This window comes from Amycolatopsis sp. NPDC114478, assembly GCF_055633805.1.
The window spans coordinates 48,700-104,977 of the sequence record NZ_JBVKDO010000019.1 but is presented as its reverse complement, the minus strand read 5'-3'; the positions used below and the strand labels follow the sequence as shown (position 1 = coordinate 104,977).

Below are 56,278 nucleotides of genomic sequence, written 5' to 3'. Positions count from 1 at the left end.
CCCCGAGACGAGCTCGAGCGGCGCCGACGAGCTGGCCCTGCACCGGTCGCACGAGAAGCTCGCGTGGTCGGCGTACTGCACGCTGCCCGGCCGGTGGCGGACGGTGCTCTGGCGGACCGAGGCCGAGGGCGACACGCCGACCGAGGTGGCGCCGCTGCTGGGCCTGTCGCCGAACAGCGTGTCGGCGCTGGCGATGCGGGCGCGTGAGGGGCTGCGGCAGGCGTACCTGCAGGTCCAGGTGCCCGACGCGGAGAAGCCGGTCTGCCGCGAGCCGCGCCGCCGGATGGGTGCGTGGGTGCGGGGCGCGCTGTCCCCGCGCCGGGCGAGCGTGGTCGCGGACCACATCGCGGGCTGCGGCGCGTGCCGGTCGGTGGCGCGCGGCCTGGACGAGGCGAACCGCGAGCTGCCGGGCTCGGCGGCCCGCCTCACCGGCTGACCATCCGGGCCGGGGGTTGCGCGAAGGTTGCCCCGACCCCGCTCCCCCGGGTTACCGTGAAGCCCGGCCCAGGAGGTGGCGGTGGACGACGAAGTCTGCGCGGTCCGGCCCGGCACCGACGTCGCCGGGCACGCCCGGCTGCTCGCCGGCATCCACGACGCCGTCCTCGCCGGGCGCGCGCCGGCGAAAGCGCCGCGCCGGCTCGTCGAACGGTCCTGGCGCCGCGTCGCCGCACAGGGCGTCGACCCCGACCGGCCGCCCGCCCCCGATCCCGTCGGGGCCGCCGAGGTCGAACGGCGGCGGACGGTCTGCCGGCTGAACGAGGTCCTGCCCGAGCTGCGCGGCGCGCTGACGTCGGTCGCCGAAGACGCGCACCACCTCATGGTCGTCACCGACGCCGACGGTGTCGTCCTCTGGCGCGAAGGGGCCCGGCGAGTGCGCCACCGCGCCGACTCGCTCGGCTTCACCGAGGGCGCCACCTGGTCGGAACCCGCGATCGGCAGCAACGCGATCGGCACCGCGCTGGCCGAAGCCGCGCCGGTGCAGATGTTCGCCGCCGAGCACTTCGTCCGCTCGCACCACACCTGGACCTGCACCGCCTCCCCCGTGCACGACCCGCGCACCGGCGACCTGCTCGGGATCGTCGACGTCAGCGGCCCGGCCGAGACCGTGCACCCGATGACCGTCGCCCTGGTCGGGACGTCGGTGCGGCTCGCCGAGGCCATCCTCCACCAGCGCCACGAAGCCCGCCTCGAAGCATTGCGCCGGCTGTCGGGCCACCTGCTGAGCACGACCGGGCTCGTCGTCGACGACCACGGCTGGGTGGCCGCGCAGCACGGCGTCCACGGGATCGACCGCGTCGCCGCGCCCCGCCCCGGCGTCCCGGTCGCGGTCCGCGGCATCGGCGCGTGCGAGCCCGAACCGGTGCCCGGGGGCTGGCTCCTGCGGCCGAGCCGGCGCGAAACCCTCAGGCTCACCCTCGAACTCGACCCACCGCGCGCGATCGTCGAAGGCTCGGCGAGGTGGACACACCCGCTCGGCAAGCGGCAGGCCGACCTGCTGCGGCTGATCGCGACCGCGGGCCCGGCCGGCGTGTCGGCGGCCCAGCTGTCGGAGACGCTCTACGGCGACCGGACGCACCTGGTGACCGTGCGCGCGGAGCTGTCCCGGCTGCGCAAGCTGATCGGCGGCCTCCTGCTCGGCCGCCCGTACCGGTTCGCGCCGGGCGTCGAAGTCCTGCTGATGCAACCCTAGGGCAACCCTTACGCGCACCCCGCCCGCCGGGGTTTGCTGCGCTGAACGCGCCGCCGACGATGACGGTGCCCGAGACGGGGAGGTCCGCTCATGACCCAGACCCTCGAACCGGCCGCGGCCCTCGATGCCCGGCAGCGCGTCGACGGCTGGCTCGCCGACTTCGAGGCCGCGCTCGCGGCCCGGGACGCCGACCGGGCAGCCGCCCTCTTCGCCACGACGTCGTTCTGGCGCGACCTGATCGCCTTCACCTGGAACCTCAAGACGGTCGAAAACCGCGACGGCGTCAAGGATCTCCTGCTGGCCACCATGGACAGCACCGACGCGACCGGCTTCCACACCACCGAGGAGCCGACCGAGGCCGGCGGGATCGTCGATGCCTGGATCGGGTTCGAAACGGCCGTCGGCCGCGCCCGCGGCCACCTGCGGCTCAACGACGAAGGCGCGTTCACCTTCCTCACGACGTTGTACGAGCTGAAGGGCCACGAAGAGCCGCTCGGCACCGCCCGGCCGAAGGGCGCGGAGCACGGCATCAACCGCGAGCGCGTCACCTGGGCCGAGGCGCGGCAGGCGGAAGCGGAAGAGCTGGGCACGACCCGCCAGCCGTACGTCGTCGTCATCGGCGGCGGGCAGGGCGGGATCGCGCTGGGTGCGCGGCTGCGCCAGCTGGGCGTGCCGCACGTGGTCGTCGACCGGTACGCGCGGCCGGGCGACCAGTGGCGCGGCCGGTACAAGTCGCTGTGCCTGCACGACCCGGTCTGGTACGACCACCTGCCCTACCTGGACTTCCCGCGCACCTGGCCGGTGTTCGCGCCGAAGGACAAGATCGCCGACTGGCTCGAGATGTACACGAAGGTCATGGAGGTCAACTACTGGTCGTCGACGACCTGCAAGAGCGCCTCCTACGACGAAGAGGCGAAGGAGTGGACCGTCGTCCTCGACCACGACGGCGACGAGGTCGTGCTGCGGCCGAAACAGCTGGTGCTGGCGACCGGAATGTCGGGCAAGCCGAACGTCCCGGTGCTGCCGGGCCAGGACCGGTTCCGCGGCGAGCAGCACCACAGCTCGCAGCACCCCGGCCCGGACGCCTACCGCGGCAAGAAGGCCGTGATCATCGGGTCGAACAACTCGGCGTTCGACATCTGCGGCGCGCTGTGGGAGGCCGGTGCCGACGTCACGATGGTCCAGCGCAGCTCCACGCACATCGTGAAGTCGGACTCGCTGATGGACCTCGGCCTCGGGGACCTCTACTCGGAGCGCGCGCTGGCCGCCGGGATGACGACGCAAAAGGCGGACCTGACGTTCGCCTCGCTCCCGTACCGGATCATGCACACGTTCCAGCAGCCGGTGTACGCGGCGATCAAGGAGCGCGACCAGGAGTTCTACGACCGCCTCGAAGCGGCGGGCTTCCGGCACGACTGGGGTGACGACGACTCCGGCCTGTTCATGAAGTACCTGCGCCGCGGCTCGGGCTACTACATCGACGTCGGCGCGGCGGACCTGGTGGCCAACGGCGACGTCAAGCTCGCGCACGGCCAGGTCGCCGAGCTGACCGAGACGTCCGTGAAGCTCGACGACGGCACCGAGCTGGAGGCCGACCTGGTCGTCTACGCGACCGGCTACGGGTCGATGAACGGCTGGGCGGCGGACCTGATCAGCCAGGAGGTCGCGGACAAGGTCGGCAAGGTGTGGGGTCTCGGCTCGGACACGACCAAGGACCCCGGTCCCTGGGAAGGCGAGCAGCGGAACATGTGGAAGCCCACGCAGCAGGAGGGGCTGTGGTTCCACGGCGGGAACCTGCACCAGTCGCGCCACTACTCGCTCTACCTGGCCCTGCAGCTCAAGGCCCGCGCCGAGGGCATCCCGACGCCGGTCTACGGGCTGCAGGAGGTGCACCACCTGGCCTAGCCCGGGCGCGCGCGCACGGGATCGCCGAAGAGGAGGGCGGTCCCGTGGGCGCGCTTGAAGTACAGGTGGGCGTCGTGCTCCCAGGTGATCGCGATGCCGCCGTGCAGCTGGATCATCTCGGCCGCCGCGTGGGAAAACGCCTCGCCGCACACGACTTTCGCCGTCGCGACGGCTTCCGGGTCACCGTCCACAATGGCCGTGTACAGGGCGGACCGGGCCGCTTCGACGTGGACGTGCACGTCGGCCATCCGGTGCTTCAGCGCCTGGAACGAGCCGATCGGACGGCCGAACTGCCGGCGTTGCTTCGTGTATTCGACCGTCAGCTCAAGCGCTCGGGCCGCCGCGCCGACCTGCTCGGCGGCCACCGCGGTCACCGCCGTGTCGAGCAGCTTCCCGAGCTGCTGGTCGAACCCCTCGGTGTCGAGGCGCCGGGCCGGCGTCGACGCGAAGTCCACCACGGCGAGCCGCCGGGTCGGGTCGAGCGTGGTGACGCGCTCGCGGCGGACGCCGTCGACGGGCACTTCGAACAGGCCGATGCCGTCCGCGGTGCGGGCCACGGCCAGCAGGACGTCCGCGAGGTCGCCGTTGAGGACGTAGTGCGCGCGGCCGTCGAGTCCGGTGTCCGACGCGGTGAGCGCCGACGACCAGTTCTCGTCGGCCCAGGCCACCGCGGCGAGGGTGGTGCCCGCGGCGATGCCCGGCAGCAGCCGTTCGCAGGCTTCGTCGTTTCCCGTGCGCAGCAACGCATCCCCGCACAGCACCGCGGAGCCGAGCAGCGGGGCGGCGGTCAGCGTCCGGCCGAGTTCCGCCATGACGACGCAGATCTCGGCCAGGCCGGCACCCGCACCGCCGTAGTGCTCGGGGATCGCGAGGGCGGCCACGCCGATGTGTTCACACAGCGTCGACCAGAGTTTGTCGTCGTAGCCGAGCGGGGACTCCATCGCGGCCCGCACCGCCTCGGGGCCCGACCGGCGGGTCAGCAGCGCGCGGACGGCGTCCCGCAGGGCCTGGGCTTCCTCGGTTTCCAGGGGATCGGTCATCGCAGCACCCGCGTCCGGTGGAACGACCCGGTTCCCCAGGCGCCGGCGAGGGCCCGCACCTTCGTCAGCCGCAGGCCGAGGTCGTGTTCGGCGGTGTAGCCGATGGCGCCGTGCACCTGCAGGGCCGTGCGGGCGGCGAGGTGGGCGGCGTCGCCCGCCATGACCTTCGCCGCCGAGACGTCGCGGGCGAACGTGCCGCCGGCGACGGCCGCGCCGTGGAGCAGCGGGCGCGCGAGTTCGAGCCGGGTCGCGACGTCGGCGAGCAGGTGCTTGATCGCCTGGTACTCGCCGATGGCGCGGCCGTACTGGCGGCGCTGTTTCGCGTACTCCACCGACGTGTCCAGAAGCCACTGGCCCGCACCGAGCAGCTGGGCGGACACGGCCAGGACGCCCAGGTCGAACGCGGGTTCGCCGGCGGCCGGTGCGGCCGGGACCCGGAACAGCCGCCGGGCCGGGTCGATCGACCGCACGAGGTCGCTCTCCGGTTCCAGCTCCGCGCCGGTCAGGTCCAGCACGGCTCCAGCGATGTCGGCGTCGAGCGCCAAGGGGACTTCCGGCGGGGCGGCGACGGTGGCCACGAGGTCGCCTTCCGCGAGTGCGGTGAGCCGGTCGCCGGTCAGCAGCGCCGGGGCGACCGCCGCCGACTCGACGAGCGGGCCCGGGACGGCGTGGTAGCCGAGCGCTTCGAAGGCGATCACCAGCTCGACCGGGCCGGCGCCGAGGCCGCCGTCGGCCTCGGGCACGAGCAGCCCGAAGATCCCGACGTCGGCGAGCGCGCGCCAGAGCTTGAGGCCGCGCTCGTGCTCCCCCGCCGCCCAGGCCCGGGCGGCGGCCGCGGTGTCCGCCCCGCCCAGCAGTTCGTGCAGCGTCGCGGCGAACTGCCGGTGCTCCGGCGAGAGCTGGAACCTCATCGGCGGGCCTCCCTCGGCAGCTTCAGCAGCCGTTCGGCGATCGTGTTCCGCTGGATCTGGTCGGTGCCGCCGTAGATCGGCCCGGCGAGGGAGAACAGGTAGCCGTTCACCCACGCCTCGTCGGTCTCCGCGGCCGGGCCGAGCACGTCCAGCGCCGTCTCGTGGAGTTCGACGTCCAAGTGCGACCAGAACAGCTTGTTGACGCTCGACTCCGGGCCCAGTTCGCCACCCTCGGCCAGCCTGCTGACCGTGCCGAACGTGTAGAGCTGATAGGCGCGGGCCCCGATCCAGGCGTCCGCCACCCGGTCCTTTGTGGACTCCTCGGCGCCGTGGGACCGCCAGAGGCCGACCAGGCGATCGGCCGCGGCGAGGAACCGGCCCGGGCTGCGCAGCGACAGGCCACGCTCGTTGTTCGCCGTCGTCATCGCGACCCGCCAGCCCTGGCCGACCTCCCCGATGACGTCCTCGTCCGGCACGAACACGTCGTCGAAGAAGATCTCCGCGAACCCGGGTTCGCCGTCCAGCTGCGGGATCGGCCGGACCGTGACGCCGTCGGCTTTCAGATCGGCCATGAAGTAGGTCAGGCCGTGATGGCGCTGGGCGTCCGGGTCGGTGCGGAACAGGCCGAACGCACGGTCGGCGAAGGTGGCCCGGGAGCTCCAGGTCTTCTGCCCCGACAGCAGCCAGCCGCCGTCGGTGCGCACCGCCGTGCTGCGCAACGCGGCGATGTCGCTGCCCGCCTCGGGCTCCGACCACGCCTGCGCCCACACCTGCTCACCGGTCGCCATCGCGGGCAGGATCCGGTCGCGCTGCTCCTGGGTCCCGTGGGCGAACAGCGTCGGGCCGAGCATGAAGATCCCGTTCTGGCTCACCCGCCCCGGCGCCCCCGCCGCGTAGTACTCCTCCTCGAACAGCAGCCACTGCAGCATCGAGGCGTCCCGGCCGTGGTACTCGCGCGGCCACGACACGACCGACCACCGCGCGTCGGCCAGTTCGGCCTCCCACTCGCGGTGGGCCGCGAAGCCCTCGGCGGTGTCCATCGACGGCAACGTCCGCACGTGCTCGGCGAGCCACGACCGGGCTTCGTCGCGGAAGGCTGCGGAGGCGTCGTCGATGTCGAGGTCCATCACGTCCCCTTGTTCGCGTCACGCATCGACCGCGCCGACTGGCCGCCCAGCGAGTCTTCCGACGTCTCCGCGTTGTGCGCGTGCGCCAGGTGGTGCAGCCCGAACACGGAGTCCATTCCGGACCGCAGACCCATCAGGTCCTCGGCCTGGTTGACGGCTTTCTTCGCCAGTGCCAGCCCGAACTGCGGCATCCCGCTGATCTTTTCGGCCAGTTCGAGGGTGTGCTGTTCCAGCTCGGCGCGCGGCACGATCCGGGTGACCATGCCCCATTCCTTGGCCTGCTGGACGGTGAACCGCTCGCCGGTGAACAGCACTTCCTTGGCCGCGCGGGGGCCGAGCACCCACGGGTGCGCGAAGTACTCGACACCCGGGATCCCCATGCGCACCACGGGATCGGCGAAGAACGCGTCGTCCGCGGCGACGATCAGGTCGCACACCCAGGCCAGCATGAGTCCCCCGGCGATGCACGCCCCTTGGACGCTGGCGATCATCGGCTTCGGGATTTCCCGCCACCGGCGGCACATCCCGAGGTAGACCTCGGATTCGCGGGCGAACCGCTGGTCACAGCCGGCCCGGTCGGTGTGGTCCCACCACAGGACGGCCCGGCGGTCGAACGTCTGGTCCGCGTCCCGGCCCGGGCTGCCGATGTCGTGCCCGGCGGAGAAGTGCTTGCCTTCCCCGGCCAGCACGATCACCTTCACCTCGGGGTCGTTCACGGCCTCGGCGAAGGCGTCGTCGAGCGCGTAGGTCATGGCCGAGTTCTGGGCGTTGCGGTAGTCCGGCCGGTTCATCGTGACCACCGCGACCGGCCCGCGCCGCTCGTAACGGACCACCGGTTCACTCATGCGTTCTCCTCGGTCAGCAGCCGCTTCAGCACCTTGCCGGAAGCGTTGCGGGGCAGCTCGTCCAGGAACGCGACGAACCGCGGGGTCTTGTAGTTGGCGAGCCGCTCGCGGCAGAACGCCAGGACGTCCGGCTCGGTCAGGCCGGTGCCGACGACGAAGGCCTTGCCGACCTCGCCGAGCCGCTCGTCCGGGACGCCGACGACGGCGACGTCCCGGACCCCCGCCAGCTCGGTCAGCGCGTGTTCGACCTCGGCCGGGTAGACGTTGAACCCGCCGCAGATGTACATGTCCTTGAGCCGGCCGGTGAGCGTGAGGTTGCCCTCGGCGTCGAGTTCGCCGACATCGCCCGTGTGCAGCCACCCCTGCTCGTCGACGGCCTTCGCGGTGGCCTCGGGGTCGTCGAGGTAGCCGAGCATCACGTTCGGCCCGCGGACGACGACCTCGCCGGGCGAACCGTGGATCCCGACCTCGAACTCCGCCGTCGCCCGGCCGGAGGTGCGCGCGACCAGCTCGGCGTCGTCGCCCGGGCGGCACATCGTCACCACGACGGCTTCGGTGAGGCCGTACGCGGTCAGGACGATGTCGAAGCCCAGCTCGGCCCGCATGCGCCGGACGAGCGCCTGCGGCACGTCGGCGGCACCGGTCACCGCCAGCCGCAACGACGAGAGGTCGCCGGGCTCGGGTTCGTTGAGGAGCGACTGGAAGATCGTCGGCGCGCCGGGCAGCACCGAGACGCGTTCGCGCTCGATCAGCTCCAGGGCGGCCCGCACGTCGAACACCGCCTGCGGCACGATCGTCGCGCCGGTCAGCAGGCAGACCACGATACCGGCCTTGTAGCCGAAGCTGTGGAAGAACGGGTTGATCACCAGGTACCGGTCGTCGGCGGTGACCCGGCCGCACTCCGCCCAGGCGGCGGCGACGCCGACCACCTGGCGGTGCGCCGACAGCACGCCCTTCGAGTGGCCGGTCGTGCCCGAGGTGAACAGGATGTCGCTGACGTCGTCCGGCTGGACGGCGTCGGCGCGGCTTTCGACCTCGGCGAGCGGAACCCGCTCGGCGAGGTCCAGGAACCCGTCCCAGCCGAGGGTGCCCGGCACCGGCCGGTGCGGCTGCTCCAGGGGCACCCGGACGACCGTGCCGAGGTCCGGCAGGGCGGCGCCGGTCGCCACGATCGCGGCGTGGCGGTCCGCGCCGAGGAAGTCCGCGGCGACGACCAGGGCTTTCGCCCGGCTGCGAACCAGCAGGTCGACGGTCTCGGCCGCGGTGAACCGGGTGTTGACCGGCACCAGGGACGCGCCCGCGTAGAGCGCGCCCAGCGCCGTGAGGACCCAGTGGTGGGTATTGGGGAGGGTGACGGCGACGCGGTCACCGCGCTGGACGCCCCGGGCCACGAAGGCCCGCGCGACCGCTTGAACACGTTCCAGAAGCGCGTCGAAGCCGAGTCGGACATCGCCGTCGACCAGTGCCTCCGCGGCGCCGAACTTCGCGGCGGCATCGCGGACGACGGCCGGGATCGTGGTCTGTCCCACCGCACCCTCCTCTGGACCGACAAACTAGAACGTGTTCTCATTACCCTAGGTGCCGGACCGGCCCGGCAGCAAGGAGGCGTGCGTGGAACCGACGCGATTCCGCCGCGAGGTCGCGGGCTGGCTCGCGGACAACCTGACCGGCGAGTTCGCGCGGCTGCGGGGCCTCGGCGGGCCGGGACGCGAGCACGAGGCGTTCGACCTGCGCCTGGCCTGGGAACGCCACCTCGCCGCCGCGGGCTGGACGTGCGTCGGCTGGCCGGCGGAGTTCGGCGGCCGCGGTCTCTCCCTCGACGACCAAGTGGCGTTCCACGAGGAGTACGCGGCCTCCGGGGCCCCCGCCCGGGTCAACCACATCGGCGAACAGCTGCTCGGCCCGACGCTCATCGCCTTCGGCACGCCGGAGCAGCGACAACGGTTCCTGCCCAAGATCGTCGGCGTCGAAGAACTCTGGTGCCAGGGCTACTCCGAGCCCGGTGCCGGTTCGGACCTGGCCGCCGTCTCGACGTCGGCGGTCCTGCGCGACGGCGAATGGGTCGTCAACGGCCAGAAGATCTGGACGTCCCTCGCACATGTGGCCGACTGGTGCTTCGTCGTGGCCCGCACCGAACCGGGGTCACAACGCCACCACGGGCTGTCGTACCTGCTGGTGCCGCTGCGCCAGGACGGCGTGACCGTGCGGCCGATCCAGCAGCTGACCGGCACGTCGGAGTTCAACGAAGTCTTCTTCGACGACGCCCGCACGCCCGCCGACCGGGTCGTCGGCGAGCCCGGCGAGGGCTGGAAGATCGCCATGGCCACGCTCGGCTTCGAACGCGGGGTTTCCACGCTGGGCCAGCAGATCGGCTTCCGCCGCGAACTCGACGACATCACCGCCGAGGCGAAACGGCTCGGCACCTACGACGACCCGCTGCTGCGCGCCGACCTCACCCGCGCCCGCCTCGGCCTGCGCGTCCTGCGCGCCCACGCCCTGCGGACGCTGGGCCGCCCGGCCGGACCGGAGGTCGCGGTCGGCAAGCTCCTGTGGGCCCAGTGGCACCGCGGGCTCGGCGAACTCGCCATGCGCGCCCGCGGCGCGCGTTCCTTGGTCGCCGAGGGGGCCGAACTGGACGACGCCCAGCGGCTCTACCTGTTCACCCGCGCCGACACCATCTACGGCGGGTCGGACGAAATCGAGCGGAACATCATCGCCGAGCGCGTGCTCGGCCTGCCGAGGGAGGCCCGCCCGTGATCCCGCAGTACCCACCTGGCCACGACCTGTTGTCCGGCAAGGTCGTCGTGGTCACCGCGGCGGCCGGCACCGGCATCGGTTCGGCTGTCGCGCGACGCTGCCTCGAAGAAGGCGCGAGCGTCGTCATCTCCGACTGGCACGAACGGCGGCTGGGCGAGAAGGCCGCCGAACTGGCCGAGCTGGGCAAGGTGCACGCCCTCCGCTGCGACGTCACGAAGGAAGACCAGGTCCAGGCGCTGATCGACGGCGCCGTCGGCCACTTCGGACGCCTGGACGTCATGGTCAACAACGCCGGGCTGGGCGGCACGAAATCGGTCCTGGACATGACCGACGACGAGTGGTCCCGCGTCCTCGACATCACCCTCACCGGCACTTTTCGCTGCACTCGCGCGGCGCTGAAGCAGTTCGTCGCCCAAGGCGGCGGAGGCGCGATCGTCAACAACGCCTCGGTGATCGGCTGGCGCGCCCAGGCCGGTCAGGCCCATTACGCCGCCGCCAAAGCCGGGGTCATGGCGCTGACGCGGTGTTCGGCCCTCGACGCCGCCGAGCACCACGTCCGCGTCAACGCCGTCGCGCCGAGCCTGGCCATGCACCCGTTCCTGGCCAAGGTGACCAGCGACGAACTCCTCGACGACCTCACGAAACGCGAGGCGTTCGGCCGCGCGGCCGAACCGTGGGAGGTCGCCAACGTCATGGTCTTCCTCGCCAGCGACTACGCGAGCTACCTCACCGGCGAAGTCGTCTCCGTCAGCAGCCAGCACCCCTAGGAGCTCCCGTGCCCGAAGCCTTCCTCCTCGACGCCGTCCGCACCCCGGTCGGCCGGCGCGGCGGCGCGCTGTCCGGGTGGCACTCCGCCGACCTCGGCGCACACGTCATCCGGGCGGTCGTCGAACGCGCCGGCGTCGACCCGGACCTCGTCGACGACGTCATCCTCGGCTGCACCGACACCCTCGGCCCGCAGTCGGGCAACATCGCGCGCACGGCGTGGCTTGCGGCCGGCTACCCGGACCACGTGCCCGGCGTGACGGTCGACCGGCAGTGCGGGTCGAGCCAGCAGGCGGTGCACTTCGCCGCGCAGGCCGTCATGTCCGGGACGCAGGATCTGGTGCTGGCGGGCGGGGTGCAGAACATGAGCCGCATCCCGATCAGCGCGGCGATGCTGGCCGGGCGCGAATACGGCTTCGACGACCCGTTCTCCGGCTCGAAGGGCTGGCAGGAGCGCTACGGCAGCGTCGAAGTGTCGCAGTTCCGCAGCGCCGACATGATCGCCGAACACTGGGACATCAGCCGGGAGGCCATGGAGGAGTACGCGTTCCGCAGCCACCAGCGGGCCCTCGCGGCCATCGATTCCGGGCGGTTCGACGCGGAGATCGCGCCGGTCGACGACTTCCGGCACGACGAAGGGCCGCGCCGGGACACCTCGCTGGAGCGGATGCGCGGCTTGAAGCCGTTGAGCGAGGGATCCCGCCTGACGGCGGCGGTGGCCAGTCAGATCTCCGACGGCGCCAGCGCGGCGCTGCTCGCCTCGGCAGCGTTCGTCGAGGAACACGGCCTGACGCCGAGGGCCCGCATCCACCACCTGTCGGTGCGCGCGGCGGACCCGGTGTGGATGCTGACGGGCCCGATCCCGGCGACGTCCCACGCGCTGCGTCGCGCGGGGCTCACCATCGAGGACATCGACCTGTTCGAGGTCAACGAGGCGTTCGCCAGCGTCGTGCTGGCGTGGCTGGACGAAACGGGCGCGGACCCGGCGCGGGTCAACGTCAACGGCGGCGGCATCGCCCTCGGTCACCCGATCGGGGCGACCGGCACGAAGCTCCTCGCGACCCTTCTGCACGAGCTGGAGCGCCGCGAGGGGCGCTACGGCCTGCAGACGATGTGCGAAGGCGGCGGCACCGCCAACGTCACCATCATCGAACGCCTGTCCTGAGCCGTCCGGATGCGGCCACTGGCCGGGGTCGACCGTGTCCCCGAGCGGAGAAGTGGATCTACGGTCGAGCCGAATCCGACGATGCGCGGCGGCACGGGAACGGCGTCCGCCGATCCCGACGACTGCAAGGTCACGCATCCCGAGGCGAGGAGCGCCGCGGCGTCCAAGTGGGCCATCGACTACGACCGCACGGGGCCGTGGGTCCGCGTAGGGAAGACCAGCACGGCGGTCTGCAACGTCTACAAAGGCGACAAGGCCGTGAAGTCGACGGTCGAAGTGCACTGAGCCGTCCCGGTTCGCCCGGCCGGCAGTGCCGGCCGGGCGGACTTCGGGCTCAGCCCAGGGCGCGCAGCTTCGGGAGCACGTCCTCGGAGAACTGGCTCAGGAAGCGCTCCTGGTCGTGGCCCGGGCCGTGGAAGACGAGGTGGTTCAGGCCCGCGTCGAGGTACGGCTTGATCTGCGCCACGGCCTCGTCCGGGTCGGACGCCACGATCCAGCGCTTGGCGACCTGGTCGATCGGCAGCTCGTCGGCCAGCCGTTCCATCTCCTCGGCCGAGGACACGCTGTGCTTCTGCTCCGCCGACAGCGACAGCGGCGCCCAGAACCGGGTGTTCTCCAGGGCCTTCTCGTGGTCGCGGTCGTAGGACAGCTTGATCTCGATCGTCCGGTCGACGTCCTCGAGGGACTTCCCGGCCGCCTCCGCGCCTTCCTTCACCGCGGGCATCAGCTTCTCGGTGTAGAGGTCCATGCCCTTGCCCGAGGTGCAGATGAACCCGTCACCCGCGCGGCCCGCGTACTTGGCCACCACCGGGCCGCCCGCGGCGACGTACACCGGCACCGGCTGCTCCGGCCGGTCGTAGATCTTGGCGTCGACCAGCTGGTAGTAGTCACCCTTGAAGTTCACGTTGTCGCTGGTCCACAGCTCGCGGATCAGCTTGATCGACTCGCGCAGGCGGGCGAAGCGCTCCTTGAACTCCGGCCATTCGCGCCCGGAGACGGCGATCTCGTTCAGCGCCTCACCCGTGCCGACGCCGAGGATCACGCGGCCGTTCGACAGCAGCGACATGGTCGCAAACGCCTGGGCGATCACGGCCGGGTTGTACCGGAACGTCGGGGTCAGCACGCTCGTGCCGATCTGCACCCGCTTCGTGCGCTCGGCGACCGCCGGCATCCACGCCAGCGCCCACGGCGCGTGGCCGCCCTCGTGGCGCCACGGCAGGAAGTGGTCCGACACCCAGACCGAGTCGAGGCCGACCTCTTCGGCACGCACCGCGTACTCGACCAGGTCCCGCGGCCCGAACTGCTCCGCCGACGCCTTGTATCCGACCTTGAGCGCCACGCTGACTCATCCTCCCGTTTGCCGGCCAAGACGGTGGAGTATCTCACCTGCCTCGGCCACTGTGCCCTCGACGATCCCGGCCACCGTGGGCAGGTCGTGGATCATGCCCACCACCTGTCCCGACGCTAGCACTCCCGCGTCCGTCCGGCCCTCGACCAGCCCCGCCCGCAACAGCATCGGGGTGTTGGCCGCCATGACCAGCTGACTCCAGGTCAGATCGTTGCCGTGCTTCATCGCAAGGCCTTCTTTGACCATGGCAACCGGGGACAGTCCGGTGATATTCCGGAACCGGAGAGCGTTGCGCGCGGCCTGCGCCAGGCCGCGGACCCGGCCGGTCCGTTCGAGCTTCTCGACGAGGTCGGTGCGCAGCACGCGGTGCGGCAGGCCGTCGACGCGGCGGGTGACGACCGTCCCGGTGAGCCCCTGCTCGAGGTAGACGCGCTTGACGTCGTCGGGGACCGTGCTCTCCTTGCTGAGCAGGAACCGCGTGCCCATCGCGACGCCCGCCGCGCCGTAGGCCAGCGCGGCGGCCAGGCCGCGGCCGTCGAAGAAGCCGCCGGCGGCGACGACCGGGATGTCGACGGCGTCCAGCACCGACGGCAGCAGCAGCGTGGTCGCCACTCCCCCGGTGTGCCCGCCGCCTTCGCCGCCCTGGACGATGACGGCGTCCGCACCCCAGGCGGCGACCTTCTCGGCGTGCCGCGCGGCGCCGATCGACGGGATCACGACGATCCCGTGGTCCCGCAGCTTCGCGATCATCTCCTTGCGCGGCGCGAGCGCGAACGACGCCACCTTGACGCCTTCGCGGATCAGCAGGTCGACGCGGTCGCCGGCGTCGGCCGCGTCGGCACGCAGGTTGACGCCGAACGGCTTTTCCGTGCGCTTCTTGACTTCGGTGATCGCGGCTTCCAGCTCGGCGAAGGTCATCGTGGCCGAAGCGAGGATGCCGAGCGCGCCCGCCTCGGCGGTCGCCGAGACGAGCCGCGGCCCGGCGACCCAGCCCATCCCGGTCTGCACGACCGGGTGCTCGACGCCGACGAGCTCGGTCAGCGCGGTCTTCACGCCGGGACTTCCTTGTCACGCAAGCTCTTCGGGTCGACGACCTCGCGGATGAGCCGCAGCTCTTCGCCCGTCGGTTCGCGGCTGGTCTCGACGCCGGAGAAGTCGATTTCGAACGTCGTCGCCGCCACGACCTCGTCCCGGGTCACGCCGGGGTGCAGCGACACCGCCCGCATCGCGTGGTCGGCGCCCCCGAAGTCGAACACGCCGAGGTTCGAGACGACCCGGTGGACGTCGTGGTACCTCTGCGCCGACGGCCCGGCTTTGGCCGCGTTGTCGTAGCCGACGCCGGACACGACGTCCACAGTGTCCACGAACACCCGCGAAGAGTGCCGCGGAACCCAGTAGCTGGTGCGGTGGTTGACCGTGTTGCCCGGCGCGCCGCGCACGCCGAGCAGCTGCTTCTTCGGCCGGGCGTGGTCGCCGATGGCGGAGATGTTCTGGTTGCCGTACCGGTCGATCTGGTTGGCGCCCATCACGACGTGCCGGCGGCCGTGCGGGACGATCGTGTCGAGCATCTTGCGGAACGGCTGCCAGCCCTCGACCACGCCGTCGGTCGTCACGAGGTAGGCCTCGCCGTCGGACATCAGCAGGTCCGGTTCGAACGTCAGCCGCGCGAGCTTGGCACCCAGCTGCGGGACCAGACCCATCGGGCTGACCACGATCTCGCCGTCGCCGCGGAACACCTCGGCCATCGCCACGACGACGATCTCGGCCCGGGTCACGCTCATGCCGCCTCCGCCTCGAACTTGTCCACTTCGGACAGGTAGGTGCGCTCGTCGCCGGACAGGAACCGGTCCGCGAACCCCGGCCACGCGTCGAGGTCCTTGGCGCAGGCCGCGTAGTGGCGCTGGAACCGTTCGTCCCGGCCGTAGTCCGGCACCGCCGTGGTGAAGTGCGCGCCGCGCGGCGCTTCGACGACGCCGTCGACCGCGCTTCGGTTGAGCAGCAGCGACTGCACCGGCCCGCCCGCCGTCAGCTCGGTCGTGTCGACGACTTTTTCCACCGACACGAACCGCCGGTCCGCGGCCAGGCAGAAGAGGTCGTCGAAGTACGGGTCCGGGCCGAGGTACTGGGCGTTGCCGCGGGCATCGGCGCGGTTGAGGTGCACGAGCGCGACGTCGAGATGCTGCGCGGGGACCGCGACCAGCTCCTCGCCGTCGGCGTACGGTGAGCGCACGGTCCGCAGGTCGGGGTTGGCGCGCATCACCTCCGAACCGAGGCCGGCGCGCATCGGCAGGAACGGAAGCCGTTGCGCGGCAGCGGAAAGCGCTGCGCCGAACATGCCTTCGTCGTACTCGGTGACGGCGATGGCACCGGTCTCGCGGGCGCGGCCGAACCACGGGTCGAACGGGATCGAATCGAGCGTCACGAACCCGAAGACCACACGCTTGACCTTGCCCGCCGCGCAGAGCAACCCGACGTCGGGGCCGCCGTAGGACACCACGGTCAAATCGCGTACGCGCGTCCGGAGGATCGCGCGGACCAGCGCCATCGGCTTGCGCCGCGATCCCCAGCCGCCGATCCCGATCGTCATGCCGTCCTTCAGCTCGGCCGCCACCTCGTCGGCGGTCGTGCGCTTATCGGCCATTCAAGAACTCCTCGCGGGCTTCGTCGGACGCGCCGAGCAGGTTGAGCTCGAAGGTGAAGCCCTGCTCGAACCGGTAGCTGCGGTGCACCTGCTGGGTGTCGATGCCGTTCAGAGCTTCTTTGGCCGCCCGGATGACCCGCGGGTCCTTCTTCGCGATGTCCCGGGCGACGGCCAGCGCGGCGTCGTCCAGCTCGGCGCGCGGGACGACCCGGTAGACCGAGCCGTGTGCGTGCAGCTCGGCGGCGGTGATGGTGCGGGCGGTGAAGTAGAGGGTGCGCATGAGGTGCTGCGGCACGAGCCGGGCCAGGTGGGTCGCGGCGCCGAGCGCGCCGCGTTCGACCTCGGGGACGCCGAAGGTGGCGTCGTCGGACGCCACGATCACGTCGGCGTTGCCGACCAGGCCGATCCCGCCGCCGAGGCAGAACCCGTGCACCGCGGCGACAACCGGCACCGCGCAGTCGTAGACGGCGCCGAAAGCCGCGTAGCAGCCCCGGTTCGCGCCGACGAGCGCGTCATACCCTTCGCTGCGCTGGATCTCCTTGATGTCGACCCCCGCGTTGAACCCGCGGCCTTCCGCTCGGAGGATCACGACGTGCACGTCGGGGTCGCGGCCCGCCTGCGTGATCGCGTCGGCGAGGTCGAACCAGCCCTGCACGGGCAGCGCGTTCACCGGCGGGAAGTCGACCGTGACGGTCTCGACGTGCGCGTCGCGTTTGGTGAGGATGCCCATCAGCTCGCTCCGTAGACGGGTTCGGGCTCGGGCGCGCGCTCGAGCAGGTCCTTCACCACCGGGCCGAGTTCGGCCGGGTCCCACCGGCCGCCCTTGTCCACGGCCGGGCCGTGCCGCCACGCCTGGGCGACCGACACCTTGCCGCCTTCGACCTCGAAGACCCGTCCGGTGACGTACGCGGACTCCTCGCTGCCGAGCCAGACGACCAGCGGCGAGACGTTCTCCGGCGCCATCGCGTCGAACCCTTCGTCCGGCCGTGCCATCGTCGCGAAGACCGCCTCGGTCATCCGGGTCCGCGCGGCCGGCGCGATCGCGTTCACCGTCACGCCGTAGCGCGCCAGCTCGGCCGCCGCCACGACGGTCAGCCCGGCGATACCCGCCTTCGCCGCCGAGTAGTTGCCCTGGCCGACGCTGCCGAGCAGACCCGCGCCGGAGCTCGTGTTGATCACCCGGGCTTGCGGTGTCCGCCCGGCTTTGGCTTCAGCGCGCCAGTGCTCGGCGGCGTGCCTCAGGGGCGCGAAGTGTCCCTTGAGGTGGACGCGGACGACCGCGTCCCACTCGTCTTCGCCGAGGTTGACCAGCATCCGGTCGCGGACGAACCCGGCGTTGTTGACCAGCACGTCGAGGCGGCCGAAGTGCGTCACGGCGGTGTCGACGAGGGTCTTGGCCCCGGCCCAGTCGGCGACGTCGGAGGTGTGGGCCAGGGCTTTCCCGCCCAGGGCTTCGATCTCGGCGACGACTCCGGCGGTCGCGTCGCCGTCCACGTCGTTCACCACCACCGGCGCGCCTTCGGCGGCGAAGGCGAGGGCGTGCGCCCGTCCGATGCCGCGGCCGGCGCCGGTCACCACGACCACCCGGTCCTGGCACAACCCGCTCACGAATCCTCCCGTTGGTTGACGTCGGCCGCGGCGAGGAACGCCGGGACCTCTCCCCCGCCGTGCACGAGCAAGGTCGCGCCGGAGACGTAGGAAGCCAGGCCGGAGGCCAGGAAAGCGGCGCAGGCGCCCACTTCCGCCGGCTCGGCCAGCCGCCCCAGCGGCACGGTCTTGCCGACCGCTTCGACGGCGGCCTCGCTGCCGTAGTGCAGGTGGGCCTGTTCGGTGCGCACCATGCCGACGTCGAGGGCGTTGACCCGCACCTTCGGCGCCCACTCGACGGCGAGGCTGGCGGTGAGGTTGCCGAGCCCGGCCTTGGCGGCCCCGTAGGCGGCGGTCCCGGGCGACGCGCGCGTGCCGCTGACGCTGGAGATCATCACGATCGAGCCACCGGCGCTCTGCTGTTGCATGACGGCGTTGGCGTGCTGCGAGACCAGGAGCGGGGCCAGCAGGTTGAGCTGGACGACCTTGTCGTGCAGCCGCGGGGAAGCGGTGGCGGCCGGCGCGTAGGGGGCCCCGCCGGCGTTGTTGACGACGACGTCGAGACGGCCGTGGTTCTCGACGATCCCGTCGATGAGCGCCTTGACCTGGGTTTCGTCCCGGACGTCACAGGGGACGAACTCGGCGTCGGTGGCGGCTTCGCGCCGGGCGCAGGTGACCACGTGGGCGCCGTGGGCGAGGAACACGTCGGTGATGCCCCGGCCCACCCCGCGGACGCCGCCGGTCACCAGCACGACGGCGCCGGACAGGCCCAGATCGGTCTTCACTCCCCAAAACTAGAACACGTTCCAACTTTGGGCAAGGTCGGTGGACCCGGCCGGGATCATGGACGCATGGACGAAGGCCGCTCGTCGCCGGGGCATCGACCCCGAAGCCGCGACCGTCACGACGGGCGACGGGCCGGGCCGCGCGGAGCACCCGGCCCCGGCTGGCGACGGCTGCGCTGGGCGGAACCGACCGAGCGCACCGGTCACTCCCGAGGCACAGTTGCCCGGTCACCGGTGCTTCCCGTCGGCCAAGAAGGACGGCAGCTGGCCGCTCGGCAGCATCCCGCCCACCGAGGGCAGCCTCGACCGCGAGACCTGGACGCGGCTGATCCAGTCCTCGCCGAACACAGTCCCGCCGGCCCGGACACGTCCTACAGCCCGGCCTTGTTCGGGTTCCTCGACCTCGAGACCCTCGTGGTGCGCGCCGGCCGTCTCGGCGACGCCAAAGCCCTCTACGACGATCTCGAAGTCGGCTTCAGTCCCTCGAACCTCTGGCCCGTCGACCGCTCGTGGTGCCTGGGCACCGACTACGACCTGTGGGGCACCAAGGTCGCCGGTCCGGCCGCCTTGATCGAGACTCTCCTGAGCGACCCCGAACTCGAAGCCGTGAGACTCGACCCGAACTAGAACGCGTTACGACTCGCGCTTGGCGGCGTCGTACTCCGCGTTGGCCGCCATCACCTCGGGCATCTGCCCCTCGACGTCCTCGATCAGCGCCAGCAGCAGCGCCGCCGTGCGGCGGCCGCGGGGGGTCAGGCTGTACTCCACCTTCGGCGGGATCGTCGGCTGCGCCTCGCGGTGGACGAACCCGTCGCGCTCCAGCGCCTGCAGCGTCTGGGCGAGCATCTTCTCGCTGACCCCGGACACCCGCCGGCGCAGGGCGTTGAACCGGAGCGTGCCGTCGTGGAGGGCGGCCATCGCCAGGATCCCCCACCGGCCGGTGATGTGCTCGAGCGTCGCCCGGGACGTGCACGCCTGCGCGAACACGTCGAACAGCACCTGCCCGTGCTCGTCCAGCCACTCCGGCGCCTCGCTCATGCCGTCCACGGTACCTCGCCCGACCGGGAAACCCAGGTGAGGATGCTCACCAAAAGTTTGCACTTTCGAAAAGTTAGTACACTCTGTCGGTAAGCAATCCAACAGCGAGGAGCAGCAGATGATCGTCGTCACCGGTGCCACCGGCCAGCTCGGCCGCCTGGTCGTGGAAGGCCTGCTGAAGAAGGTCGCACCCGGCGAGGTCGTCGCCGCCGTGCGCGATCCCGCGAAGGCCGCCGAGTTCGCCGCGCGCGGCGTGCAGGTGCGGCGGGCCGACTACGACGACCCGGCGAGCCTCGTCGCGGCCTTCGCCGGGGCGGACAAGGTGCTGCTCATTTCGAGCAGCACGCCCGGGCAGCGGCTGGCCCAGCACGAAGCCGTCGTCGCGGCCGCGCGCGAGGCCGGGGTCGGTCACCTCGCCTACACGAGCGTCCTGGCCGCCGACACGACGAAGCTGTTCGTCGCGCCGGACCACAAGGCCACCGAGGAGGCCATCCGCGCGTCGGGCCTGCCGTTCACCTTCCTGCGCAACGGCTGGTACACCGAGAACTACGCGCAGACGATCGCCCAGGCGCTCGCCGTCGGGTCCTTCGTGGGCAGCGCCGGCGAGGGCAAGCTGGGCGGCGTCCCGCGGATCGACTTCGCGGAGGCGGCCGTCGAGGTCCTGACCGGCGAAGGCCACGAGGGCAAGGTGTACGAGCTGGCCGGCGACGAGCCGTGGAGCTACGCCGACCTCGCCGCCGCCGTGACGGCCGCGGCGGGCAAGCCGGTCACCTACCAGGACCTGCCCGGCGAGCAGTACCGGAAGGTGCTCGTCGGCGCCGGGCTGCCCGAGCCGGTCGCGGCCATGCTGGCCGACGCCGACCGCGGCATCGCCGAGGGCGAACTGGCGTCGGACTCCGGCGACCTGCGCCGCCTGATCGGCCGGCCGACGACGCCGCTCGCGGAGGCCGTCACCGCCCTGGTCAAGGGCTGAGGTCCGGCCCCGGGGACCGGAGAGCCGAGGCGCGCAAGGCCGCCTGCATCGCGAACCGGGCCCCGGGGTCCTCCAGGCGCTCGCCGAACGCCTCCCGCAGCTGGCGCACGCGGTACCGGACCGTTTGCGGGTGGACCGACAGGTTCACCGCGATCTTCTCCGAGTTCCCGCCGTTTTCCAGCCACGACAGCAAAGTCTCGCTCAGCCGGCGGCGCGTGCGGTCCGGGAACCGGGCCAGCGGGGCCAGTTCCCGGCGGGCCACCTGGTCCGCCAGGGCCGGGTCGCTGAGCAGCCACAGCTCCGTCAGGTGCTTCGCGCACCACGTCACCGGGGCGTCCGGCAGCGCGCCTTCGCCCACCAGCCGCAGCGTCGCCCGCGCCCAGCGCAGGGACTGCGCCGACGCCGACGGCGGAACCGGCGGGCCCACCGCGGCCCGGACGCCGAGGGCGGCGAGCCACCGCTCGTCCACCGGCGCCGGCACCACCAGACAGGGGTGCGGCGGTTCGAGGTCGGCCAGGGCCTCGGGCCCCCAGCACGGTTCCACCGGTGCTTCGAGGACCACGACGGCCACCTCGGCGGGCACCGGCCAGCCGGCCGCCGTCGCGAGCTCGGCCACGACCGCGTCCGTCGGCGCGACCGGGCCGGTGATCAGGCGCAGCAGGCGACGGCGCAGGCTCGCCCGCGTGCCGCCGAGCTCCGCCTCCGCCTCGCGGTGCCCGCGGATCGACATCCGCGCCAAGTCGTCCGCGTAGGCGAACAGCATCTCCGCCAAGCGCGCCATCACCGCCGACGACAGCTGTTCCCGGCGGCCCAGGCGCATGATCCAGCGCCAGCCGGCGCGGGTGCCGATGCGGTACGCCGTCTGCAGGTCGTCCAGGCTCCGGCCCTCGTACGCCTCGCCCGCGCCGAGCCGGCGGCACGTCTCGTACAGCCGGTCCCGCGGCGCCAGCGGGTCCTCGACCAGGTCGACGAAGAGGACCACCGCGCACTCGACGCCGTGGCGGGTCACGCGGCCGTGCCCGGCGTACACCGGGACGGCCTGCCACACCTCCCGGACGATCCACTCCACCAGCGCCGGGATCGCCGGGCGCATGAGCGCGGCCAGCTCCGCGCGTCCGGAAACCTCGTGCGCCACCGGGACTTGCTGCCGAGCTCGGTCGCCGGACACCGGGCTCCCTTCGCGGGGCGGGTCAGCTTTACCGAGCGGTAAAGCAGCGAGACCGTAGAGTACACCTCCATGAGCAGGCCGCGGTCCCCTGATCGATCCAGCACGCGCCGGAGCCCGGCCGCCCGGCCCACCGACGGCGAGCTGCTCGACGCCGCCCGCGCGGTGTTCGCCGAACGCGGGTACGCCCAGGCCACCATGGACCTGATCGCCGCCCGCGCCGACTCCACGAAACCCACTCTCTACGCGCATTTCGGCGACAAAGCGGCGCTGTTCCGCGCCACCGTGAGCCGCGAAGTCGCCGTGCTGCGGAACTGGGTCCTCACCGCCTACGAAACCGCGAGCGCGAGCCCGCTCGAAGACCGCGTCCGGCTCGCCGTGATGGCCATGTTCCGCTACGCCGGCGCGCACCCGGACAGCTTCCGGATGCTGTACGACTCCGCCGTAGACGAGATGTCGAACGAGCGCCGCGCGCTCGCCGACACCGTCACCAAGCACGTCGTCGACCGCGTCCGGGAGCACCTGCTCGCCCACGGCCGCACGCCCGGGCCCGGCGCGGACCTGCTGGCCGCGATGATGGTCGGCCTCGTCGGCCGGGCCGCGATGCACGTCTCCCACTCCCCCGGCGTCGACCCGATCGCGGCGGGCGAGCTGGCCACCGGGTTCGTGATGGCCGCCCTGCGCGGGCTCGACCCCGCCCTGCTGGACCACGTCGACGCCGGGCGGCCGTGCGCCACCTGAGCGTCCACACGGGACTGTTTGTCACCGGCTGAACAATTCCGCCCGGAAATTCGTCGACCCCCTTGCCTTTCCCCGCATTTCGAGAAAGCGTTTGCGGATATTCCGGTTTTCCCGCAGAAGTGGGGTCAGTCATGATTCGTCTGCTTTCCGCCGTCGCCGCGGCCGGCCTCGCCGCCGCTGGGCTCGCCTTGGCCACCGCGCCCGCGGCGTCCGCCGCGGCGTGCACCGACGTCGACGTGCCGGTCGCCCGCGGCACGTTCGAACCCGGCACGCTCGGCCTCATCGTCGGCGACCCCGTGTACCAGGCCGTGCAGAACCAGCTGCGGCCGCGTTCGGTGAGCGGCTACCGGGTCGACTACCCGGCCGACCTCGGCAAACCCGCGTCCGTGCAGAAGGGCAACACCGACCTGGTGAACCACGTGAAGGAGCAGGCCGCGGCCTGCCCGCAGCAGCGGTTCGTGCTGGTCGGCTACTCCCAGGGCGCCAACGTCGTCGACAACTCGATCGGCGTCAGCAGCGACGGCGCGGTCGTCGGCGGCCCGATCGTCGCGACCATCCCGGCGGAGCTGGCCCCGCGGGTCGCGGCCGTGCTGCTGTTCGGCAACCCGATCCGGGCGATCGGCCGTCAGGTCACCGGGACCTACCAGAGCCGCACCAAGGACTACTGCGCCGACGGCGACCCGATCTGCCAGCCCGGCGGCGCGAACTTCCTGGCCCACTTGAGCTATGGCGGCGACGCCTCCGACGCCGCCGCCTTCGCCGCGGGCGAGCTCTGACGGCTCAGCAGTTGGCCGGGGCCGGCTCACCGTTGAAGCGCTTGACGATCCACTGGTGGGCATCGGCGTTCCCGGCGAGGATTCCGGTGGCGTGGTCGGAAACGTAGGTCTGCCACTGTTCCCGCACCCCGGCCGCGCAGTACGCCCGGTGCAGCGCCTCCGCCTGCGGGGTGTTGACGATCTCGTCGGTGCTCGCGTGGTACTGGAACACCGGCACCCGCGGCGGGTTCGCGCCCAGCTTGTTCTGCGCCAGCCGCGCCTGCCACTCGGGCGTGGCCAGCGGGTTCGACGTCGTGTAGTCGCTGATCTTCTTGAACGAGTAGTTCAGCAGGAGTTCGGCGACGCACGCGTTCTTCTTCGCGTCGTTCAGCTGCTGCCGCCCGGTGTCGTTGAGGAACGAATCGAGCTGCAGCTCCGGGTACGCGGCGTCGAGCCCGACCGCGGCGAACGCGAGGAACCCGAACCCGACGTACCCGTCGAGTCCTTTCGCGACCTCCGTCAGATCGGCCGGCACCCCGCCCGAGACGACGCCGACGACGTTCAGCTCCGGCGCGTACGCGGGCGCCTTCTCCCCCGCCCACATCGATGCGCCGCCACCCTGGGAGTACCCTTGGAAGATCACCTTGGCGGTCTTGGCCAGCTTGGCGGCCGGGAGGTTCTGCGCCGCCCGCACCGAGTCGATCACGGCCGGTCCTTCGGACTGCCCGGTGATGTACGTCGGCGTGGTCGCCGGCGAATAGCCCTCGTAGTCGGTCACCGCGACGGCGTACCCGCTGGACAGCGAGTCGTTGATGGCCGGCTGGTCGTAGAGCGTCCCGCGTTCCATCGCCTTCGACGCCGTGCACTTGAACGCCGGGCCCTGCGTGCCGACGGCGTACCCGACGATCGGAGCGGCAGCCGGGTCCTTGCCCTTCGGCACCAGGATCGTGCCGGTCACCGCGTCCGGCCGGCCCAGCGCGTTGGTCGAGAGGTACATGACCTGCCAGGCGTCGGCGTTGGCGGCGTTCAGCAGCGGCACCGACGGGCGCCACCGCAGGACGTCCCCGGGTTTGCCGGCCGGCAGGGGCGACGGCGGGGTGTAGAACGAGTCGTCGAACGGGCCGGGCAGGATCGGCGCCGCGGCGGCACCGGCCGGCGGGCTGGCGGCCACGACCCCCAGCGCCGCCAGGGAGACGCCCAGGAGCGCGGACAGCACGCGTCGCAAATGGACAGACTTCACCACAACCTCCATCGGGGAAAAGGGAATATGCTCAGGCGGGGAGTCCGAGCGCGCCGGCCAGGACCGGCCACGAGTTGTGCAGGGCCCGCTCCCAGTACGGCCAGCTGTGCGTGCCCGGCCCGTAGTAGTCGACCGTCGCCGGGATGCCGGCTTGGCGCAGCTTGTCGGTGAAGCTCTGCGAAGACAGCAACGCCGACGGTTCGAGCACGTCGGACTGGCCGGGCGGGTCGAGCGGCCCGGTCTGCCCGTTGCCGCAGGAGATGTAGAGCGCCGTGCCGCGCAGGTCCTGGACGTGGTCGTAGGGGTTGTGCGACGACCAGATCGGCTGCATCCCGAAGGAGTCGCCCCACAGGTTCAGGTAGTTGAAGATCCCGGCGCGGGCGAGGATGCCGATGATCCAGATCGGGATGCCCGGGTAGAGCGTGTTCGGCACACCGGAGTACGACGCCGCGGCGGCGAACATCCCCTTGTGCTGGAACGCGTACGCCATCGCGCCGTAGCCGCCGATCGACAGGCCGGCGACCGCGCGCCGCGTGCCGCCGTGGTAGCCGCGTTCGACGATCTGGCGGACTTCGGCGGTGTGGAACGTGTCCCAGTCGGGTTTGGCCGACAGCCCGAAGTTCCACCACTTCGTGTACATCCCGGCCGGGCCGTCGGTCGGCATCACGACGAGGGCGTCCTTGGCCGCGGTGAACGCCTTGACGTCGGTGAACTGGTCCCACGACTTGTAGTCGACCGGCTCGCAGCAGCCGTGCAGCAGGAACAGCACCGGCCAGGTCCGCGTCGGCTGGGCGGCCCAGCCGGACGGCACGATCAGCCGGACCATCCCCGTGGTGCCCAGGGCCGGGGAGTCGACCTTCAGGTCGACGGTCCGGGCGTCGAGCCAGGTCTCCTGGACGACCTTCGCGCCGTCGTCGGCCACGGCGGAGCTCGCCTGGGCGGCGGTGACGCCACTGGCGACCAGGACCACGACGGCCAGCATCAGCAGGGTGGCTCTCATCGGAGTCTCCTTCACAGGGGGATGTTTCCGTGCTTCTTGGCCGGCAAGGTCTGCCGTTTGGTCCGCAGGGTCCGCAGGGCGCGCGCGACCTGCAGCCGGGTCTGCGACGGCGTGATGACCTGGTCGACGTAGCCGCGTTCGGCGGCCAGGTACGGGCCGGTGTGGCGCTTGCGGTACTCCTCGGTGAGCCGTCTTCGCGCCGCGGCCCGGCGCTCCGGCGGGAGCTCGGCCAGCTCGCGGCGGTAGAGCACCTGCACCGCGCCCTCCGCGCCCATCACCGCGATCTCCGCGGTGGGCCAGGCGAGGCTGACGTCGGCGCCGAGGTGCTTGGACCCCATCACCGCGTAGCCGCCGCCGTAGGCCTTGCGGACCACGACCGTCACCTTCGGCACGGTGGCCTCGGAGTAGGCGTAGATCAGCTTGGCGCCGCGGCGGATGATGCCGCCGCGTTCCTGGTCGCTGCCCGGCAGGTAGCCGGGGACGTCGGCGAGGGTGAGCAGCGGGATCGAGAAGGCGTCGCAGAAGCGCACGAACCGCGCGGCCTTTTCCGACGCGTCGATGTCGAGCACGCCGGCCTGGTGCCGCGGCTGGTTCGCGACGACGCCGACCGTGCGGCCCTGGACGCGGCCGAACGCGCAGATCATGTTGGGCGCGAAGGCGCTGTGGACCTCCGAGAACTCGCCGTCGTCGACCAGCCGGGCGATCAGCTCGGCCATGTCGTAGGTCTGGTTCGGCGAGTCGGGCACCAGCCGGTCGAGTTCCAGGTCGGCCGGGGTGACGACGGCGCTGGTGTCGTCGGCGTACTCCGGCGCCGGGTCGAGGTTGTTCGCGGGCAGGTAGCCGAGCAGCGTCTGCACCCACTCGATGGCGTCCTGCTCGTCGGCGGCCCGGTGGTGGGCGTTGCCGGCGACCTCGCTCTGCACGGCTGCGCCGCCGAGCTCCTGCGCGGTGACGCGCTCGCCCGTCACCGCGTGCACGACGTCCGGTCCGGTGACGAACATGTGCGAGGTTTCGTCGACCATCACGGTGAAGTCGGTGATGGCCGGCGCGTACACGGCCCCGCCCGCGCACGGGCCCATGATCATCGAGATCTGCGGGATGACCCCGGACGCGTGGGCGTTGCGCCGCCCCAGTTCGGCGTAGTAGGCCAGCGAGACGACGCCTTCCTGGATGCGCGCGCCGCCGGAGTCGTTGATCCCGACGACCGGGCAGCCCAGCGACATGGCCAGGTCCATCACCTTGAGGACCTTTTCGCCGGAGACTTCGCCCATGCTGCCGCCGAAGACGGTGAAGTCCTGGGAGAAGACGCAGACCTGCCGCCCCTCGACGGTCCCGTGCCCGGTGACGACGCCGTCGCCGTAGGGCCGGTTGGCGTCCATCCCGAACTCGCCGCACCGGTGCCGCGCGAACTGGTCCAGCTCGACGAACGAGCCCGGGTCGAGCAGCAGCCCGATCCGTTCGCGCGCGGTGAGCTTGCCCTTGGCGTGCTGGCGGTCGACGGCCCGCTTCTCGGCGATCCGGACGGCTTCGTCCTGGCGCGCCGCGAGATCGGCGATCCGGAACGCCGTGGTCGGCATCAGTTCGTCCATCACCGCACCCCCGCTCCGAGCCGGGCCGCCAGCGCGGCGGCGATCACCGCGACGTGCGGCGGGTCGATCATCGAGACGTGGTCGCCCGGCACCCGGACGACTTCGAGGTCGCCGCAGTACTCGTCCCAGCCGAGGGTCTCGTCCGTGCGCAGGTACCGGGGGTCCAAAGTGGTCGTCAGCGGATGCGGCTCCCGCGCGCGCAGCAACAGGACCCGGCCGTCGTACCGATTCGGCGTGTACCGCTCGGCAACCCTTGCGTCCACATAGGACTCGTACTGGTGACGCAGGACGCCCGCGCCCAGGTCCGGGACCCGTTCGGCGAGGCTTTGCAGCACCCGGCGGATCTGCGCGTCTTCGTCCAAAGTGGCCAGTTCGGCGCGTGGGATCGCGAACGGGACGCCGTAGGTCCGCGACACGTGCTCGGCGAACCGGTCGAAGCGGTCGAGCAGCAGGTCCGCCGGCTTCCCCGCCGCGGGCAGCGGCAGGATCGAGTCGATCAGGACCACGAGGTCGACCGGCCCGTCCAGCCGCCGGGCCGTCTCGTGGGCGAGGCAGCCCCCGAACGACCAGCCGCCCAGCCGGTACGGGCCCCGCGGCTGGATCTCCCGGATCAGCTCGGCGTAGCAGGCGGCCTTGGCCTCGACGGTGTCCTCGTCGTCGATCCGCTCCAGCCCGTACACCGGGTGTCCCTCGGGCAGCAGCCGGACGAGCTCGCGGTACACGCTCGTCGGGCCGCCGGCCGGGTGGAACAGGAACAGCGGCTCGGCGACGCCGTCGCGCAGCAGCCGCACCGGGCCGCCGCCGTGGCCTTCGAGCTCCGCGCGGAGCAGGTCGGCCAGCGCGGCGACGGTCGGCGTGGCGAACAGCCGCTCGACGGGCGGCACCGCGCCCAGCTGGTCCGCGAAGACCGCCCGCAGCCGGCACGCGCTTTCCGGATCGCCGCCGACGGCGAAGAAGTCGTCGTGGACGCCGGGTTCCGGGCCGCCCAGCTCGGCCCGCCAGTGGCGGGCGACCCACCGCTCGGCGGGGTCGCGCGGGCCGGCGGTGACCGGCGCGGTCTTCCCCGCGCCGAAGCCGGCCTGCTCGGCGAGGTGGGCGGCGAGCTCGGCGAGGCTGGCGCCGCGCAGGAGCAGCGGGATCGGCAGCGGCAGGCCGAAGTCGCGTTCCACCGCGCCGCGGGCGCGCATCGCCGACAGCGAGTCGAGGCCGAGCCGGGTGAGCGGCACGTCCCGCTCGACGTCCGCGTAGCCCAGCACGCCCGAGACGAGCCCGGCCAGGTGGTCGGTGATCGCCTTCCGGGCGGTGTCCGGCGGTGCTTTCCGCAGCGCGTCGAGGCCGTCCCAAGTGGACGGTCCGGTCCGCGGCGCGAACAGGCCGAAGAACGGCCGCTCGGCCAGGCGCGGGAACAGCTCCAGCACAGTCCCGGCGTTGACGCGGGCCACGCCGGTCGCCTGGCGGTCGCGCGCGAGGACGGCGTCCAGTGCCGACAGCGCTTCCTCGGTGCCGAGCGGCTCGAGCACCGGGTTGCGCGACCCGGCCGCGGCGCCGACGTCGCCCCAGGCGCCCCACCCGATCGTCGCCGCCGGGAGGCCCTGGGCACGCCGCCACGCGACCAGGGCGTCGGCCCAGGCGTTGGCGGTGGCGTAGGCGGCCTGGCCGGGCGAGCCGAACAGCGCGGCGGCCGACGAGTACACGAGCCACCAGTCGAGGTCGTGGCCGGCGGTCGCCTCGTGCAGGCGCCAGGCGCCGAGTGCCTTCGGCCGCCAGACGGCGTCGAGCGCGGCCGCGTCCAGGCTGATCGCGGCGCCGTCGGCGAGGACCCCGGCGGCGTGCAGCACCCCGCGCAGCGGCACGCCACCGTCGACGGCCGCCGCGACCAGCGCTTCGGCCGTGCCGGGCGCGGCGATGTCGCCGGGCACGACGCGGACGTCGATCCCCAGGTCCGGCGCAGGGGCGGTACGGCGGCTGTTGAGCACCACCCGCGTCGCGCCGCGCTCGGCCAGCCACTTCGCCGCGACCAGGCCGAGGCCGCCGAGCCCGCCGGTGATGACGTAGGCGCCGTCGCGGACCGGCTCGCGCACCGGGTCGCCCGGCTCGGGGCGGACGAGCCGCCGGACGTACCGGACGCCCTCGCGCCAGGCGACTTCGTCGTCGAGGCCGTCCGCGCGGACCTCGTCGCGCAGCTGCCCCACCCACAGCCGGGCCGGGTCCGGTCCGGCGTCGAAGTCGACCGCGCTGACCCGGAGTTCGGGGTGTTCGAAGGCGAGCACGCGGACGAACCCGCGCAGCGCGGCCGAGGTCGGGTCGCCCCGTTCGCCGGGTTCGATGCTCTGGGCTCCGGTCGTGACCAGCCACAACCGGGGCGGCTGGGGCAGTTCGGCCAGCTCGGCGACCAATTCGGACAACCTCCCGATCAGCCTTTCGGCCCGTTCGGGATCGGGGTTGTCTTCGCTGTCGAGGTGGACGAGTACCTCGGTCGGGTTTTCTCGCAGCTGGTCCTTGAGGGTGTTTTCGGTGAGCTCGACCCAGCGCTCCGCCCGCTCCGGCGCGGCGGGCAGGTCGACCTGCTGCCACGCGGCCTCGTACAGCAGCCGGTCCAGCGCCGCGTCCCGGAATCGGCGGCAGTAGACGTCGCGGAACTCGACCAGCACGACGTCGTCGGCGTCGACGAGCTGGACGCTGCCGAGCAGCCCGTCCCCGGACGGGTCCCGCGACGTGAGGACCGCGTCCACGCGCACCCCGTCGCGCGGCTCGCCGGCCAGGACCACCTCACCGATGGTGAGCGGCAGGTAGAGGGCGTCGGCATCCCCGACGGCCGCGGCGAGCGCGTGCAGGCAGGCGTCGGCGAGCGCGGGGTGCAGCCGGTAGGCGGGGTGGTCGTCGGGCTGGACGATTTCAGCGGAAGCTTCGCCGTCGGCTGCGACGACGTTCCGGAGGCCCCGGAAGGCCGGGCCGTAGTCCTGGCCCAGCTCGGCCAGGACCCGGTAGAGGTCCAGGGGCTCACCGGTGGTCGCGCCGAACGGCGCCGACGGCGTGCCGCCGGGCTCGATGCGCGCCGTGGCGTGGCGGACCCACTCACCGTTCGTTTTGACGTGGACGCCGAACTCGGTGCCGGCGAGGCTGGTCGTCACCTCGGTGTGGCTGCCGAGTTCGAGGACTTCGCGGAGTTCGAGGTCCCGGACGCGCCGGCCCGGGGCGGCGGCGAGCGCCAGTTCGAGGAAGCCGGTCGCGGGGAACACCGGCGTGCCCCGCACGGTGTGGTCGGCCAGCCACGGGAGTGCTTCGGTGCCGACGTCCCCACGCCAGAGGTCGCCGTCCGGGTGTTCGATGTGGACACCCAGCAGCGGGTGGCCGCCCCGGGCGGGCGTCCGGCGCTTCGGCCAGAACTTCCGGTGGCGCCAGACCGGACCCGGCAGGTCGACGCTCGCCGTCCGGGGACGGGCCGCGAGCGCGCCGGGGCGGCCGTTCACGTGCAGCCGGGCGAGGGTGGTGAGGAAGGCGGTCCGTTCGTCGACCTTGCGGCTCGCGGAAGGCAGGCCTCGTTCGCCGGTGGTCTGTTCGATGGCGGCGAGGGCGACGGGGTGCGGGGCGACTTCGACGAAGACGGTGTGGCCGTCCTCGGCCGCGGCGGCCAGCGCTTGGCTGAACCGCACCGGACGGCGGAGGTTCGCCGCCCAGTACTCGACGTCGAAGGCGGGCGTCTCCCGGGGCTCCCGGAGCACTGTGGTGTAGCAAGGGATTTCCGGTTTGCGCGGCTGGATCTCGTCGAGGCCGGCGCGGAACCGGCCGAGCACGGCGTCGACGGCGGCGGAGTGCCCGGCCCCGCCGACGGGGAGCCGCCGGGCGAGCCGGCCCAGGCTTTCGGCGTGCCCGACGAGAGCGTCGACCTGGTCGGCGGCCCCGCTGACGGTGCACTGGGTGGGCGAGGCGTAGACGGCGACGGTGACATCGGGGAACTGGGCGAGCTCCCGCGGCGAAAGCTCGACGACGGCCATGGCACCCGTCCCGCCCCGATCGAGCTCGGCGAGCAGCCGCGCCCGCGTGGCCATGACGCGCAGGCCGTCGCCGGGAGTGAGCGCCCCGGCGACCACAGCGGCGGCGACCTCCCCCATGGAGTGCCCGACGACGGCGGCCGGGGTGACCCCGTGGGCCCGCCAGAGCCCGGCGAGGGCGAGTTGCATGCCGAAGAGGGCGAGCTGGGTGGTGGCGAGGTCGCCGGGGTCGCCTTCGAGGAGCTCGCGGAGGGAGGAACCGAGCTGGGATTGGAAGACGGGGTCGAGCGCTTCGACTTCGGCTTGGAAGGCGGGTTCGGAGCGCAGGAAGGCGCGGCCCATGCCGTCCCATTGGGAGCCGTAGCCGGAGAAGACGAAGACGGGATCGCCGGAGCCCTCGCCGCGGGCGGTGGCCGGGCCGCCGGACTCGGTGGGCGGTTTGCCCACCAAGCCACCCGCGGAGCCGCCGGACTCCCCCAGCAAGCCGCGCCCCGCGGCCAGCTCTCGCAGCCCCGCCACCACCTCACCGCGGCTTTCCCCCACCACCGCGCCGCGCACCGGCAAGTGCTCCCGCCGGTGCGCCAGCGTCGACGCCACCGCACCCAGCGGCACCTCCGAAACCCCCTCAAGCCACTCCGCCAGCTCCCCCGCCCGGGCCCGCAGCACCTCGCGCGACCGGGCCGACAACGCGAACACCGCCGGCCCCGCGGCCTCCGGCGGCACCCGCACCGGGAACGAAGCCGCCGGCCATTCCTCGAGCACCACGTGCGCGTTCGTCCCGCCGAAACCGAAGGCCGACACCCCCGCCCGAGCCGTGCCCGAGTAGCGCGGCCACTCCGTCGGCGAGGTCACCACCCGCAACCCCGAGAAGTCGATGTGCGGGTTGGGCTCCCGGAACCCCAGGCTCGGCGGCAGCCGGCGGTGCGTCATCGCCAGCACCACCTTCAGCAACCCCGCGATGCCCGCCGCCCCTTCGAGGTGGCCGAGGTTGCTCTTCACCGATCCCAGCAACAGCGGGCGGTCGGCCGCGCGCCCGAGCACCGCCGACAGCGCACCCGCCTCCAACGGGTCCCCCAACAGCGTGCCCGTTCCGTGCGCCTCCACGTAGTCCACAGAGGACGGATCCACTCTGGCAGACGCGTAAGCCGAGCGCAGCAAGTCCGCCTGCGCCAAGGGGTTGGGGGCCGTCAAGCCGTTGGACCGACCGTCGGAGTTGACCGCGCTGCCGCGCAGCACCGCCAGGATGCGGTCGCCGCGGGCCGCTCGCAGCGGCTTCAGCACGACCACCCCGCACCCCTCGCCGCGCGCGATGCCGTCGGCGGCCGCGTCGAACGGCTTGCAGTGGCCGTCCGCGGCCAGCACTCCGGCGCGGTGGAAGCCCGCCGTGATGCCCGGCGACAGCAGCACGTTCACCCCGGCCACCAGCGCGATCTCGCTCTCGCCGCGACGCAGGCTCTGCATCGCCTGGTGCACCGCGACCAGCGACGACGAGCACGCCGTGTCCAGTGTCAGGCTCGGTCCACGCAGGTCGAGCAGGTACGACAGCCGGTTGGCCGCGATGCTCGCCGCCGCCCCGGTTCCCGACCAGACGTCGACGCCGGCGACGTCGGTCATCGTCAGCGAGCCGTATTCGGTGGCCGACAGCCCGACGAAGACGCCGGTCCTGCTGCCGCGCAGCCCCGACGGCGGGATCCCGGCGTGCTCCAGCGCCGCCCACGCGACCTCCAGCAGGATCCGCTGCTGCGGGTCCATCGCCTCGGCCTCGCGCGGCGTGATGCCGAAGAACTCCGCGTCGAACCCGGCGACGTCGTCGAGGAACCCGCCCCGCAGCGGCAATCCCGCCAAGTCACCGGCCGGCGCGAACGTCTCCCAACGGCCTTCGGGGACGTCGCCGACGCCGTCGCCGCCGGAGTCGAGGAACCGCCAGAACGCTTCCGGCGAGTCGATCCCGCCCGGCAGCCGGCAGCCGAGACCGACGATCGCGATCGGCTCCTCCTCCGCCTGCGACGGCCGGGAAACCGCAGCGGATTCCCCTGTGGACAGATACTCGGCCAGCGCGTCGACCGTCGGGTACTGCCAGACGAGCGTGACGTCCAGCGAGCGTCCGACGAACTCTCCGAGGTCGGCCGCGAGGGCCGTCGCGTCCCGTGAGGACAGTCCCGTTTCGTGCAGCGGCCGGCCGGGGTCCACCGGACCGAGCCGGGCGAGCAGCCACGCGCGCACCGCGCCGGACGTGGTCATCCGAGCCGCCGCCCGGCCAGTGAACCGTCCATATAGGACTTACGACAGCGCGCCCGGCTGATCTTGCCGCTCGACGTCCGCGGCACCTCACCGGGCGGCAGGACCACGACGTCGTGCAGGCCCAGACCGTGCCCGGCCGACACCGCCGCCCGCACCGCGGCCGCCAGCTCCGCGACGTCGACCGGCGAGTCCTTGGCTCGTTCCAGCACGACAACCGCGGCTTCCCCGTCGTCGGCGGCGATCGCGAAGGTCGCCGCCGAATGCGGCCGGACGCCCACGTGCTCCTCGGCCGTCTGCTCGATGTCCTGCGGGTAGTGGTTGCGGCCGTCGACGACGACCAGGTCCTTCAACCGGCCGGTGACGTACAGCTCGCCCTCGAAGACCACGCCGAGGTCGCCGGTCGCGAGCCAGCCCTCGCCGGTTTCCGGGTCGAGCGGCGGCAGGCCGAACGTCGCCGACGACGTAGTCCGGCCCCAGTAGCCGCGGCCGACGTTCGGGCCGCTGACCCGGATCTCGCCGACCTCGCCCGGCGCGGCCGGTTCGCCGGTGCCGGGATCGACGATCCGCACTCGCTGCCCGGCGGGGCGGCCGCACGAAACGAGCGTCGACCCGGCCGCGGCGGGCACCGCGAACCCGGCGGCGAGCCGGTCGCGGTCGAACGTGACGTGCCGGGCCGGTTTCCCGGCGTCGGACACCGAAACCAGCACCGTGGCCTCGGCCAGGCCGTAGGACGACCGGTGGACCTCCGGCCGCAGCCCGGACCCGGCGAACGCGTCCTGGAACTTCGCGATCGTGGCCGGCAGCACCGGTTCGCTGCCGTTGATCAGCGAGACGACCCGGCTCAGCTCCAGGTAGCTCTTCTCGGCTTCGGACACGCGGGAAGCGCAATAGGCGTAGGCGAAGTTGGGCGCCGCGCTGATCGCGCCGGGGCTGGCCGAGAGCGCGCGCAGCCAGCGCGACGGCCGTTCGAGGAACGCCAGCGGGTCCATCAGCACCGAGGCGAGGCCGCCGGCCATCGGCGCGCCGATGCCGAGGATCAGGCCCATGTCGTGGAAGAGCGGGAGCCAGCTGACCGTCGAGGTGGTCCGGCTTTCGGCGCCGTAGGCGGTGCACGCCTGACGCGCGTTGGCGAGCACGTTGCGGTGGGTCAGCACAACACCGGCGGGCGTGCGGGTGGAACCCGAGGTGTACTGCAGGTACGCCGTCGCGCCGGGGTCCGGTGCCGGCCACTCGCGGGGTTCGGCCGGAGCGAGCGCGTCGACGGCGACGACGTCCGCGCGGACCGCTGAACCGTCGAGAAAGGCGTGGACCGCGTCGATGTCCGCGGTCGTGGTGAGCGCGACGCTCGGCGCGCAGTCGGCGAGCGCCGCGGCCAGCCGGCCCGCGTGCCCGGGCAGGCCGGGCGCGAACAGCGGCACGGCGATCAGGCCCGCCCGGATCGCGCCGAGGAACGCGACGACGTAGTCCACGGACTGCCCGGCGAGCACCGCCGCCCGCTCGCCCGGCGCCGCGATTCCGCTCAACCGCGCGGCGACCGTGCCGACCCGCTCGTCGAGCTCGCGCCAGGTGAGCGCGACCGCCCGGCCGTCGGCGCTGTCGCGGTGGTCGACGTGGGTCAGCGCGACCTCGTCGCCGAGCACCCGCGCCCACTGGCCGAGCAGGGTCGCCAGTGAGGCCGTCGATTCAGCCCCGGTGACGGGAACCGGCGGGGAAATGGTTTCCATGGCACCTCGCAGAGAGCGTTTACCGGCGCAGTGAATAGCCGCGCCCGGGCGGTTGTCAATCAAGCGAATTGCGATACTCACCGGCACGCGCATTACGGCACAGCGCGTTTGTCACGCGGCGACGAGGTCGGGGCAGATCGGCTCCGCCCTGTGTCGATCGGAATAGCAGGCACACGGCCAGCAGCGCGCCGGCGAGCGTCAACCCGGCCGCGGCGAGCAGACCCGCGGTGTAGCCCGCGGCCAGCGCCGGTCCCGGCGCCGCACCGGCGTCGAGCCGCAGCGCCCGCACGGCCGTCAGGACGGCTCCGATCAGCGCGACACCCAGCGCGCTCGAAAGCTCGCGAGACGCCGTGAGCAGCCCCGACGCCGTGCCCGCATGCCGTTCGGCCACGACGTCCAGCGCGTGCGAAGTCAGCGGAGTCGTGAAGGCCGACCCGGCCCCGATCAGCACCAGCCCGGGTATCCGCGGGAGCACCGCCGGGACGTGGTTCACCGCGGCGAGTGCGAGCAGGCCGGCCGCGACCACGCCGAGCCCGGCCGCGACCGTCCGATGTGGACCGTGCCGAGCGACGGCCCGGGGAACGAGCGGGGTCGCGGCCACCACCGCCACCGCGACCAGCGCCAGCGGCAGGCCGGCCCGCACCGGGTCGAGGCCGAGGAAGTCCTGGTGCAGCAACGGTGTGAAGAAGACGACGCCCGAGATCCCGAGGCCCCACAGCACCTGGACGGCGAGCGAGCCGGCGAACACGCGGTCGCCGGTCAGCTCGGCCGGCACCAGCCGGGCCGGTGTCCGGCGCTCGCGGAGCACGAACGCCGCACCGAGCGCGCCCCCGGCGGCCAGCAGCGCCACGCCGGTCCGCGGGTGCTCGCCGAGTTCGACGAGCGCCGCGGTGAGCAGGACCAGGCTCGCGGTCACGACGGTCATCGCGCCCGCGGCCGGCCCGGGGTCGGCGGGGGCCGAGTGCAGCGAAGTACCGCCGCGGCACGAGGATCGCCGTCGCCGCGAGGCCGAGCCGGGCACCGGGCGGTCGCGGCCGCGCGGGACCGTCCCCGGCAGCAGCACGAGCATCGCCGCCACGAAGGGCAGGTTGACGAAGAAGATCCAGCCCCAGCCGAGGTATTCGCTCAGCAGCCCGCCGAGCGCCGGGCCCAGCGCGAGCGCGGCGGCCAGGCACGCCGTCCAGACGGCGGCGGCGAGCGTCCGGCCCCGCGCGTCGAGGTTGGTGCGCAGCAGGCTCAGCAATCCCGGGACCAGGAACGCGGCGGCCGCGCCCTGCACCACCCGGGCCGCGACCAGCAGCCCGGCCGACGTCGCCAGCCCGCCGGTGGCCGCGCCGAGCCCGAACGCGAGCAGCCCGCCGGCCAGCGCCGGACGCCGGCCCCAGCGGTCGATCAGCGTCCCCGCCACCAGCAGCAGCCCGGCGAACGGCAGCATGTAGCCGAGCGCGACCCATTGCAGCGCCCCGAGGTCCAGGGCGAGGTCGCGGGCGATCGAGGGCGCGCCGGCCGCGACGATGGTGTTGTCCAGCGTCGTGACGAACGCGCCGAGCGCGATCAGCACCAGGGTCCGCCGCGTCATCGCCCGCTCCCCACCAGCTCGCGCGCGACCCGGGCCGGCCGCCGGCGCGGGAACCACCAGTTGGCCTCGCCGAACCACGCCATCACCGCCGGGACCAGCACGCACCGGACGACGACCGCGTCCAGCAGCACGGCGACCGTCAGCCCGACGCCGGCTTCCCGCACGACCCGGGCGTCGACGAAGGCGAACGCCACGAACACGAGCGCCATGATCAGCGCGGCCGCGGTGATGGTCCGGCCGGTCGCCGCGACGCCGTCGACGACCGCCGCCCGGGTGTCGCCGCGCCGCCGCCACGCCTCCTGGACGCGCGCGATGAGGAAGACCTCGTAGTCCATCGACAGCCCGAACAGCCCGGCGAACAGGAACACCGGCAGGTAGGGCTCGATCGGGGCGCCGAAGGCGAAGACGACCGCACCCGTCGTCGCGGCCGCGGTCAGCAGGTTCATCACCGCCGCGGTCAGCGGGATCACCACGCTGCGGAACACCCACGCCAGCAGCAGGACCGAGATGCCGACGACGCTGAACAGGAACAGCGGCAGCCGCGCGGTGACGGCCGCGGCGAAGTCGGCCCGGGCGGCGACCGGCCCGCCGACGTGCGTGTCCGGGCCGCCGACGGTGGTGGCCATCGCCCGCGTCCAGCCCAGCAGCTCGGCGGTGGCCGGGTCGTCGGGCGCGGTGCGCGGGGTGGCCGTGAGCAGCCAGCCGCCGCCCGGAAGCGGAGTGGGCGGCCCGACCTCGGCGCGGGCGAGCAGCGCCTCGCGCAGCGTGCCGAGCGACGCGTCCCCGGTGCCCACCACCAGCAGCGGAGCGCCCGCGCCCGGCCCGAAGCCGGCGTGCAGCAGCTGCGCGGCCGTGCGCGTGACGCTGCCGGGCGGGTCGAGGGAGGCGTCCGGGACGCCGAGCCGCAGCCCGGTCATCGGCAGCGCGAGGACGGCCACGACCAGCAGTGCGGCGAGCGTGTACGGACCCGGGCGCCGGGTCACCGACCGCGCGAGCCGGGCCCAGCCTCGGCCGCCGCCTTCGGCCGGGATCCGCATCCGCCCGGCGGCCGGGCGCAGCAACGCGGGCAGCAGGGTCAGCGCGGCCGACGCGGTGAGCAGCACGGAAACCGCGGCGGCGACGGCGATCCCGTCGAGGAACGGCAGGCCGACGGTCAGCATTCCGGCCAGCGAGACGCACACCGTGACCCCGGCGAACACCACGCTGCGGCCCGACGTCGCCGCCGCGACGGCCAGCGCCGCGCCCGGGTCCGCGCCCTCCCGGCGCCCCTGCCGGAAGCGGGTGAGCACGAACAGCGCGTAGTCCACGCCGACGCCGAGCCCCAGCAGCGCGGCGATCTCGGTGCTGATCTTCGGCACGGTCATGACGTGCGACAGCAGCGTCACCGCGGCGAGCGCGCAGCCGACCGACACCGAGGCGGTGAGGACCGGGAGCAGGACGCAGGCCGGCGACCGGAACGTCACGAACAGCACGAGGGCCGCGGCGAGCAGGCCGATGCCGGCGTTGCCCAGGTCGGGCGCGGCCGCGGTCATCGCGGCGAGCTCCCCCGACGCCCCGGCGGTGAGGCCGCGGGCGTCGCGGACGACGTCGGCGAAGGCGTCCGCCGTGGCCTGCCCGAGGGTCGTCGCGGGCGCGTCGAACCGGACGGTCAGGATCGCGGTGCCGCCGTCGGGCGCCACCCGGCCGGGCGGCGGGCTGACGGTCACGACGTGCGGCAGCGCCGCCAAGCGGGCGGCGAGCGCTTCGAGGTTCACGCGGCCCGCGCCGCGGTCGATCGGGCCGTCCAGGGCACGCACGACGACGCTTTCTTCGGTACCCGTGCCGCGCAGCAGCTTCGCCGCCGCGGTGCTGTCCGCGGCGGGCAGGTCGACCGTGTCGCGGAAGGCCGCGCCCGTGTGCAGCGCGGCGAAACCGAGCCCGGCCAGCGCCGTCAGCCACAGCGCGGCGACCACGACGGCGTGGTGGAAACACCAGGAAACGACCCTCGTCATCCGGTTCTCCCGCCGCGCATGGTTGATCACGCTAACAACCGGACGGCTCGCGAAGATACGGTCCCGGTTCACAAATCGAATTCCGGAAACCCTTGCGGCGGTGAGCGTTCCGCCGCTTGTCGGACGGGTGACAAATCCGCGCGCGGCCATTGGTCCCCGCGTGACAGAACCGGGGCCGGACGCCGGGAGGACGGTTGCCAACCGGCGTTTCCGTGTGAGTACATGACGTCCGCGCCGACGCGGAAAGGGGTGGCCCATGACCCGGACGATCACCGTCCCGCACCCCCGCGGCACCGGCCGGGCGCAGCAGCTGTGGTGCTCGCTGCCCACCGAGCTCGCGCGGCGGTTCCGGCCGCACGCCGACCCGCTGTCCCGGCGGATCCTCGAGGAGATCCAGCGGGCCGTGCCCGAGTACGCCAAGCCCCTCGAAGGCGAGTTCGGGAAGATGATCGTGCTGGCGATCGAACAGGCGGTCCTCAGCTGCATCGACAGCATCGACGACTTACCGTCCACAGAGGACAACTGGCCGAAGTTGTTCCGGGAGGTCGGCAAGCGCGTCCACCACGACGGCGGCAGCCTGAACTCGCTGCAGGCCGCCTACCGCGCGGGCGGCCGCGCGGCGTGGCGGTACTTCGCGGAGCTGGGACAGGCGCACCGCTTCCCGGCGGCCGTGCTGTGCGTCGGCGCGGAAGCGATTTTCGCCTACGTGGAAGAGATTTCGTCGTACTCGGTCGAGGGGTACACGCTGGCACAGGCGATGGCGACCGGCACGCTCGAACGCCGCCGGCGGCGGCTGCTCGAACTCCTCCTGGCCACCCCGCCGTCGTCGCCGGCGACCCTGTCCACAATGGCGAAGGCCGCGAAGTGGACCATGCCGGAGTGGGTCACGGTCGTCGCGCTCGACCCGCGGGACGAGCAGCACCTGACCCCGGCCCCGCAGGTCGCCGACGACGTCCTGCTCGACCTCGAAGGCACCGAACCGTGCCTGCTCACCCCGAACCCGGATCGCGACCTGCGCGGCCTCGAAGGCCGGCTGCCGGGCTGGCGCGCGGCGGTCGGGCCCCGGGTCCGGCCGGCCGACGCGGGGACGTCGGCACGCTGGGCCCGGCGCACGCTCGACCTGGTCCGCCACGGCCTGATCGACGACCGCCCGGTGACGCGCACGGCCGACCACCTGGCGACGCACTGGCTGCTCGCGGACCGGTTCCTGCTCGACGAGCTGTCGGCGAAGACCCTGGCGCCGTTCGCCGGCCTGACGGTGAAGCAGCAGGCCCGGCTCGCCGAGACGTTGCTGAGCTGGCTGGAGCACAATGGGAACACCCCGGACATCGCGCAGGCGCTGGGCGTGCACCCGCAGACCGTCCGCTACCGCGTGAGCCAGCTGAGCGACCTCTTCGGCGACCGGCTGGCCGACCCGGCGCAGCGGCTGGAGATCCAGATGACGCTGCGGGCGCACCAGCTGCTCGGCACGCAGCCGCCGGGCGAGCAGTGACCCTTGACCGGGCGACCCCTCCTCCTCCATTCTGTTAGCGCTAACAATGGGGAGGCCGCCGATGACGTCCACCGAAGTCACGCGGGAGTTCTTCGGCCGCACCGGCGGCACCGACGTCCACCGGTACACCCTCGCGCGGTCCGGGATCACCGTCCGCGTGCTGGACTACGGCGGCGTCATCCAGTCCGTGGCCGCGCCGGACCGGTCCGGGCGCCCGGCCGGCGTCGTCCTCGGCTACCCCGATCTCGACGGCTACGTCGCGAACAACCGGCCGGGCGCCGCGCGGGTCTTCCTGGGCGCGGTGATCGGCCGCTACGCCAACCGGATCGCCGGCGGCGCGTTCACCCTCGACGGCGTGCTCCACCGGGTCCCGGTCAACGACGGGAAGAACAGCCTGCACGGCGGGCCCGCCGGGTTCGACACGCGGGTGTGGTCCGCGAGCCCGGTGCCGGACGGCGTGCGGCTCACCCTGGTCAGCCCGGACGGCGACCAGGGCTACCCCGGCGAGCTCACCACCGAGGTGACCTACCGCCTCGACGACCGGCTGCGCATCACCTACCGCGCGACCACCGACGCGCCGACGGTCGTCAACCTGACCAACCACACTTACTGGAACCTGACCGGCGCCGGGACCGTGCACGACCACTCCCTCGCACTCGCCGCGAGCCGCTACTGCGCGGTCGACGAGGACCTGATCCCGGTGGGCGACCCCGCACCGGTCGAGGGCACGCCGTTCGACTTCCGCCGTGCGACGGCGATCGGCGCGCGCCTCGGCGAGCCCGACCCCCAGCTGGCGATCGGCGACGGCTACGACCACAACTGGGTCCTCGACGACGGTTCGCCGTTCGCCGCCCGCGTCTGGGAGCCGTCGTCCGGGCGGCTGCTCACGATGTGGACGACCGAACCCGGCCTGCAGTTCTACTCGGGCAACCACCTCGGCGATCCCCACGCGGGGTTCGCGCTGGAGGCGCAGCACTTCCCGGACTCGCCGAACCGGCCGGACTTCCCGGGCACAGTCCTCCGGCCGGGCGAGGTCTACCGCCAGGAGACGGCCTTCGAGCTGACGACGGCGGACGGGCCGCCGGTGGCGTGAGCAACATTCGCCCCTGCTCCGGCGGCCCCCGCCGTTACCCTCGCCGGTCATGGGAGACCTCGCCGCCGACCTCGCGCCCACCGGGGTGCTGCGCGCCGCCATCAACCTCGGCAACCCCGTGCTCGCGCACGGCACGCCGGATTCCCCCGGCGGCGTCACCGTCGACATCGCGCGCGAAGTGGCCGCGCGGCTGGACGTGCCGGTGGAGTTCGTCTGCTTCGACGCGGCCCGCAAGGCGTTCGAGGCGCTGACCTCGGGCGCGGCCGACCTGTGCTTCCTGGCGATCGAGCCGGCGCGGGCGGCTTCGGTGGCGTTCACCGCGCCATACGTCGTCATCGAAGGCGTTTACGTGGTGCCGGAAGACTCCGCATTCGCTTCGCCCGCCGACGTCGACCGGCCGGGCGTCCGGATCGGCGTCAAGCAGGGCTCGGCGTACGACCTGTTCCTGACCCGGACCCTCGAGCACGCGACGGTGGTGCGCGGCTCGGACGGCGTCGTGGCGTTCGAGGAGCAGGGCTTGGAGGTGGCCGCCGGGATCCGCCAGCCGATGACCGCCTACGCCGCCGCCCACCCGGGGACGCGGGTGGTTCCGGAGCGGTTCATGCAGATCCGGCAGGCCGTCGGGACGACGCCGGAGCGCGCCCCGGCGACCGTGGCGTTCCTGCACGAGCTGGTCGAAGAGCTGAAGGCGAACGGGTTCGTGGCGGAGGCGTTGCGCCGCGCGAACCAGCCGGACGCGACCGTCGCTCCTTGAGTCACAGCCGGGGCAGCACCTGCGTGCGCCACGCCTCGAAGAACTCCTCCTGGTCCGGGCCGATCTGCTGGACGTACACCTCGTCGAACCCGGCGGCGGCGAACTCGCGCACCGCTTCGACGTGCCGGTCGGCGTCCGGGCCGCACGGGAACTGCTCGCGGACCATGTCCTCGGTGACCAGGCTCGCCGCGGCCGCGTAGTCGGCCGGCGTCGGGAGCGTCGAGGGCAGCTTGCCGGGCAGGAGCTCGTTGCGCCACCGGTGGTGCGCCGTGCGGACACCGTCCTCTTCGGACTCCGCCCAGCACACCTTCAGACCGCCCTGCGCCGGTTTGCCGCCCCCGCCGGCTTCCCGGTACTTGCGCACGAGGCCGGCGTCGGGCAGCACCGTGCAGAAGCCGTCGCCCACGCGGGCGGCGAGGTCGGTGGCCGCCGGGCCGAACGCCGAGACGTAGATCGGCACCGGCTCGTCGGGCAGCGTGTAGAGCCGGGCGTGGTCGACGGTGTAGTACCGGCCGCGGTGGTTGACCTCCTTGCCGGTATGCAGCTCTCGGATGATCCTCGGCGGGGTTCTGGGCCTCGTCACGCTCGCCGCGGCCGTGCCGGCCTGGCGGGGCAACCGCGCCGGCCACCTCACCGTCGCCGGTTCGCGGGCGCTGTCCGGGCTGCTCGCGGTTCCCGCCTTCTTCGTCGACGCCCCGGACTGGGCGCGGCTCCTCTCCGGCGGGCTCATCCTCCTGACGATCGTCGGCGTCGGGCTGCTCCTCAGCGGCGCGCGCCGGCCCGCGATGGCGCGATGAGGCGCCTCGGGGGTGCGCTCGCCGCCGGTGGCGCGGCGGGCCTGGCGTGGGCCGCCGGCCTGCGCGGCCTCATGGTCGAGGTCGCCGGGCCGGAGTCCGCCGTGCACTGGTACGGCACCTTTGTCCAGATCCTGCTGCCCGGCGTCGTCACCGGGGCGCTGTTCGGCTGGGCCTGGCACACGCGCCGCCGCCGGTGGCTCGTCGTGGCGCCGCTGGCGTTCCCGGTCGCCGTGATCGTCTCGCAGGACACGCTCTCGGCGATCCTGGCCGGCCGGATCCCGTTCAGCGACGGCCTGGGCGGCGGCGCACTCGCGTTGCCGCTCTTCGGCATGGCGGGCGGCTACGCGATCGCCGGCGGGGGCGCGCGGTGGCGGCGCGTCCTCCTCGGCGCGTTCGCCCTGGTGCCCTTGCCCGCGTGGGCATTCGCGAGCACGGCCATCTCGCCGTCGCTGAGCCTCGCTCGCCACCGCGCGCGGCGCCTGGGTCGCGGCCCTGTTCTGGGCCTCGATCGCGACGCTCGCGCTCGGCTGCGCGATCCCGCTCGCCCGGGCCCGGCCCCCGGCGCGTGAAGACGTGCCGGCCGTCCCCGCCGACGCCCGGGGCTGAGCTCGGACCTCGCCCATCGCACTTGCGTCGCTACCGTCATCGATCCGACATCGCGTCTTCTCGACGGTCGCAACGAGTGCTACGTTCCTCGTGGTGCAGGTCGACCCGAGGGGTTGCGATGAGGCTTTCTCCCAGCGCGCACACCGACTCGTTCTGCCGCGACCGGCTGCCGCCGGCGCAGCAGTGGCCGCGGCTCGTGTTCGACCTGCCCGAGCTGCACTACCCGGACCGGCTCAACGCCGCAACCGCCCTGCTCGACGGCACGATCGAGCGCCTCGGGCCCGACCGGCCCTGCCTGCACTCGCTCCACGAGACGTGGACCTACGGCGAGGTCCTCGCCCGCGCCAACCGGATCGCGCACGTCCTCACCGCCGAGCTCGGCGTCGTTCCCGGCAACCGCGTCCTGCTGCGGGGCACCAACACGCCGTGGCTGGCGGCGTGCTGGCTGGGCGTGCTCAAGGCCGGCGCGGTCGCCGTCTCCACCATGCCGATGCTGCGCCGCCACGAGCTCGACAAGATCGTCGACCGCGCCCGGCCGACTGTGGCCCTGTGCGACGAGCGCCTGCTCGACGAGCTGCCACCCGGCTTGCCCGTCGTCGCCTACGGCACCGAGCTGGCCGAACGCTGCGCGCGGCACCCGGCCACCTTCGCCGACGTGCCCACCGCCGCCGACGACGTCGCACTGCTCGCCTTCACCTCCGGCACCACCGGAATCCCCAAGGCGACGATGCACTTCCACCGCGACCTGCTCGCCATCGCCGACACGTTCTCGCGGCACCTCGTGCGACCCACCGCCGACGATCTCTTCTGCGGCACCCCTCCCCTCGCGTTCACCTTCGGCCTGGGCGGCCTCCTCGTCTTCCCGTTGCACGCCGGCGCGTCCGTGCTCCTGGTGGAGCGCGCCACACCCAAGGAACTGGCCTCGATCGTCGCCGAGCGCTCGGTGACCGTGCTCTTCACCGCGCCGACCGCCTACCGCGCGATCCTCGGCTCCGGCGACGGTGCTCTCCTCGCCGGCGTGCGCCGCGCCGTCTCCGCCGGCGAAGCGTTGCCCGCCGCCGTCGCCGAGCAGTACCGCGCCGTCGTCGGCCGCCCGCTCATCGACGGCATCGGCAGCACGGAGCTGCTGCACGTCTTCATCTCCGCCGCCGACGAGGACGTCCGACCGGGGACGACCGGCACCGTCGTGCCCGGCTTCCGCGCCGCCGTCCTGGACGTCGACGGCACGCCGGTGCCCGACGGCACGCCCGGCCTGCTCGCGGTACAGGGCCCCACCGGCTGCCGCTACCTCGAGGACCAGCGGCAAGCCGACTACGTCCGGGACGGCTGGAACATCACCGGCGACACCTACGTCCGCGAACCCGACGGCTACTTCCGGTTCGTGGCGCGCAGCGACGACATGATCGTCTCCTCCGGTTACAACATCGCCGCTCCGGAGGTCGAGGAGGTGCTGCTCGGCCACCCGGACGTCGACGAATGCGCGGTCGTCGGCACGCCCGATCCGGACCGGGGCGCGGTCGTGACCGCCTTCGTCGTGCTCCGCGCGGGTGTCGCCCCGGGCCCGGAGGTCGTGCACGCCCTGCAGGAGCACGCCAAAGCCGTTGCGGCGCCGTACAAGTACCCGCGCCGGGTGCGGTTCATCGACGCGCTGCCGCGCAACGCGAGCGGGAAGCTTCAGCGCTTCCTGCTGCGCGAAGCCGGGCGGGGGTGACGGGCCCGCTGCCGAGGTGGGGTGGCGGTGGGCCCGTCACGTCTGCGGGAGGACATGCCTCCACGATACCGGCCGATTCGAACACGTGTTCGCGTCTCTTCGAGTGAATTCCCACTACGAAAAGTCACCGACCTCGTCCAGAACCACGCCGCGGCAACACTTCCGGGTGACAAATTGTCCTCAATGGACAGTCACGGACCACGGCAAACCCGCCGGAAGGCCCGCCCGGCACGCCGTCACGCGAACCGCCGCGGAGAGCCGACCGGCCGCGCGCGGCACCCGCCGTCGGCGGTAGAACTCCGGACACCGCACTGACCTGCGCCGGAGGACCATCACCCCGACGCGCCGAAGAGGCGGTGAGCGACCGGGAAACCGGGTCCCATAAAGTCTTCGCGCAGCCATCCGGAGGTGAACGCCCGCGTGCCCGAGGTCGACTACTACGAGGTGCTCGGCATTCGCCGGGACGCCACGGCGGCCGACGTCAAGACGGCCTACCGCCGGCTGGCGAAGACCATGCACCCGGACGGCGGCGGCACCGTCGGCACGTTCCGCCTGCTCCGCGAGGCCTACGAAGTCCTGGGCGACCCCGTCGCCCGCGCGCGCTACGACTCCGGCGGCGCGACCGTGGTGCCCGTCCCGGTCCGGCCGCGGCCCCGTCGGCGCTTCGGCGACGAGCCCGGCTTCGTCCCCGACCTGCCCGAACTCGACGCCGAAGACCTGACCTGGTGGCACTTCGCCGGACAGGACACCCGGATGCGCCACGGCCGCCGCCGCGGGCCCGGGCACACGCCGGTGGTCGCCGCGGTGGGCGGGATGGTGCTGGTGCTGCTGCCGCTGGTCACCGGCGTCGGGTTCAGCACGCCGGTGCTCATCGTCTGGCTGCTGCTCACCGCCGGCACCGCGCTGCTCGTCCAGCGCCTGGCCCGCGGGTACCTGCGGGCGAGCCGGGCCCGCGAGGCCTACGCCGAGGAGTTCGGCGGCCGCACGGTCTTCGGCGCGCCCGGCACCGAACGCGACGAGCTGGCCGAGCGGCTCACCGCCGACCTGCTCGAGACCTACCTGACCCGGCTGCCCGGCGCGCGGATCTTCCACGGCCTCGCCTGGCCCGGCTCCGTGTTCGCCGACGTCGACCACGCCGTGCTGTGCGGGAAGCGCCTGGTGCTCATCGAGTCGAAGCTGTGGCTGCCGGGGCACTACGAAACGGCCGAGGACGGCAGACTGCTGCGCAACGGGCGCCCGTTCCGCGGCGGCGGCAGCCGGCTCGCCGAGAGCCTCGCCGCCTACCGCGACCTGCTGCCCGGGGTCGCGCTGCGCGGGGCGATGATCGTGTACCCGAGCCGCAGCGGCGAGCTGACCACGGCCGATCCCGGCGACCTGACCGCGGCGCCGATGACGCCGGAGGAGTTCCTGCACGAGATCGGCGAGTGGCTGGCCGCCGATCCGTCCACAGTGGACCACCAGGCGCTGCGGACCATGCGCGACCAGGTGGTCGGCGGGGGCGGCCGGGCGGCGTGAGCCTCGCCGCGGGTGCCCTGCCCGGGCTGATGGCGGCACTCGACCCGGGGGCCGCCGTGCCAGGCTGCCCGCTGTGAACACCGCCGCGGGTGCACTGCCCGGGCTGATGGCGGCACTCGACCCGGGGGCCGCCGTGCCAGGCTGTCCGCTGTGAACACCGCCGCGGCCACGCTGGGCACGGTCCTGCTGGCCTACCTCCCGGCGGCCGTCTCGCCCGGGCCGAACTTCGTGCTCATCGCGCACACGGCCGCGGCCGGGACGCGCCGGTCGGCGGTGGCGGTCGCGCTCGGGGTGGTCGCGGCGGGCGGGGTGCTGGCCGCGGTGGCGGTGTTTGGGCTGGGGAGCGTGCTGGCCCGGACGCCCTGGCTGGCGACGGCGTTGCGCGTGGTCTGCGGCGCGTACCTCGCGTGGCTCGGAGTGCGGCTGTGGTGGCAAGCCCGCGCCCCCGATGACGGTTCCGCCGAGCGAACGGCCTCGGAGAGCGAACCACCGGCGAGCACCCGGCGCGCGAGCCACTTCCGCCAGGGCGTGGTCAGCAACCTGACCAACCCCAAAGCCGCGGCGTTCTTCGGCAGTGTGCTGACCGCGGCCCTGCCGCCGACCGAGCCCACCGCGGTCAAGCTCGCCGCGGTCGCGCTGATCGTCGTCGCGTCCACCGCGTGGCACCTGAGCGTGGCGCTGCTGTTCTCCTCCCCCGCCACCCAGCGCTGGTACACCCGCGCGAAACCGGCCCTCAACCGCGTCGTGGGCATGATTCTCGTCGCCTTGGGGCTGATTCTCGCCCTGACGCCGTGAAGGCCTCCCCGCCGAAGCGAGGAGGCCTTCACGAGCAACTGACTGCTACCGAGCCCAGCCCGAAGCGCGCTGCTTCTGCGCGTGCGCGGAACGGGTGCAGACCTCGCCGACGTCGATCGTCTGGCCACGGTCGACGAACACGTCGGCCACGCCGACCAGCTTGCCCTTCGGCGACGAGCAGGTCAGCTGATAGGCCTCCTTCGTCCCGTACGTCGGCGGGATCGGCGACGCGAACGAGACGTCCCCGGTCCAGTCGTCGACGGCGTTCGGGTCGGTCTGGTCGTAGTTGACCACCACGGCCTTGTAGTCGCCGGCCGGCGGGTCGAACAGCACGGCGTGCTCGGACGTCGTGCCGCCGTTCGCCGACGAGGTGACCAGGTTGCCCGCCGCGTCGTAGACGAACAGGTCCCAGTCGGTCGTGCTGTTCTTCCAGTTGATGTTGACGCTGAACTTCCCGTTGTCGACCTTCGGCAGGCCGTCGACGTGGAAGGTGAAGCTCTCCGCCGTCGCGTCCGCCGGGTAGTTCTGGTTGATCGGCGGGACACCGGCCGGGTTGGCGACCGCGAAGCCCTGCTGTGCCGGGCCCTGGGGGTCACGCCCGTAGCGGCCGGCCACGTACGGCCGGGTCGACGGGTTGACCGACCAGGCGAACCGCCCGCCGGTGGTGGTGAGCTTCGAGTTCAGGTCGTCGGTGATGTAGATCGGCGGCTTGGTGGAGCCGTCGGCCTGGATCACCGGTGACGTCGGCGTCTGGAACGTCTTGTGCAGCTTGAGCTGGTAGTCCTTCGGCGCCGAGCCGATCAGCGTCGAGTGCTGCTGTGGGTCGGCCGCGTTGCCCAGCATGTCCAGGAACGCCTGGCGGTTGCCGCCCTTGCCCGCCCCGGCCGCGGGGGCCAGGCCCTCGTACTCGGCCACGACGCTGTCGGCGTACGGCCCGTGGAAGCCGTTGCCGCCGACCTCGATGGTGAAGCCCCAGCCGCCGGTGGCCCAGTACGACCAGTCCTCGGTGGTGCCCGTGGTGTCGTACAGCGCCCAGCTCGGCTCGCTGGTGTAGCCGTTGCGCGAGGCCAGCTTGTCGCCGAGGGCCTTGTAGGCCGGCTCCTCCAGCGGCGGGCGGACGTCGGCCACACCCGGCGGGCGCAGCACGAGCGCCGCGACGGTGTGCATCGTCAGCAGGTTGGTCACCTGACGCGAGGACACGATCGACCGGACGTTGCGCACCTCGGGCTCGCTGAACGGCGCGGACCCGCGGAAGGTGTCGCCGCTCCAGGCGATCTCGGCGCCGTTGCCGCCCCAGAACCCGCCGTAGTTGCGGTTCGGGTCGGTGCCGCGCAGGCGGCCGGCCGGGTTGGCCTTGCACACGCCGGTCGAGTACTGGGCCGGCGAGTCGTTGACGTTGCAGTTCTTCCGCTTCATCTCGTAGTCGAACCGGGTGAAGTCACCCTTGGGCTCGGCTTCGCGGGAGATCTCGAACCCGTCCGGGTTGATGATCGGCACGACGATGTTGCGCGTCTTGCCGACCAGGCTCCGGATCGCCGCGTCGTGGGCGTAGCCGTTGATCAGCTCGTACGCCCACTCCATGACGTGCTCGCCGGCGGGCCACTCCCGGGCGTGGTGCACGCCCATGGTGAAGTTGACCGGCTTGCCGTCGGTGAGGTTCTTGACGTCGCTGGCGATCTCGATCCCGACGACGTCGCGGCCTTCCCACGTCGACTCGGGCATGGTGAACGCCGAGACCAGGCCCGGGTTCTTGCGGGCCAGCTCCTTCATCTCGTAGTTGTAGTCGTAGAGGTGCCGGTAGCTCGTGCGCCCGGACGGCAGCGCCGACGCGGCGGTCGTCGCGGCGTACTGGCGGTCGGTCTTCGCGTCCTGCACGGACTTGGCCGACAGGTCGGCCTCGATCACCTTCGACTTGAAGCCGCTGTTCTTCAGCGTCTGGCGGTCGGCGTCGTCGGCGAGGACGACCTCGACCCCGGTCGCGTCACCCTTCTCCGTGACGTCGAGGCCGGAGGCGGTCAGCTTGTTCTTGTCGGCGCGCGTCGGCGTCTCGACGCGGACCAGCTGCGCCTTCTGCGCAGTGGTCGGCGTGCCCTGCGGCGTGAGCGCGAGGAAGTCGACGCCGAGCTGGGCCTGGCCGGCCGGGCCGGCGTAGCGGCAGCCCTGGACGACGAGCTCCTGGCCCTTCTTGACGAAGCTCTCGGCGAGTTCGTGGGTGCGCAACGCCGTCGAGGCGGCGACCACCGCACCCGTCGCCTTGTCGAACACGGCGACGTCCCAGTCGCCTTCGGTACCCGGGACCGGCTTCAGCCGGACCTGCACCAAACCGTCCACAGTGGACGTGAGCTCGCGGCGGTCGACGCCCACGGTGCCCTTGGGCTGCACTTTCGCGAAGCACGAGCGGGGTACCGACTTGTCGGCACGCAGGATGTTCTGGGCCGCGCCGGCGGTACCGGCCGGTAACGCGACGAACGCCGCCGCCAGCGCCACGACCGAAGCCGCCAGCACCAGTCTTCTTGGTGAATTCCCCACAGGCAAAGACCTCCTTGACCGAGGCCGGCACAGCACGGACGTACCGGTAGCGGATGACCGTAATGGACGAAAACCGGCTACGGTAACCGCCGTAAGTCGTACAGCCTTGACCTCGCTTTCACACCTTCGGCCGCCGGAAAGGACATTTCACCGGGAGTTCAACCGGCGCTCGGCTACTGTCGGTTCATGGTCACGGTCCCTGCGCGACGAACGTCGCTCGCGGTTTCGCTGAGCGGCATCGCCGCGCTCGTGATCGGCGCCGCGCTGGTGCTGCTGCTGCAGGTCATCCCGCCGACCGACGAGATCAGCGCGACCCGCCGCACGATCAGCGAGTACGGGCTCTCGGACCGCAAGTGGGTGTTCGACCTCGCGGTGGTCCTGGTGGCCCTGGGCTCGGCGGCGGGGCTCGCCGTCCTGCGCAGCCAGCGGCGGCTCCCCGGGCCCGCGGCCCTGCTGGGGACACTGTGGACGGTCGGGCTGCTGGTCATCGTGGCCTTCCCCAAGCCGGACTGGGCCACGGTCTCGCGCGCCGACTTCGGCGGCACGCTGCACCGGATCGCCAGCGTGGTGGCGTTCGTCGCGCTCCCGCTCGCGGTGCTGGTCGCGGCGCGCACGGCGTTCCCGGACTCCCCCGGCCGCCGGTGGCTGGCCCGGGTGCTCGCGATCGCGTCCCTGGCCTGGTTCGCGGTCATCCTGGGCGCGGTCGTGGTCGCCGCGGTCGACGGCGGACGCTGGTGGACGCTCATCCCGCTCGGCCTGGTCGAACGCGGGATGGCGCTGACCGAGCTGGTCGCCTTGGGTGTCCTGCTCGCTCCGGCGCGCGATCAGGCGCGGTAGAGCTCCGTCAGCAGCGCGGCGGCCAGGTGCGTCGCCGGGTGGGCGTCGCGGTGGCGCCAGATCAGCCGGACCGGCACGGGGTCCGCGTCCCGCAGCGGCCGGTAGCGGATGCCGTCGCGCCGGTACTGGGCCGCGGTCGCCTCCGGGGTGACGCCGACGCAGCGCCCGGTAGCGATCGCCGCCAGCCAGTCGTCGATGTCGTGGGTGTACTCCACCGCCGGCCGCGTGCCTTCGGGCCAGAGGTCCGGCGTCGTGGTGCCGGTGCGCCGGTCGACGACGAGCGTCCGCTCCGCCAGTTCGGCGAACCGGATCACGCGGCGCCGCGCCCAGGGGTCGTCCGAGGCGAGCGCGACGCACCGGCGTTCCCGGCCGACGAGCGCGTGGCTGTACCGGCGCGTGTCGACGGCGGTGCGCACGACGGCCAGGTCGCAGCGCCCCTCGGCCAGTCCCCCGGTCGCCGTGTTGGTCCGGACGAGCTGCAGCTCGACGTCCGGGTACCGGTCGTGCCAGCGCCGCTGGAACTCCGCGGTGTGCTTGCCCAGCGCCGACCACGCGTGCCCCAGCCGCAGCCGCGTGTGGCCGGTCGTGACCTCGTGGACCAGCGCCTCGGCGTCGGCGAGCAGGACCCGGGCGCGAGCGAGGACCGTGACGCCGGCCGTGGTCGGCTCGACCATCCGGCTGGTCCGGTGCAGCAACCGGACGCCGAGGACCCCCTCCAAGGCGAGCAGCGTCCGAGACACGGTCGCCTGGGAGACACCCAGCTCGAGCGCGGCGTCGGTGAAGCTCCCGCTGTCCACGACCGCGACGAAGTGCCGCAGGTGGCGCAGCTCCACCGAGACGTCCATGCGTTCAGCGTATAGCTGACGTGTCGGATGCATTTTGCGTATGCGTCCGCGGCCTCGATAGTCGGGGGATGACGAGCGAAGGACGCTGGCGCGGGGCGGCGCTGATGACGGGCAGCGGGCTGTCCAACCAGGTGGGGGCGTCGGTCGCGGCCCTGGCCTTCCCGCAGCTGGGCCCGGCCGGCGTCGTCGCCGTCCGGCAGTGGGTCGCGGCCGTGGTGCTGCTCGCGACGGCGCGGCCGCGCCTGCGCGCGTTCACCGCCGCGCAGTGGCGGCTCGTGCTGGCCCTGGCGCTGGTGTTCGGGACGATGAACCTCTCCCTCTACAGCGCGGTCGACCGCGTCGGCCTGGGCCTGGCCGTGACGCTGGAGTTCCTCGGCCCCCTCGCCGTCGCCCTGGCGGGGTCGCGGCGGCGGGGTGACCTGCTGGGCGCGCTGGTCGCGGCGGCCGCCGTGGTGGTGCTGGTGCGGCCCCGGCCGAGCACGGACTACCTCGGCATCGGCCTGGCGCTGCTCGCGGCCGCGTGCTGGGCGAGCTACATCCTGCTCAACCGCGCGGTCGGCGCGCGCATCCCCGGCGTCGCGGGCTCGGCGGCCGCCGCGGGCGTGTCCGGGCTCGCATACGTGCCGGTCGGGGTCGTCGCGATGCTCACGCACCGGCCGGACCTCGGCGCGGTCCTCGCCGCGGTGACCGCCGGGGTCCTGTCGTCGGCCGTGCCGATGCTGGCCGACCTGCTGACGCTGCGGCGCGTCCCGGCGCCGGTGTTCGGCACGGTGATGAGCGTGAACCCGGTGCTGGCGGCCCTGGTCGGCTGGGTGGTCCTCGGCCAGCGCCTCGACGCGCTGTCGTGGGCGGCGATCGGCGTGATCGTCGCGGTCAACGTCCTCGCGGTGGTCAGACCTGCAGCACCGGTTCCGTCGTCTCCGTCAGCCGCGGGTCCGGCTGGGCCCCCGACATCGCCAGGAAGCCCCGTGCCACCCGCAGCAGCAGCGGCCAGTTCTTCGGGTTCTTCTTGTCCACCCCGCCGATCAGCTGCTTGAGCATCGAGAGCGTGTCGAAGTAGATGCGCTCGCACACGAGGTTCTCCTCGGCGTCGAACACGAAGTACGCGGTCATGCGGACGCGGAAGCGCGACCCGGTCGCCGGGATCGCGCCGAACGGGCCGAGGTGCGTGCCCAGCAGCCAGAACTCGACGACGACCGCGTCGGCGCTGTGCCGCAGCGCGATCAGCTCGTGGTGCTGGTCGGGGAACGCCGTGCGCGTGTCGTGGTAGTAGCCGCGGACGGCGCCGTCGCCGTCGTGCACGGTCATCGTCGCGACGACCTCGTAGTGGGGGTGCGGGAACGTCGAGAGCGTGGCGTCCCAGTCCTGGGCGACCTCGTCGCGGAAGTGGTCGAGCACCAGCTTCTGCCGCGCGGCCAGGACTTCGGGGCCGGGGATGTCGAACTCGCTCATCGCGCACTCCTTTATCTACGGCGTAGGTAAACAACGATAACCTACACTGTAGGAACGCCGATGGAAGGGGACGCCGTGCTCGAAGGAACCCTCGCCCGCGCGAAGCCGGTGATCAGGTGGGGCCTCGGCCACGCGCTCCCCCGGACCGTGCTGCGCCGCGAAGCCCGGCGCGGCGACCTGCAGGGGCGGATGGTGGTCGCGGCGGCCGAAGGGCACGACCTGACCGGCCTCTTCGAGGAGATCCGCGCCGCCGGCCCGCTCGCCCGCACCCGCTTCGGCTGGATGACCACGACGCACGCCGCGGTCCGGGAAGTGCTCTCCGGCGACGACTTCCGCGTCGGCGTCATCGGCTCCGACGGTTCGCCGCTCGGTCGGCTCGTCGAATGGTCGGCCGGCGAGCACCTGCACCCGGTGCGGCCGCCGTCGCTGCTCGCCGTCAACCCGCCCGAGCACACCCGCTACCGCAAGCTCGTCACCGGCGTGTTCACCGTGCGCGCGGTCGAGCAGCTGCGCGGCCGCGTCCAGGAGATCGCGGACGGCCTGCTCGACGCGCTCGACCCGGGGCGCCCGCTCGACCTCGTCGAGTCCTACTGCGGCCTGCTCCCGGTGACGGTGATCAGCGAGATCCTCGGTGTGCCGCCGGCGGACCTGGGCAAGGTGCTGTCGCTGGGCGCGGCCGCGGCGCCGAGCCTCGACCTCGGCCTGGGCTGGCGGACGTTCCGCGACGTCGAGACCGCGCTGGCCGAGTTCGACACCTGGCTCGGCGAGCACCTCGACCACCTGCGCCGGCACCCGGGCCAGGACCTGTTCAGCAAGCTCGTCGCGGCCCGCGACGGCGGCGTCGGGCTCACCGAGACCGAGCTCAAGTCGACCGCGGGCCTGGTGCTGGCGGCCGGGTTCGAGACGACGGTCAACCTGCTCGGCAGCGGGATCGCCCTGCTGGCGGGCGATCCCGGGCAGCTCGCCGTGCTGCGCGAGCGGCCGGAGCTGTGGGGCAACGCCGTCGAGGAGGTCCTGCGGTACGACCCGCCGGTCCTGCTGACCGGGCGCCTCGCGACGCGCGCCACCGAGGTCGCGGGCGTCCCGCTGCCGCGCGGGGCGCTGGTGACCACCGTGCTGGCCGGCGCGAACCGCGACCCGGGCGTGTTCGCCGATCCGGGCACGTTCGACGTCACCCGCGAGGGCGCGCGCGACCACGTGTCGTTCGGCTCCGGCCGCCACCACTGCCTGGGGGCGTCGCTGGCGCGGATGGAGGGCGAGATCGGGCTGCGCACGATCTTCGACCGGTTCCCCGGGCTGCGGGTGCTGCCCGGCGGCCGGCGCCGCACTACGCGGATCCTGCGCGGCTACGAGGTGCTGCCCGCGGTGCTCACGCCGTGACGGGCCGGCGCGGGCGGCCGCCCAAGGAGGCCGGCGGCCTGTCGCGGGAGCGGATCCTGCGGGAGGCCCTCGCGCTCGTCGACGAAGAGGGTCTCGAGGCCGTGAGCATGCGGAAGCTCGCGCGGCGGCTCGGCGTCGATCCGATGAGCCTGTACAACCACGTCGACGGCAAGGACGCCCTGCTGGACGGGGTCGCCGAGGTGCTGCTGGCGGCGATCCCGGCGCCGGTGCCCGGCGGGGGCCTGCGGGAGACGATGTCCGGGCTGGCGCACGGGTTCCGGAACGCGATGCTCGGCCACCCGCGGGCGGCGCCGCTGGTGCTGACCCGGCAGCTGGCGTCGATGACGGCGCTGGCGCCGGTGGAGGCCGTGCTCGGGCCGCTGCTCGCGGCGGGCTACCCGCCGGAGCGCGCGGTGCACGGGTTGCGCGCGGTGCTGGCGTTCCTGATCGGCACGCTGATGCGGGAGGTCGACGCGGCTCCGACGTTCAGCCGGACCGGCGACCTGGGCCGGCTCGCGGACCTCTCGGCGTCCGGCCTGCCCGCCGTCGCCGAGGCGGCGCCGTACCTGGCGGTGTGCGACCACGAAGCGGAGTTCGAGTTCGGGCTGGGGATCCTGCTCGACGCGCTGGCGCCGTGAGTCAGCGGATCCGTTCGTGCAGGGCGGCCATCCGGGCGTCGAGGTCGGCGGCCGTGCGGGCCGCGGCGGCGAGCTCGCCCGCGAAGTCGTCCGGGACGCGGTCGGCGTACTTGTAGGACAGCTTGTGCTCGACGGCGGCCCAGAAGTCCATCGCGATGGTGCGCAGCTGCACCTCGACCTTGACCTTCTCGACGCGGTCGGACAGGAACACCGGGATCCGGACGATCAGGTGCAGGCTGCGGTAGCCGTTGGCCTTCGGCCGGGCGATGTAGTCCTTGGTGCGCAACAGCTCGACGTCGTCCTGCGCGGTGAGCATCCGGGCGACCTGGTGGACGTCGGAGACGAACGGGCAGACGACGCGGATGCCGGCGATGTCGTCGAGGACGTGCGCGGCGGCGACCCAGTCGTCACCCAGGCCGCGGCGGCGGACCTTCTCCTTGATCGCCTCCGGCCGCTTCACGCGGCTGGTGATGTGCTCGATCGGGTCGTGCTGGTGGACGAAGTCGAACTCCTCGCTGAGGATCCGCAGTTTCGTCATCAGCTCTTCGATGGCGAACTTGTACATCAGCAGGAACCGCGGGAGCTGCCCGGCGACGGCGAGCTCGTCGGCCGCCTCCCGCAGGTCCTCGGCCGCCGGATCGGTGGTCACTGAAGCCTCGTGCTGTCGTCGGTCGTCTGGGCGCTTCAGGTTACTGCGCTTCGATCGGTGAACGAACAGCGGTGGTGCGGAGTTCCCGCCGGTCACCGGATCGGGTGACGGTGGGTGTGCACCGGCCCGCCGCCGGTGCACACCCACCTGGTCTCACTTGCCGGCGGTTGCTGACGCGCTTTCGGTCGCGCTCGCGGTTCCGGTTCCGTTTTGGCTGCCGGCCGCGACGCACTTCTCGGCGACGGCGACCGCCGCTGCCTGCGCGGCCGCGTTCTTGTTCTTGCCCTTGGCCTTCTGCTGGCCGTTGCCGTTCTGGGCGGTGGCCGTGCCCTGCTGGGCCGCGGTGGCGGCGGGATCGGCCGCGGCCTGGGCGACGCAGTCGAGAATGGCGGCGCAGTCCTGGTTGGCGGCCGCGTTCTGGGCTGCCATGTCCTGCTGGTTGGCCATGCCGTTCTGGTTGGCCGCGCCGTTCTGGTCGGCCATGCCGTTCTGGTTCGCCATGCCGTTCTGGTTCGCCATGCCGTTCTGGTTCGCCATGCCGTTCTGGTTCGCCATGCCGTTCTGGTTCGCCATGCCGTTCTGGTTCGCCAT

The 56,278-nt window shown here is 72.9% G+C and carries 48 protein-coding genes and 2 pseudogenes (1 of these 50 cut by a window edge); 23 read left to right on the top strand and 27 right to left on the bottom strand.

Translation table 11 applies throughout. The annotated features are described in order from the left end of the window. From ACZ7OH_RS39250 to ACZ7OH_RS39240, 3 genes are all read left to right on the top strand, one after another. Positions 1-436, top strand: the 3' portion of a protein-coding gene (locus tag ACZ7OH_RS39250; RefSeq protein ID WP_470285535.1) for a zf-HC2 domain-containing protein. Its footprint begins 308 nt before the window's first position; the window shows 436 of its 744 coding nt (coding positions 309-744); its start codon lies beyond the left edge, outside the window; its stop codon occupies positions 434-436. 81 nt (positions 437-517) lie between these two features. Continuing rightward, positions 518-1,690, top strand: coding sequence for a GAF domain-containing protein (locus tag ACZ7OH_RS39245; RefSeq protein WP_470285534.1), 1,173 nt, complete (start codon positions 518-520; stop codon positions 1,688-1,690). A 90-nt stretch (positions 1,691-1,780) separates the two neighbouring features. Continuing rightward, entirely contained in the window at positions 1,781-3,595 is a 1,815-nt protein-coding gene (locus ACZ7OH_RS39240; RefSeq protein ID WP_470285533.1) for a flavin-containing monooxygenase, read from the top strand. On the opposite strand, the gene ACZ7OH_RS39235 is transcribed toward ACZ7OH_RS39240, so the two are convergent. From ACZ7OH_RS39235 to ACZ7OH_RS39215, 5 genes are read right to left on the bottom strand one after another with little or no spacing between them, the layout of a single operon-like run. Next, positions 3,592-4,635 carry an acyl-CoA dehydrogenase family protein gene (locus tag ACZ7OH_RS39235; protein WP_470285532.1) on the bottom strand — a complete coding sequence of 348 codons (1,044 nt, stop codon included), beginning with the start codon at positions 4,633-4,635 and terminating at the stop codon, positions 3,592-3,594. The genes ACZ7OH_RS39240 and ACZ7OH_RS39235 overlap by 4 nt on opposite strands. Next, complete coding sequence (locus ACZ7OH_RS39230; RefSeq protein WP_470285531.1) at positions 4,632-5,546, bottom strand: acyl-CoA dehydrogenase family protein; 915 nt, start codon at positions 5,544-5,546, stop codon at positions 4,632-4,634. Before ACZ7OH_RS39230 ends, ACZ7OH_RS39235 begins: the two co-directional genes overlap by 4 nt. Beyond that, positions 5,543-6,673, bottom strand: a complete 1,131-nt coding sequence (locus ACZ7OH_RS39225; protein ID WP_470285530.1) for an acyl-CoA dehydrogenase family protein — start codon at positions 6,671-6,673, stop codon at positions 5,543-5,545. Before ACZ7OH_RS39225 ends, ACZ7OH_RS39230 begins: the two co-directional genes overlap by 4 nt. Next, the gene (locus tag ACZ7OH_RS39220; protein ID WP_470285529.1) at positions 6,673-7,518 is read right to left on the bottom strand and encodes an enoyl-CoA hydratase; all 846 of its coding nucleotides are present in this window, start codon (positions 7,516-7,518) and stop codon (positions 6,673-6,675) included. The genes ACZ7OH_RS39225 and ACZ7OH_RS39220 overlap by 1 nt, the downstream gene beginning before the upstream one ends. Further along, positions 7,515-9,047 (bottom strand): FadD3 family acyl-CoA ligase, encoded by a 1,533-nt coding sequence (locus tag ACZ7OH_RS39215; RefSeq protein ID WP_470285528.1) that lies wholly within the window; start codon positions 9,045-9,047, stop codon positions 7,515-7,517. The genes ACZ7OH_RS39220 and ACZ7OH_RS39215 overlap by 4 nt, the downstream gene beginning before the upstream one ends. An 82-nt stretch (positions 9,048-9,129) precedes the next feature. Between ACZ7OH_RS39215 and ACZ7OH_RS39210 the strand changes: the two genes are divergently transcribed. The 4 genes from ACZ7OH_RS39210 (at position 9,130) to ACZ7OH_RS39195 (ending at position 12,490) form a co-directional block, all read left to right on the top strand. After that, positions 9,130-10,275, top strand: a complete 1,146-nt coding sequence (locus tag ACZ7OH_RS39210) for an acyl-CoA dehydrogenase family protein (protein WP_470285527.1) — start codon at positions 9,130-9,132, stop codon at positions 10,273-10,275. Then, complete coding sequence (locus ACZ7OH_RS39205) at positions 10,272-11,042, top strand: SDR family oxidoreductase (protein ID WP_470285526.1); 771 nt, start codon at positions 10,272-10,274, stop codon at positions 11,040-11,042. The genes ACZ7OH_RS39210 and ACZ7OH_RS39205 overlap by 4 nt, the downstream gene beginning before the upstream one ends. An 8-nt stretch (positions 11,043-11,050) precedes the next feature. Further along, positions 11,051-12,205 carry an acetyl-CoA C-acetyltransferase gene (locus ACZ7OH_RS39200; RefSeq protein WP_470285525.1) on the top strand — a complete coding sequence of 385 codons (1,155 nt, stop codon included), beginning with the start codon at positions 11,051-11,053 and terminating at the stop codon, positions 12,203-12,205. A gap of 81 nt (positions 12,206-12,286) precedes the next feature. Continuing rightward, positions 12,287-12,490: a hypothetical protein gene (locus ACZ7OH_RS39195; RefSeq protein WP_470285524.1), complete on the top strand. Its 204-nt coding sequence runs from the start codon at positions 12,287-12,289 to the stop codon at positions 12,488-12,490. 49 nt (positions 12,491-12,539) lie between these two features. Here ACZ7OH_RS39195 and fgd read toward each other — a convergent pair whose 3' ends face one another. From fgd to ACZ7OH_RS39160, 7 genes are read right to left on the bottom strand one after another with little or no spacing between them, the layout of a single operon-like run. Beyond that, positions 12,540-13,544, bottom strand: coding sequence for a glucose-6-phosphate dehydrogenase (coenzyme-F420) (gene fgd, locus ACZ7OH_RS39190; RefSeq protein ID WP_470285523.1), 1,005 nt, complete (start codon positions 13,542-13,544; stop codon positions 12,540-12,542). Positions 13,545-13,550: 6 nt separating this feature from the next. Beyond that, complete coding sequence (locus ACZ7OH_RS39185) at positions 13,551-14,606, bottom strand: NAD(P)H-dependent flavin oxidoreductase (protein ID WP_470285522.1); 1,056 nt, start codon at positions 14,604-14,606, stop codon at positions 13,551-13,553. Beyond that, on the bottom strand, positions 14,603-15,334 hold the full coding sequence (locus tag ACZ7OH_RS39180; protein WP_470285521.1) for a CoA-transferase subunit beta: 732 nt from the start codon (positions 15,332-15,334) through the stop codon (positions 14,603-14,605). Before ACZ7OH_RS39180 ends, ACZ7OH_RS39185 begins: the two co-directional genes overlap by 4 nt. Then, positions 15,331-16,194, bottom strand: a complete 864-nt coding sequence (locus tag ACZ7OH_RS39175; RefSeq protein WP_470285520.1) for a CoA transferase subunit A — start codon at positions 16,192-16,194, stop codon at positions 15,331-15,333. Before ACZ7OH_RS39175 ends, ACZ7OH_RS39180 begins: the two co-directional genes overlap by 4 nt. After that, positions 16,184-16,924, bottom strand: a complete 741-nt coding sequence (locus ACZ7OH_RS39170; RefSeq protein ID WP_470285519.1) for an enoyl-CoA hydratase family protein — start codon at positions 16,922-16,924, stop codon at positions 16,184-16,186. The genes ACZ7OH_RS39175 and ACZ7OH_RS39170 overlap by 11 nt, the downstream gene beginning before the upstream one ends. Then, positions 16,924-17,802 (bottom strand): SDR family oxidoreductase, encoded by an 879-nt coding sequence (locus ACZ7OH_RS39165; protein ID WP_470285518.1) that lies wholly within the window; start codon positions 17,800-17,802, stop codon positions 16,924-16,926. Before ACZ7OH_RS39165 ends, ACZ7OH_RS39170 begins: the two co-directional genes overlap by 1 nt. Beyond that, complete coding sequence (locus ACZ7OH_RS39160) at positions 17,799-18,566, bottom strand: SDR family oxidoreductase (protein ID WP_470285517.1); 768 nt, start codon at positions 18,564-18,566, stop codon at positions 17,799-17,801. The genes ACZ7OH_RS39165 and ACZ7OH_RS39160 overlap by 4 nt, the downstream gene beginning before the upstream one ends. A gap of 384 nt (positions 18,567-18,950) precedes the next feature. Between ACZ7OH_RS39160 and ACZ7OH_RS39155 the strand changes: the two genes are divergently transcribed. Continuing rightward, positions 18,951-19,193 carry a hypothetical protein gene (locus ACZ7OH_RS39155; protein WP_470285516.1) on the top strand — a complete coding sequence of 81 codons (243 nt, stop codon included), beginning with the start codon at positions 18,951-18,953 and terminating at the stop codon, positions 19,191-19,193. A 6-nt stretch (positions 19,194-19,199) separates the two neighbouring features. Here ACZ7OH_RS39155 and ACZ7OH_RS39150 read toward each other — a convergent pair whose 3' ends face one another. Further along, positions 19,200-19,604, bottom strand: a complete 405-nt coding sequence (locus ACZ7OH_RS39150) for a winged helix-turn-helix transcriptional regulator (RefSeq protein ID WP_400892517.1) — start codon at positions 19,602-19,604, stop codon at positions 19,200-19,202. Between the two features lie 118 nt (positions 19,605-19,722). On the opposite strand from ACZ7OH_RS39150, the gene ACZ7OH_RS39145 reads away from it, so the two are divergent. After that, positions 19,723-20,577 carry an SDR family oxidoreductase gene (locus ACZ7OH_RS39145; protein WP_470285515.1) on the top strand — a complete coding sequence of 285 codons (855 nt, stop codon included), beginning with the start codon at positions 19,723-19,725 and terminating at the stop codon, positions 20,575-20,577. Here ACZ7OH_RS39145 and ACZ7OH_RS39140 read toward each other — a convergent pair. Then, positions 20,567-21,745, bottom strand: coding sequence for a PucR family transcriptional regulator (locus ACZ7OH_RS39140; protein ID WP_470285514.1), 1,179 nt, complete (start codon positions 21,743-21,745; stop codon positions 20,567-20,569). The genes ACZ7OH_RS39145 and ACZ7OH_RS39140 overlap by 11 nt on opposite strands. 69 nt (positions 21,746-21,814) lie before the next feature. Here ACZ7OH_RS39140 and ACZ7OH_RS39135 point away from each other — a divergent pair, with 69 nt between their 5' ends. Then, positions 21,815-22,483 (top strand): TetR/AcrR family transcriptional regulator, encoded by a 669-nt coding sequence (locus ACZ7OH_RS39135; protein WP_470285513.1) that lies wholly within the window; start codon positions 21,815-21,817, stop codon positions 22,481-22,483. 131 nt (positions 22,484-22,614) lie between these two features. Beyond that, the gene (locus ACZ7OH_RS39130) at positions 22,615-23,259 is read left to right on the top strand and encodes a cutinase family protein (protein ID WP_470285512.1); all 645 of its coding nucleotides are present in this window, start codon (positions 22,615-22,617) and stop codon (positions 23,257-23,259) included. Positions 23,260-23,263: 4 nt separating this feature from the next. On the opposite strand, the gene ACZ7OH_RS39125 is transcribed toward ACZ7OH_RS39130, so the two are convergent. Genes ACZ7OH_RS39125 through ACZ7OH_RS39095 form a run of 7 tightly spaced genes read right to left on the bottom strand, consistent with a single transcriptional unit; the run spans position 23,264 to position 38,594 of the window. Beyond that, positions 23,264-24,478, bottom strand: coding sequence for a lipase family protein (locus ACZ7OH_RS39125; RefSeq protein WP_470285511.1), 1,215 nt, complete (start codon positions 24,476-24,478; stop codon positions 23,264-23,266). Between the two features lie 31 nt (positions 24,479-24,509). Then, a complete protein-coding gene (locus ACZ7OH_RS39120) occupies positions 24,510-25,478 on the bottom strand; it encodes an alpha/beta hydrolase (RefSeq protein ID WP_470285510.1) in 969 nt (322 codons plus the stop codon). An 11-nt stretch (positions 25,479-25,489) separates the two neighbouring features. Further along, positions 25,490-27,067 carry an acyl-CoA carboxylase subunit beta gene (locus ACZ7OH_RS39115; RefSeq protein WP_470285509.1) on the bottom strand — a complete coding sequence of 526 codons (1,578 nt, stop codon included), beginning with the start codon at positions 27,065-27,067 and terminating at the stop codon, positions 25,490-25,492. Beyond that, the gene (locus ACZ7OH_RS39110) at positions 27,067-33,300 is read right to left on the bottom strand and encodes a beta-ketoacyl synthase N-terminal-like domain-containing protein (protein ID WP_470285508.1); all 6,234 of its coding nucleotides are present in this window, start codon (positions 33,298-33,300) and stop codon (positions 27,067-27,069) included. The genes ACZ7OH_RS39115 and ACZ7OH_RS39110 overlap by 1 nt, the downstream gene beginning before the upstream one ends. Then, positions 33,297-35,024 carry a fatty acyl-AMP ligase gene (locus tag ACZ7OH_RS39105; protein WP_470285507.1) on the bottom strand — a complete coding sequence of 576 codons (1,728 nt, stop codon included), beginning with the start codon at positions 35,022-35,024 and terminating at the stop codon, positions 33,297-33,299. The genes ACZ7OH_RS39110 and ACZ7OH_RS39105 overlap by 4 nt, the downstream gene beginning before the upstream one ends. 55 nt (positions 35,025-35,079) lie before the next feature. After that, the gene (locus tag ACZ7OH_RS39100) at positions 35,080-36,603 is read right to left on the bottom strand and encodes an MFS transporter (RefSeq protein WP_470285506.1); all 1,524 of its coding nucleotides are present in this window, start codon (positions 36,601-36,603) and stop codon (positions 35,080-35,082) included. Then, positions 36,600-38,594 (bottom strand): MMPL family transporter, encoded by a 1,995-nt coding sequence (locus ACZ7OH_RS39095; protein WP_470285505.1) that lies wholly within the window; start codon positions 38,592-38,594, stop codon positions 36,600-36,602. The genes ACZ7OH_RS39100 and ACZ7OH_RS39095 overlap by 4 nt, the downstream gene beginning before the upstream one ends. Before the next feature lie 256 nt (positions 38,595-38,850). Here ACZ7OH_RS39095 and ACZ7OH_RS39090 point away from each other — a divergent pair, with 256 nt between their 5' ends. The 3 genes from ACZ7OH_RS39090 to ACZ7OH_RS39080 all read left to right on the top strand — a co-directional run bounded on the left by ACZ7OH_RS39090 (position 38,851) and on the right by ACZ7OH_RS39080 (position 41,933). Beyond that, entirely contained in the window at positions 38,851-40,086 is a 1,236-nt protein-coding gene (locus ACZ7OH_RS39090) for a PucR-like N-terminal domain-containing protein (protein WP_470285504.1), read from the top strand. Positions 40,087-40,147: 61 nt separating this feature from the next. Beyond that, positions 40,148-41,179 (top strand): aldose epimerase family protein, encoded by a 1,032-nt coding sequence (locus ACZ7OH_RS39085; protein ID WP_470285503.1) that lies wholly within the window; start codon positions 40,148-40,150, stop codon positions 41,177-41,179. A gap of 49 nt (positions 41,180-41,228) precedes the next feature. Next, complete coding sequence (locus ACZ7OH_RS39080; protein WP_470285502.1) at positions 41,229-41,933, top strand: transporter substrate-binding domain-containing protein; 705 nt, start codon at positions 41,229-41,231, stop codon at positions 41,931-41,933. Position 41,934: 1 nt separating this feature from the next. Here the strand turns inward: ACZ7OH_RS39080 and ACZ7OH_RS39075 are convergent, their stop codons facing one another. Next, the gene (locus ACZ7OH_RS39075; protein WP_470285501.1) at positions 41,935-42,516 is read right to left on the bottom strand and encodes a TIGR03557 family F420-dependent LLM class oxidoreductase; all 582 of its coding nucleotides are present in this window, start codon (positions 42,514-42,516) and stop codon (positions 41,935-41,937) included. Between ACZ7OH_RS39075 and ACZ7OH_RS39070 the strand changes: the two genes are divergently transcribed. The 5 genes from ACZ7OH_RS39070 to ACZ7OH_RS39050 all read left to right on the top strand — a co-directional run bounded on the left by ACZ7OH_RS39070 (position 42,485) and on the right by ACZ7OH_RS39050 (position 47,357). Beyond that, complete coding sequence (locus tag ACZ7OH_RS39070; protein WP_470285500.1) at positions 42,485-42,730, top strand: hypothetical protein; 246 nt, start codon at positions 42,485-42,487, stop codon at positions 42,728-42,730. The two genes, ACZ7OH_RS39075 and ACZ7OH_RS39070, sit on opposite strands and share 32 nt — an antisense overlap. Further along, complete coding sequence (locus tag ACZ7OH_RS39065) at positions 42,727-43,299, top strand: hypothetical protein (protein WP_470285499.1); 573 nt, start codon at positions 42,727-42,729, stop codon at positions 43,297-43,299. The genes ACZ7OH_RS39070 and ACZ7OH_RS39065 overlap by 4 nt, the downstream gene beginning before the upstream one ends. A gap of 155 nt (positions 43,300-43,454) precedes the next feature. After that, positions 43,455-45,047 carry an AMP-binding protein gene (locus ACZ7OH_RS39060; protein ID WP_470285498.1) on the top strand — a complete coding sequence of 531 codons (1,593 nt, stop codon included), beginning with the start codon at positions 43,455-43,457 and terminating at the stop codon, positions 45,045-45,047. Positions 45,048-45,467: 420 nt separating this feature from the next. Continuing rightward, positions 45,468-46,562, top strand: a complete 1,095-nt coding sequence (locus ACZ7OH_RS39055) for a J domain-containing protein (protein ID WP_470285497.1) — start codon at positions 45,468-45,470, stop codon at positions 46,560-46,562. 150 nt (positions 46,563-46,712) lie between these two features. Further along, complete coding sequence (locus ACZ7OH_RS39050) at positions 46,713-47,357, top strand: LysE family translocator (RefSeq protein WP_470285496.1); 645 nt, start codon at positions 46,713-46,715, stop codon at positions 47,355-47,357. Positions 47,358-47,402: 45 nt separating this feature from the next. On the opposite strand, the gene ACZ7OH_RS39045 is transcribed toward ACZ7OH_RS39050, so the two are convergent. Further along, a complete protein-coding gene (locus tag ACZ7OH_RS39045) occupies positions 47,403-49,862 on the bottom strand; it encodes a M14 family zinc carboxypeptidase (RefSeq protein WP_470285598.1) in 2,460 nt (819 codons plus the stop codon). Positions 49,863-50,072: 210 nt separating this feature from the next. Here ACZ7OH_RS39045 and ACZ7OH_RS39040 point away from each other — a divergent pair, with 210 nt between their 5' ends. Continuing rightward, positions 50,073-50,723: a DUF998 domain-containing protein gene (locus ACZ7OH_RS39040; RefSeq protein ID WP_470285495.1), complete on the top strand. Its 651-nt coding sequence runs from the start codon at positions 50,073-50,075 to the stop codon at positions 50,721-50,723. Here the strand turns inward: ACZ7OH_RS39040 and ACZ7OH_RS39035 are convergent. Further along, positions 50,711-51,568, bottom strand: a complete 858-nt coding sequence (locus ACZ7OH_RS39035) for a LysR family transcriptional regulator (protein WP_470285494.1) — start codon at positions 51,566-51,568, stop codon at positions 50,711-50,713. The genes ACZ7OH_RS39040 and ACZ7OH_RS39035 overlap by 13 nt on opposite strands. A gap of 68 nt (positions 51,569-51,636) precedes the next feature. On the opposite strand from ACZ7OH_RS39035, the gene ACZ7OH_RS39030 reads away from it, so the two are divergent. After that, entirely contained in the window at positions 51,637-52,605 is a 969-nt protein-coding gene (locus ACZ7OH_RS39030) for an EamA family transporter (protein WP_470285493.1), read from the top strand. A 49-nt stretch (positions 52,606-52,654) separates the two neighbouring features. Here ACZ7OH_RS39030 and ACZ7OH_RS39025 read toward each other — a convergent pair. After that, positions 52,655-53,020: pseudogene (locus tag ACZ7OH_RS39025) on the bottom strand (ester cyclase); the annotation flags it as partial. 60 nt (positions 53,021-53,080) lie between these two features. On the opposite strand from ACZ7OH_RS39025, the gene ACZ7OH_RS39020 reads away from it, so the two are divergent. Both ACZ7OH_RS39020 and ACZ7OH_RS39015 read left to right on the top strand, forming a co-directional pair. Then, entirely contained in the window at positions 53,081-54,400 is a 1,320-nt protein-coding gene (locus ACZ7OH_RS39020) for a cytochrome P450 (protein WP_470285492.1), read from the top strand. Next, the gene (locus ACZ7OH_RS39015; RefSeq protein ID WP_470285491.1) at positions 54,397-55,038 is read left to right on the top strand and encodes a TetR/AcrR family transcriptional regulator C-terminal domain-containing protein; all 642 of its coding nucleotides are present in this window, start codon (positions 54,397-54,399) and stop codon (positions 55,036-55,038) included. The genes ACZ7OH_RS39020 and ACZ7OH_RS39015 overlap by 4 nt, the downstream gene beginning before the upstream one ends. Position 55,039: 1 nt before the next feature. Here the strand turns inward: ACZ7OH_RS39015 and ACZ7OH_RS39010 are convergent, their stop codons facing one another. Together ACZ7OH_RS39010 and ACZ7OH_RS39005 are read right to left on the bottom strand one after the other, a co-directional pair. Beyond that, on the bottom strand, positions 55,040-55,687 hold the full coding sequence (locus ACZ7OH_RS39010) for a GTP pyrophosphokinase (RefSeq protein WP_400892452.1): 648 nt from the start codon (positions 55,685-55,687) through the stop codon (positions 55,040-55,042). A gap of 153 nt (positions 55,688-55,840) precedes the next feature. Next, a pseudogene (locus ACZ7OH_RS39005) lies at positions 55,841-56,278 on the bottom strand (hypothetical protein); the annotation flags it as partial.

What these genes read in the sequence shown, in the direction of transcription:
- ACZ7OH_RS39240 (WP_470285533.1), top strand. Translation starts at nt 1,781, where the DNA reads ATGACCCAGACCCTCGAACCGGCCGCGGCCCTCGATGCCCGGCAGCGC.
- ACZ7OH_RS39235 (WP_470285532.1), bottom strand. Translation starts at nt 4,635, where the DNA reads ATGACCGATCCCCTGGAAACCGAGGAAGCCCAGGCCCTGCGGGACGCC.
- ACZ7OH_RS39230 (WP_470285531.1), bottom strand. Translation starts at nt 5,546, where the DNA reads ATGAGGTTCCAGCTCTCGCCGGAGCACCGGCAGTTCGCCGCGACGCTG.
- ACZ7OH_RS39225 (WP_470285530.1), bottom strand. Translation starts at nt 6,673, where the DNA reads ATGGACCTCGACATCGACGACGCCTCCGCAGCCTTCCGCGACGAAGCC.
- ACZ7OH_RS39220 (WP_470285529.1), bottom strand. Translation starts at nt 7,518, where the DNA reads ATGAGTGAACCGGTGGTCCGTTACGAGCGGCGCGGGCCGGTCGCGGTG.
- ACZ7OH_RS39195 (WP_470285524.1), top strand. Translation starts at nt 12,287, where the DNA reads ATGCGCGGCGGCACGGGAACGGCGTCCGCCGATCCCGACGACTGCAAG.
- ACZ7OH_RS39180 (WP_470285521.1), bottom strand. Translation starts at nt 15,334, where the DNA reads ATGAGCGTGACCCGGGCCGAGATCGTCGTCGTGGCGATGGCCGAGGTG.
- ACZ7OH_RS39175 (WP_470285520.1), bottom strand. Translation starts at nt 16,194, where the DNA reads ATGGCCGATAAGCGCACGACCGCCGACGAGGTGGCGGCCGAGCTGAAG.
- ACZ7OH_RS39170 (WP_470285519.1), bottom strand. Translation starts at nt 16,924, where the DNA reads ATGGGCATCCTCACCAAACGCGACGCGCACGTCGAGACCGTCACGGTC.
- ACZ7OH_RS39150 (WP_400892517.1), bottom strand. Translation starts at nt 19,604, where the DNA reads ATGAGCGAGGCGCCGGAGTGGCTGGACGAGCACGGGCAGGTGCTGTTC.
- ACZ7OH_RS39145 (WP_470285515.1), top strand. Translation starts at nt 19,723, where the DNA reads ATGATCGTCGTCACCGGTGCCACCGGCCAGCTCGGCCGCCTGGTCGTG.
- ACZ7OH_RS39135 (WP_470285513.1), top strand. Translation starts at nt 21,815, where the DNA reads ATGAGCAGGCCGCGGTCCCCTGATCGATCCAGCACGCGCCGGAGCCCG.
- ACZ7OH_RS39130 (WP_470285512.1), top strand. Translation starts at nt 22,615, where the DNA reads ATGATTCGTCTGCTTTCCGCCGTCGCCGCGGCCGGCCTCGCCGCCGCT.
- ACZ7OH_RS39120 (WP_470285510.1), bottom strand. Translation starts at nt 25,478, where the DNA reads ATGAGAGCCACCCTGCTGATGCTGGCCGTCGTGGTCCTGGTCGCCAGT.
- ACZ7OH_RS39115 (WP_470285509.1), bottom strand. Translation starts at nt 27,067, where the DNA reads ATGGACGAACTGATGCCGACCACGGCGTTCCGGATCGCCGATCTCGCG.
- ACZ7OH_RS39110 (WP_470285508.1), bottom strand. Translation starts at nt 33,300, where the DNA reads ATGACCACGTCCGGCGCGGTGCGCGCGTGGCTGCTCGCCCGGCTCGGT.
- ACZ7OH_RS39105 (WP_470285507.1), bottom strand. Translation starts at nt 35,024, where the DNA reads ATGGAAACCATTTCCCCGCCGGTTCCCGTCACCGGGGCTGAATCGACG.
- ACZ7OH_RS39100 (WP_470285506.1), bottom strand. Translation starts at nt 36,603, where the DNA reads ATGACGCGGCGGACCCTGGTGCTGATCGCGCTCGGCGCGTTCGTCACG.
- ACZ7OH_RS39095 (WP_470285505.1), bottom strand. Translation starts at nt 38,594, where the DNA reads ATGACGAGGGTCGTTTCCTGGTGTTTCCACCACGCCGTCGTGGTCGCC.
- ACZ7OH_RS39090 (WP_470285504.1), top strand. Translation starts at nt 38,851, where the DNA reads ATGACCCGGACGATCACCGTCCCGCACCCCCGCGGCACCGGCCGGGCG.
- ACZ7OH_RS39085 (WP_470285503.1), top strand. Translation starts at nt 40,148, where the DNA reads ATGACGTCCACCGAAGTCACGCGGGAGTTCTTCGGCCGCACCGGCGGC.
- ACZ7OH_RS39080 (WP_470285502.1), top strand. Translation starts at nt 41,229, where the DNA reads ATGGGAGACCTCGCCGCCGACCTCGCGCCCACCGGGGTGCTGCGCGCC.
- ACZ7OH_RS39070 (WP_470285500.1), top strand. Translation starts at nt 42,485, where the DNA reads ATGATCCTCGGCGGGGTTCTGGGCCTCGTCACGCTCGCCGCGGCCGTG.
- ACZ7OH_RS39065 (WP_470285499.1), top strand. Translation starts at nt 42,727, where the DNA reads ATGAGGCGCCTCGGGGGTGCGCTCGCCGCCGGTGGCGCGGCGGGCCTG.
- ACZ7OH_RS39060 (WP_470285498.1), top strand. Translation starts at nt 43,455, where the DNA reads ATGAGGCTTTCTCCCAGCGCGCACACCGACTCGTTCTGCCGCGACCGG.
- ACZ7OH_RS39040 (WP_470285495.1), top strand. Translation starts at nt 50,073, where the DNA reads ATGGTCACGGTCCCTGCGCGACGAACGTCGCTCGCGGTTTCGCTGAGC.
- ACZ7OH_RS39035 (WP_470285494.1), bottom strand. Translation starts at nt 51,568, where the DNA reads ATGGACGTCTCGGTGGAGCTGCGCCACCTGCGGCACTTCGTCGCGGTC.
- ACZ7OH_RS39030 (WP_470285493.1), top strand. Translation starts at nt 51,637, where the DNA reads ATGACGAGCGAAGGACGCTGGCGCGGGGCGGCGCTGATGACGGGCAGC.
- ACZ7OH_RS39020 (WP_470285492.1), top strand. Translation starts at nt 53,081, where the DNA reads ATGGAAGGGGACGCCGTGCTCGAAGGAACCCTCGCCCGCGCGAAGCCG.